Genomic DNA, 48,999 nt, shown 5'->3' with positions numbered 1-48,999 from the left:
GAATAATGTGCATTTAGCGGTTTCTTATTTTGGCCAATATTCATCTCAAGTCAAAGATAACGGTGTTGCAGCACGTCTATTATGGAGTTTTTCTTAAAAATCATCTCTAATAAGCAGAAGGATCAACTATCCTTCTGCTTATCAATACTTTAATTCTAAATATCTTACTTTCATTGATTTCCCTATCACTTGATTTTAAAATAATCTTATTGTATAAATTTTTTATAAAAAAATGGCGAATACGAGTAGTTATTATTATACTTTAATAGAGTTTTAATTTTGACGTAGTTACCTATCTAGCTGATTATAGGGTCCACTGCATTACTAAGGTAGGGGTGTGAATGGTTACCGTATCTGGGTATGCATTACAAGAAAGAATGCGAACCAAGCATAATATAGACACTTACTATGCCTTAAGATGGAAAGATAGTCGTAAGGTTCTATTAAAAACGCCTAATAATGGTGGCTCACCTTCGGAAAACTTAGCTATTTTACAGCATGAGTACGACCTACTCCAAAAGATTAAATCTTCAACTATCATAAAACCCTACGATTTTATTCCTAATCTTTCAGAGCCTATTTTAGTTTTAGAAGGCGTTGAAGGGCAGATTTTAAGTCTTTATCTTAAGAAACATCAGTTAACAATAGGCGATTTTTTAAATCTAGCATTACAGCTAGTAGATATTATTGAAGAGTTACATCAATTAAATATTATTCATAAAGAGATAAGAGCGTCAAATATAATAATAGATCCTAGTAAATTAACCTTAAAACTAATTGATCTTAGTGCTTCTACCAAACTTACTGAAACCTTTGATTATTTAAACTTGGGTAGATTTGACGAAGGTTTAGCTTATATTTCACCAGAACAAACAGGAAGAATTAATCGCCCTGTCGATTATCGGACTGACTTTTATTCTTTGGGAATTACCCTTTTTGAAATGTTAACTAATCAATTACCTTTTCCTACTAATGATCCTTTAGAATTAGTTCATTGTCATATTGCAAAAAAACCTACAGACGTCCTTGAGCTTAGACATGACGCGCCAGCAATACTAGGCTCGATTATTGCTAAATTATTAAAAAAAATGCCTGAAGAGCGCTATGCAAATATTATTGGATTAAAACATGACCTTGAAGAATGTCAAAAGCAGTGGATAGCTAAAGGAAATATTGACGAATTTACCTTAGCCTTAAAGGATAAAAAAGATCATTTAGTTATTTCACGTAATCTCTATGGCCGAAAAGAGCAAGTTTGCCAGCTATTAGAAGCATTTGACTGCATAAGTCAAGGTAAAAAAGAATTAGTATTTATTGCAGGTTACTCAGGAATAGGCAAAACATCTTTAGTTAAAGAGATCCACAAGCCTGTTATGCAGTATAGAGGTTATTATAGCCAAGGTAAATTTGACCAGCTACAACAAAGTGTGCCTTATAGTGCTATTGTTGGTGCTTTCCAGAACCTAATTAAACAAGTTTTATTAGAAAATGAAACTAGAATTCAAGAGTTAAAAGAGCATCTTATTCAAGCATTGGGAGGCGTCGGACAAGTAGTCATCGATGTTATCCCGGAAGTTGAGCTTATTATAGGCAGTCAGCCACCAGTCCCTAAACTTAGTCCAAATGATGCACAAGCTCGTTTTAACCTAGTATTTCAAAATTTTGTACGTGTGTTTGCGCAAGCCAATCATCCTTTAGTGATGTTTTTAGATGACTTACAATGGGCTGACAATTCATCACTTAATTTTATCGAAAATTTATTACAAGATCGTGAAACTAATTATTTGCTTATTATTGGCGCCTATAGAGATAATGAGGTCTATGCAAATCATCCCTTACAACTCACTATACACGATTTAAAAAAGACAAAAATCCCTTTTACAACGATTACATTACGACCTTTGAAATTACATAATATTGAACAACTGCTAATAGACACCCTTTTTGCACCCACAGAAAAAATTCGGCCACTGGCCAAATGCATCTATGATAAAACCCACGGCAATCCTTTCTTTATCAATGTATTTATTAAAATTATTTATCAAAAAAAGATACTCGCTTTTTCTTATGATAGAGGTGCTTGGGAATGGGATTTAGACAAAATACAACAGCAAAGCGCAACCGATAATGTCGTTGACCTACTCACTACAAAAATTCATTTACTTTCTGAGCCTACTCAAGAAAATTTAAAATTAGCTTCCTGTCTTGGCCATCAATTTAATTTTAAAACATTGCTTATTGTAACTGGCCAAACTATTCAAGAAACAGCAGAACGATTATGTGATGCTATTAAAGCCAATTTAATTTATCCACTTGAAGAGCCTTACAAAACAGTAGGCTTAATAGGTTTACAAGGCATTATTACTACCGATAGCAACATCCGTTCCTTACGTTATCGCTTCGCCCATGATAGGGTGCAACAGGCAAGTTACGAACTTATTGATCCCAAAGATAGGGCTACTATTCATCTTAAAATAGGGCGCTTACTGTTAAGTAAAAAAGCGCTTGATCAGAAAAGTGAAAATTTATTCGATGTTATGAACCATTTCAATCAAAGCTTAAATTTAATTACCAATCAGCAAGAGAAACTAATGTTAGCCAAATATAATCTTTGGGCTGGTCAAAAAGCTAAGCTTGCTGCAGCTTACTTTAGAGCAGATAAATATTTATCAGCCGGCATTTCATTAATAAACGAAGATAGCTGGCGAGACAATTATGATCTTACCTTTCAGCTTTATAAAGAATTTGCCGTCTGTAAATATTTAATTAGTGACTTCACCGCCGCCGATGAAAGTTTCTCTTTCATATTAGATCATATAAGTAAACCCATTAATATTATAGAAATTAATCGTTTGAAAATTGAAATGTTTTCAACATTAGGAAAGCATAATGAGTCTTTAGAGGTAGGAATTAATATTTTAAGAAAATTTGGCATAAAAATACCTATAAATCCCAATAAATTACAGGTTTTAAGCGCCATTCTTAAAATTAAAATTCAATTAAGAAGAACACGTATTGAAGACATTGAATTACAACCCATGACAGATCAAATGCAAAAAGCAATTGCTGATTTAATAACGCAATTGTTTAATAGCTCTTTTATAGTCAATCAACAGTTATTTGTCATTCTCATTTGTAAGAGTATTGGTTTAAGTTTACGCTATGGATATACTGAAAGTAGCTCTATGGCAATGCCTGTCTATGCCTTTGTTATTATGCATTCGCTTAATCTATATGATGAGGCACTCTCCTTTGTCAAACTCTATAATAATTTAAAATTAAAATATGGATCTTCAGATTTTGAAGGTAAAAACCAATTTGTACTAGGTTCTTTTATAGAGCCTTATCAAATACCTCTCAGTGTCTGTAATAACACAGTTGCTAAAGCATTTAAGCTATGTTGTGAAGTAGGCGATTTAGTTTATAGTAATTATTGTAATTTACTTCTAGTATTACATACTTTATCAGCTGGAAAAGACTTAAATGAACCTAAAAAGAACCTTCACTTTTTTTTATCTTTCATAGCTCGAGTCAATATTTCTGATTTTGTTACTTTAGGCCAATTTTTAGAATACGCCATAAAATGTTTAGAGAACCTTGAAAACATAGATCATAGACGCCTATCCCATTTTGAGGAAGTTATTATTCAGGGAAAAAATATTACGGAATTAAGCTTTTTTTATAGTCTTTTAACTCGGCTACATTTTCTATTAGGAAATTATGAGGCAGCAATTAAAGCTGGCTTAAACCATGAGCATTTTTCAGATTATGATAAAGGCTTAATAAGCAATATAGACGGTAAGTTTTTTCTAGCATTAGCTTTATTTTACCATTACCCACATGTTTCTAAACCTGAGCAAAAATCTTATTTAAAGCAATTAAAAGTGCTTGGCGCCTTTATAAAAAAATATGCACGTTGGTGCCCTAATAATTTTAAATGTTATGCTTTACTGTTTGATGCTGAAATGGCCCGCTGCTTACAAAATCAAAATGTCCTAAGATTCTATGAGCAAGCTGTTGAAATTGGCCTTGCTAAGGGAAGTATTTTAGTGGCAGCGATAGCTAGTGAAAGCGCAGGCTGTTATTGCTTAGATAGTAAAATGGATAGACTTGCAAAGTTATATTTACAAAACTCCCATAGATATTTTAAAGACTGGGGCCTGATAGCTAAGATAAAATTATTAGAGAAAACTTATGCTAGTTTGAAATTATTAGATCAAGATAGTAGTTTACAAAAATTAGCGATCCAGCAAATTAACGCACCAAATCTAGACATGCTTGCGATCTTGAAATTCACTCAACTTATCTCAAGTGAAATCCGTTTAGATAAGTTATTACAAAAATTTATGAAGATAGTTTTAGAAAATGCAGGCGCACAACGCAGTATTATTCTGACAAATATTAATAATAAATGGGTCGTTGAAGCAGAAGGTGATCTCGAGCAACAAACTATTTACTTAAATAGTTTATCGCTAGAAGAATCTAAACCTAAATATCCTGCATCTATTTTAAATTATGTGCAAAGAACTCAAAAACCCCTTATTTTACAAGATGCTACTGAATCTGAAATTAGTTTTCATGACCCTTATATACAACAAGAACGACCACGATCGCTGTTAATGATGCCTCTTTTTTACAAAGGGCAATTATGCCGTCTACTTTATTTGGAAAACAAAAGTAATACTCATACTTTTACACCTAGCCACTTAGATAGTTTACATTTACTATCCTCACAAGCAATGACATCGCTTGAAAATGCAAAGCTTTATTATCAAGCAACTCATGACCCCCTAACAGGGTTAGCTAATCGCAATATGCTTTATGAAATATTCCAACAAACGTCAAAGCAAATAACACGCTCTCAAGAAAAATTAGCCTTATTATTTTTGGATTTAGACTATTTTAAAGTTATTAATGATACCCTAGGTCACGATAATGGCGATAAATTATTGATGCACATTGCCCAAACATTCCTGGCAACATTGCGCGAAGGTGATATTGCAGCTCGCATAGGTGGTGACGAGTTTGCTATTATGCTTGCCAATATTACTTCCGAAAAGCAAATTACAACTATTGTAGACCGTATTTTTAAAGAGTTAGTTAAACCTATACAAATAGGAGAGCATTTAGTTCAAATTACTTTTAGTATGGGTATAAGTGTATTTCCTGATCATGGAAATGATATAGAAAAACTACTTAAACTAGCAGATACTGCCCTTTATCAAGCAAAAGGAAAAGGGCGGAATCAATACCATTATTATTCGACGCAATTATATGAAGAATATCAACGCAGTCATGGCCTTGATAAGGATTTACAACGTGCTTATGATAATCAAGAGTTTTTCTTAATGTATCAGCCTTTTTATGATACTAATTCCGGAGAAATTATTGGACTTGAAACCTTATTGCGTTGGAATCATCCTACAAAAGGAATTTTGGAAGCTAGTAGTTTTATTGAGACTTTAGAAAAAAGTCCCCTTATTATTCCTGTTAGTGAATGGATAATCAAAACAGCCTGTAAGCAAGCGAAAGTATGGCAAGCAGCCAATATACTCCCAGGTCCTATCGCTATTAATATTTCTACAATACAATTCTTACGTCAATCCATTAGTGAGCTTGTTAGTAAGGTCTTGATGGAAACGCAATTAGACCACGCTTATCTTGAATTAGAAATCACAGAATCAGTTTTCATTGAATATAGCGATAAATTATTTCAGGAACTTAAAGCCTTACAAGCATTAGGTATTAATCTGGTAATGGATGATTTTGGTACAGGATATTCAGGTTTATCCTATTTAAAAAATTTACCTATTCAAAAAATTAAAATAGATAAAACGTTTATAAGAAATTGTGATACTGATCAATTAGATCAAACAATAATTAGTGGCGTTACCCAGATGGCTCATAACCTTAACCTTAAAGTTATAGCAGAAGGTGTAGAAAATGAAACTCAACTTAAAGCCTTACAATTAAATGGGGTTGACGGAATTCAAGGCTACTACTATTCACGACCGCTTACTATCGAAGGTTGTGAAACATATTTAACTAAAAAAGCTGCTCAAGTTAAAAATCACAAGCGTTCAAAGAGTAAGAAAAAAAAGTAGTCCACTCTAACTACTTCCCTTTTTAAGCAATTTTTAATTTAATCTTTTAATAAATATTTTTTTATTAAAATTAAATATTGTTATTAAACTAAGCTTGTTTATAAATCAACTTAAATATCACAGAAAATGAGTAAAACATAATTAATTTACTATGATAATTTTTTTATTCAATTTTGCAATAAATACTAATGACTATTTCTGTAAAGTTATAACGTTTCCGGCTAAATTTCAGACAAAGCACAAGGTAATGAGGCGAATGACGTTATAAATTTAAACTCAGCGAGTAACCTTCCATCCGATTAAAATAGTTGCTAAGGTATTGGATGCAAAGGGGCAAATAATGATGCTGTCAAAATTGTGAGATTTCTAAATTAACCTTCCAAATAACTACAGATTCACTCCATATTTTAGGGATATTTTATAGGAGTATTTATTGATGTCTAGGACAAATTTTTTAAAAATAGCTTTTAATTGTGTGCAGACAATAGTTACGCCAAGCGCACTTAAGCTGACTACAATGTTATTTTTATTGATTATATTTACTAAGTTCAGTATTGCTTCGGAGCCTCTAATTTATATGCGGCCAAACGAAACGCCGATGTTTACCGAACTCTATCAGCGTTATGGGCTACTTAATCCGCCAGCTCTTCATGTTTTTGAGAGCGGCGTTTACATTGGGCAACCGGGGGAAAAGGGTCCGCTGGTAATCCCTTCTAGCGTCGCTTTTTTTAATGATATAGAGCAAACACTTCGAGCTTATCATACGCGCCTTGGCAACCTAGAACTATTTCTTGATCCTAATGAAAATAAATATGTCTTTTCTCCTTCTAATGGTTCATTGCAAATTATTTTCGGCCTAGTCTATGCTATTGCTACAACCGAGCCTCAAAAACATTTTTTGTTTGTTGAAAAGATCCCTTTTTATTCATTTCACGAGCATGCAATCTCATATCGGCCTTATCCCAATGTTCGATTTCAAGGTTTTAATGATCCTAGCGAAATTAAACTTAATCCGGATGAAACATTAGTAGAGTTTGTCACTTCACCTAATAATCCCGATGGCAAATTTCGTGAACCCTATACTAAAGCAAATATTATTATCGCTGATTTTGTCTTTGCTTCACCTTCGTATGGCAGTGATGGTACAGGCTATATTAAAGACAATATTGCTTGGGTCGCTCAAGCAAGGCGTGAAGGCAAACATGTATTTACGTTTAATTCGGTATCTAAAGCGCTTGGCAAACCAGGGTATCGGCTTGGATATATCTGGTTTCCTATGCATGATACGTATGCTGCCAGTATTTTTCATAATTTCTTTTCTTATCTTTGGAAATTAACCGTGGGAACTAGCTCACCGGGTACGGCTGATGCTTTAAATCTCATTTCCGCCCTTCTATCTCTCCCTGATGCAGGGCAATCACTGCGCAATGACGCCTTTAAAACGATTGTAAAACGCCATGATATCGTCAAATCTGAGCTTCTCAGGCGTTATCCTGGTACAGAAGTGACAAGTATTCCGGGTAGCCCTACGCTTTTTGCAAAGCTGCATAGTTCTGATAGCACACCAATGACAGGCGAAGACATTATATTTAAAGATCTGAATGTTGCAGTTGATAATGGCAATACTATGGGGGCTAGCAATAGTTTTATACGCATAAACTTATGTGGCTATAGTGGTGATTTAGCTGAGTTTTTGAATCGGCTTGCTAATACTAAAAAATACCAGGCAGATGATCTTTTAGTATCAGCAGTAAATCATTGTTCACATACAACCATCCACAGTAATGAAAATGTCAGTTACGTTGTCAAACCTAATGATTGCAATATTGATATTGATGCTCGAGATGGGAATGTCCAAATCATATTACCTCCATTTATTAACTATCAGCGCAGTAATTTAATCTCGATTAGAAAAATAGATCATACTGATCATTCAGTTATAGTAGAGGCAAATAAGTCTTTGATAACACTTAAGAAAAAAGACGAACAGTTAAGAATGCAATGGAATCAACCTTTTTTCTTAAATGGACAATGGCAAACTATAACACCATAAATTAATTCTATTCTCCTATTTCGTTAAGGGGCTGTTACAGCCCCTTTTAATCAGCGTTTATTAAACCATTCCTATTAAAAGAAAATTTCTTTAATCTGATTTATACTTTATTTTGAAGGATGAAATATAAAGGATTATTTATAATGAAAGGTATAATTTTCAGTAATTTTCTGGAAATGGTTGCTGAAGTATTTTCACCTGAAATGGTAGAAACTATTATTGAACAATCTAATTTATCGACCCAAGGTGCTTACACAGACATTGGTACTTATGATCATCAAGAGCTTCTTAGATTGATTAAAAATTTGAGCCTAGCTATAAAAATCCCTATTTCTCAATTACAAATTGAATATGGCAAGTATCTTTTTAATAAGTTTTTAAATCGGTATAAAGATCTCATTCAAACGGCTAATTCAACCTTCAAATTTCTCCAACAAGTTGATAATCATATCCATGTTGAGGTACGTAAACTTTATCCTGAAGCAGAACTACCTCGATTTGAATGTAACATGTTAAATGATCATGTAATGACTATGAAATATAGTTCAAATCACCCATTTGCTGACCTTGCTGAAGGTTTAATTTTAGGGTGTAGTCGTTATTTCAAGGAAAACATACAGTTAACGCGTCAGGAACTTAAACCTGAAATCGACAAAAAATATGTAATGCTTTTTACACTCGAGAAAAGGATTAACTGTGCAAAGGATTGATATTTTGCTCAAACAGCTGGATCGAGAAAAAAGAGCTCGCAAGGAAGCTGAAAATATTGGTGAAAATAAATGCCGCGTCCTTTATCAAATTAATCAGGACTTAGAAGCGCTATCTAATGATCTAGTTGATAAAGAGAAAAATACCAGAGCCATTTTAGATGCAACGCCTGATGGTATTTTAGTCATGGATGAGCAATTTCATGTCGTTCGCTGCAATAAAGCCGCATGTAGGTTATTTGATTACACATCTAAACAGTTAGAAGGAAAAAGTATACATAAATTAATTGATTTTATATCCCCTAATCAATCAAATCTTAAAATTACCTCACTACTTTTAACTATTCCTACTGACAGTTTGACTGAATTTATTGCTGTAAAAAAAGATAAAACGCGTATTCCTATTGAACTAGCTATCTCTACTGTCGATTTAACCGAAAAAATATCTATTATCTGCGTTTTACGTAACATATTTGATAGGAAGATGGCAGAGCGTCGGGTAACTATGCATCATGAATTAGTACGTCTGATGGCTGAACACACCTCTCTTGATGAAATTGCGCTCAAAATCTTAAAAACTATTTGTGAGTTTATGGGATTAGATGAAGGCGCATTATGGAAAGTAGATGAGGTAAATAAGGTATTAAGATGTGTAGATACTTGGATTAAGAGTAAAGAAATCAGTAATTTCGCTGAAGCAATCAGTAAAAGCCTGACTTTTCCCTATGGAGTCGGATTGCCTGGCACAGTTTGGCAAAATAAATCTATAAAATGGATTTCAGATATAAAAACAGAATTAAACTTCCCACGCTCTACTGCAGCTGAAAAAGTAGGCCTTCGTAGTGGATTTGCTTTGCCTATCCTTTTTGAAGGGAAAGTATTAGGAGTGCTTGAATTTTTTAAAAAAGAAACGCAGCTACCTGATAAGAAAACAATGGAACTTTTGAATGATATCAGTAATCAATTAGGTATATTTATTGAAAAAGAACAGGCACAAAATAAAGTTTCAACTTTATCAAGATTATCTGGTATGTCTGAGGTTGCATCATCAATATTGCACAATGTTGGAAATACATTAAACAGTATTAATACCTCCGTTCAAATGATCCAAGAGAATTTAAATTTATCCAAAATGCCTAAACTAGAAATGATTGCCGATTTATGCGTTGAGCATGCAAAAAATAAGGGCACATTAAACGATGCAAAAGGTCAATATATCCCTGAATTTTTAACTCTGCTGGCTCAGGAATGGAAAGATGAAAATTTACATTTAGCACAAGAAATAAATAACTTAAAAAAAAATGTACATCACATTAAACGCATCATTGAAATGCAGCAATCTTTTAATTATTTAATTAAGACAACTGAATTAATTTCACCTGCAGAATTAATCGAACACGCCTTAATTATACATGAATTAGAATCTAATCATTCAGATATTAAAATCATACGTAATTTTGAACCAGTTCCAAAGATAAAATTAGATAGGGTAAAATTACTGCAGATTATCTTAAATCTTATAAAAAATGGAATGGACGCACTGGCAGAAAGTAATAGGAAAAACAAGGTATTACAACTTAAACTTTATGATAAAGATAACTCTATTATTATTGAAGTAATTGACAATGGTATAGGCATTCCATCTGCAAATTTAACAAAAATATTTTCTAATGGCTTTACCACTAAAGAATTTGGCCATGGATTAGGTTTACATACAAGCGCTCTTTTTGCCAAAGAGCTAGGCGGCAGTTTACAGGCTAATAGCGCCGGGCTAAACAAAGGCGCCACGATAATTTTAATTTTACCCAAGTACTCCTTAGAATCCGATAGTCAATCAAACCCACTTTTCTACCCTAAAGATGTAGATGAGTGAGAAGCAAATCACTATGCAAAAAGCTAAACAATAAAACATGAAATTAAGAATGCTAAACAATAATGTTATGAAATTAACTATTAGCTCCCTATTTCCACGTATAATGGGGTTTTTGTTAATTAATTTAAGTATATTGCCTTTGCCTTATTTTCTAGGTAATTATCAAATCACCTGCAATGATATAAAGCCCAATTTAGCGAGAGAATGTCTATTAAATTTTTCATTTTTTGGAATTTCTAAAAAGCAAACTAATTTAAACACACTTATAGGTGCAGCAATCATAGGCACATCAACCTATTCTATTATGCTTAAAACAACAGATGGTTTAATCAACATGACCCAAGATTCAAGTGTAGGTTATGCTAAAAAAGAGAAAATTGTAGATACAATTAACCAATTTATTGCTACAGGTACGCACAACTCAGTTAAGCTTGCTAATCCTAATCCTTGGTGGCTTAGCTTAATCTCCCTTTTATTTACCGTAGTTGGCCTTTATATAATGCTATTTTCTAGTGGTTATGAACTTATTTTTGATAAAACAAATAATAGACTGCAATATATGACAAAAAATATTACTGGTAATAAGAATTTAAGTTTTGTGTTATCGGATGTATCTAAAATCAATGTTGAAAGTAATATTAGCAACAGACGGGACGGCAGCCGCACTTTTAGATTAGTCATTCTCATGAAAGACGGTCAAACATATCCGATTACATCCTATTTTACCTCTGGCGCATATCAAAAAAGAAAAATTGCCAAAAAAATTAATACATTTTTAAACATAGCCAGTTAATAGACTACGTTTATTGGATTAAAAATAGACTTATGTATTGACATCATAAGTAGCAAATGGAAAATATCTAACCAATATACATGATGACCAAAATGAGCCTTACAGATGTATTCAAAATATACTACTACAACTGCAAAAGTTGACACCTTCTTTCAGCTAAATAGAGTAAATCAAATCAATCAACAGGCACTGTCCAGAGATATTACAGAACTTCAGAATATGAAAGGCCTACTAAATAGCCAGCGAATTAAACTTCTATTCGGTCATTATGGAATAGACCTTGTTTTTCAAGAAGGTAATTTTCGAATATCAAATTTACATTCCGATGGCATAATGCGAACTTGTGCAATCGTTAATTTTTCGTTGCCAATTCCAGACTGGTTAAAAACCACCCACAACAAAATTTATAGTGGCAGCTCTATCGGTCAAACCATTAAAGATCAGGGATTTGAGTTAGTAAAAGAAGACGCCTATTTCGGTATTATTAATTTACCTAAGGCTGTAAAGGATAAAATGGAAACTGATGAAGATTCAGCTGCCGTTCATATTTATCAATTACTTGTTAAAAACCCTGAAATATCAGAATCTATAGTTTATTGTACTATTAGTGAAATTCAAAGCCCTTTATATTTCACCCTGGAAGATCTACGTCAGCTAAATCCCGAAAGCCGAAAATATAGTGAGTTAACAGAACTTGTACAAAAAACTTTAAAAGATATAAGTACATTAGATCAATATTTTACCCATTCAAAGGCTAATCAACCTTAATTTGAATAAGTCAAAAATTTACTTATAGATCAAATTCTAACAAGTATCCTGGGTACAATGCAGTAAAATCCGGATTCCGGCCTAAAGGCCTGCGCCAGGCTACTTATTAGTTAATAATTCCTAAAATAATAAATTCATCTGATTGCTTTTAAATCAATTTGATGTAAAATAGGATATTTATTTAGTGAGGCGGCTTAGATGAAAGAATGTGAAGAACCCAAAAAACAGGTTGATAATTTTCCTTACAAAACATCCTTATTTTTAACCACCTCTCTAGCAATCTATGGACTTATACGTAAAGGAAATTATCGAGCTGCTTTAGAGCTTTATTCTAAAGGCGGTGGCGGATTTAATGTATATCAACAATCAAAACGTGTTTTTGCTATCGACTATCATCCATTCTGGGATAAAAATGCAAAAGAGAGCGTCTATAAATTACATTATCATCGTGGCGAAAGTAAAAATCAGATGAAAAAACATCGCCCTTATGAAGGTGGTTGGTAACAAAAGTTAAGTAGCCTTAATGCAGTAACTAAGGATAAGGCTACAACCAAAATAAGAACATTCACATTTTTATTTATTACAAATTTATTCTTAAAACCTCTGTGGGGTGAGAAAATAGCTCACCTTCACAAACAATTTTTGCGCCTTGATTTTCGTAAAATCGATTTAAACTAGGTTTTAATGTATCTAGTACAATTAAATTAGCGCCTAATTGGGTCGTTACTTGCTTAGCTTGATCAATAATTTGCTTACCAAATCCAAGGCCGCGGTAATTTTTATCTACATAAACATACATTAACTCTTGCGCAAAAGAAGCACCTGTAGACTCATCAAAATTGCGATCTATTAATGCAAACATAGCGACAGGTTGGCCTGCAAATAGGCCAATATAAACCTTTGAACTTAAGTTACGCATAAGTTCTTCTCTATATTCAACGCCTTTATTACGAATATATCCCCATTCATCTTCAGCCCATTTCGCCGCAAGTGGCACATATTCCATGCAATTATTTAGGGTTTTAAAAGTAATTTTATGCTTTTTTAAAGCGGAACTAAAAAGTAACATCATAATCCTCACGCATTAAATATAAAGCGGATTGTAACTTGTTTGGACTACTGTGGCTATGTTTGGATCAGGCTCTTATTTTCTAAAAATTAATGCTTATGTTATGTTAAAGTTATAACAAATCGGTTGAATGATATGGCAAAAATATTGCAAAAGAGTACGCCTTGGAAAGCCAAGTTCAGTAGCAATGTACGGCAAGTTATTGCAAGTATGCTCCACTTCCCCCTAAAGTTTTTAATACCTAAGCTTCGCAATTATCGTGACCATTCAACATTAATTTCAAATGCAACTTATAGTCCATGGCGCACAGATGAGCAATTTCTCAAGGTCATCCAATTAGTAAAGTCCAATACCTTATTGGATAACATGCGATTATATGAAATTTGGCAACTCGCTAATCAAGTCAATCATCTTCCAGGGCATGCTATTGAAATTGGCTCTTGGCGGGGAGGATCAGGCTGTTTAATTGCTCATCGTCTGGCGCAAGAAAATAAAGAAACAAAGGTATTTTTATGTGATACCTTTCGTGGCATCGTGAAAGCTAGTAAGCATGATCTTTTTTATCAAGGAGGCGAATTAGCAAGTGATGAGCATGTCATTACTGATTTGGTAGAGCGTATACAATTACAAAATGTAACGACTCTTCCAGGCATTTTTCCCGAAGAAACAGGCAATCAAGTCAAAGATTATATGTTTAAATTCGCTCACATCGATGTTGATGTTTACCAAAGTGCACATGATGCCTTTGAATGGCTCCTCCCTAGACTAACTCATGGTGCTATTGTTGTATTTGATGATTATGGTTTTTTCTCAACCAATGGCATACGTGACTATGTTGATGAATTACAAGGCAGGCAAGATCTAAAAATTATCAGAAACCTAAATGGGCAGGCTGTTGTTATTAAATGTTAATAGAGTATAGAAGGAGCAACTGTCTTGATCTAAAAACTCATACCTTCTGGCGCTGTGGTATTCTCATTAGCGAAATCATCCTTTTCACTTCTTAAGTCCTCTATTTCTTTTTTAATTGTTTCTAGGTATTGTATTAATTCTGCCTGGTTTTTATCTCCGCTTGTACTTTGCTCCATAATTGTTAGTATCGCCCCTTCTTTTAGGACCGCAATAAAAACTTCATTCCTTATTTCATTAGCAGATAATTCTCTGTTTGGCATGAGTGCTTCATTTTTCCTTTCTAATGCATCTATTTCTTCTTCCAACTTTTTCCACTCAGCTACTATTGTGTCTAAATCTCCCTCTCCCTTACAATTAACCGCCTTTCTTAGATCCTTAATTTTTTCTTTATTCTTCTTCACTTTTTCTTCATTAGTTAATTCTTCATTATCACCATTGCTGCGACTAAAAAAAGTATGAGGATGAGCTCCATTGGAAATGGGGGAAATTTGAGGATCACCTTGTAAAGATTGGTTTTCTAATTCTTCTTTTAATTTTTCAAATCGAACTATTTGATCCACTGAAGCCAAAGCGTTGTTTATAGCTTTACGACTCTCATCCAATCGAGTTGGATTTTTTATCCATTGCAATAATCTTTCTTCAATCACTTTATATTGCTTACGAGCTTTACTATTTGGGGCGTTTTTAATCCCTTTCTGAACTGCTTCTAAATCTGTCTCAAGATTACCTGTTAGAGTCGATATTGGCAGTCTATGTTTTGTAAATATATCTAGAATATCTTGATTAGATTTCCTATAATTTTTCATCGTACTTCTTTTTTCTTTGAAAAGCTCTAAACTAACTTTCTTGTCTTTAGCTTCGACTAATTGTTCAATGTCTTTTGTTAATGCCTCCAGCCTCGACTGACTCTTCTTATATATTTGACGATTTTCATTAAAATCATCTATCTTGTTAACACATGAGTTAATAACTCTCTTTTCTTCTTCCCACGGCTCTTGAGACTCCTGTATTTTCTTAATAAGACTATTTAAAAGATTAACAGCTTTAGGATCCTTAGGATTTGCGTACCGTGGAAATTTCATTCCTATTTCAGTCAGCAAGGCCTCCTTAGATTCAATGTACATAACTCCCTTACCATCCTTACTAGTACCGAAGACCTTTAATAGTAACTGCATTTCTTCTAACGTTAGGCCGTAAGGTGCTCTTGCTACCTCTCTATCTCTTTCTTTTTCTGAATCCTGAACACGCTCTTCCTCCTTCTTTAGTTTTTTCTCTAGCTCATGATAGCCCATTAATTCTTTTAGTTTTTCTTTAATTTTAGGATTTTCTTTAGGATTATATTTTCGTTTACGCCAATTTTCGATTAATGAAATAACTTTATCTAACTTATCTAATTCTTGTGTAGCACCGCTTATATTAGTGGTTAAAGTCGCATAGCACTCTTGATCAAAATTTTTATAATCTTTTATAAAGTTTTGATATTGAATTGTTAATGCGTCGCTAATAGCGAGATTTTTCGAAACCATAATAAATCCTCATACAACTCGATTGATATAATTATAGACAATAGTTTTTTTTATTTTCCATAGAGAATAAAGATTGTTCGGATTACGGGAGTGGCTAGACGTCGCCCTAAGGAAAAGATAGCAATTTAGCCCCACGTTCATCGACTTGCTCGCAGAATCTAAGAATCTTGTTATCGCCTAGATTGGGCTAAACGAAGTGCAGCCCAACAGATTACCAATATGCTACATGCCTTCTGACTCCAACTGTTAGGCTGCACTATACTTAGCCAAACCTACCTTTACTGGCCTGCTTTTAAATTAATTACTTAAGACATAATAAATAATTCATAATTAAATTATCTCTTTTAAGCACCTAAAGTACAATTTAAGTATAAGAAGTTTTTATTAAACAGATATTACCTAGATCATAAGTCTATATTTAAGCTAATCTTAGCTTCCTTCAAAAGGAAAAAGAATATCTATTGAGATAATTGATTCACAAAAGAATTTTCTTAATATTCCGTTAATATTTCTGTTTTATATTTCCAACCTTATAAATTTATCTCGTTTATTATGTTTTATCACCAATATCTAACTTACCGCTCCCGCTGGCAAAAGAGTATTAAAGAATATGAGCAGAAGATAAGCACAGAAAATGCAACAGTCAGCATTCAAGATCTAGTTGCTTACCCCTTAAATAGAAAAGAATCCTTTGGTGAGTCAAAAAATAGTAAAAATCCATATAGAAATTTAGACTCATTGTCACGTTTAATGGATCACATAAGTACTTTCTTTCAAATGGCAAATCTCTATCATGAACATGCTTATTATGAGGTTTTACCAGAAGGGGGCTGTCAATTGAAACAAGGTTGCCTTAATAAAATTACTCGATTTTCATTGCCTGAATTTTCCTTATATAGTCAAAATCCACTAACCCTAGCTCAATTTGCCTCTGTTATAGAAGAAATTGAAGCTTTAGCCTGTAGTGTTCATGATAATGTTCATTTTTTATTAAGTTCTTTTTCTGTGGTCAATAACCAGGGAGAAAATTTAAATGTTGCTTTATATGTTCAAGGTGGACAACCTCCTAAAATAGACACGATTGTTAAAGGATTTGCATCTAAAATTGACATTACCTATCCAAATTCCACGAATTTTTCTCAACAAAAGAATAGCAATTTTAATCCGACAAAAATAAAAACGATTAGCGCTTATACAGCGGGTAAAATCGACAGTGAAGGCGTTATTTCTAATAATAGTATTCTTGAAATTGAAACTCGAGGAGGCGCTCGATTTATTCAAGCAATTGATATTTGCTTAGATCATGCCTATTCGCATTCTAAAAAGTTACTATTAGGTCAATTAAATCAAACTATAGATTATAGTCATTGCGTCCCTGAACAAGCTGATCATATTCTTACTTCAAACTCTATTGATCCAGAAAACGCTGCAAAAATTAGTCCTTCTATCCTTCATGTTGATCCAGATCCAACAACCTTTGATAAAGACAATAGAGAAAGATTGGTTAATAAAGATAAATTTTTAAATCCAGCTACTATTGAACCAATAAGCCGCTACCCTAAGATGCAAATCTTAAATGAAGATAATGGCATTCATGTTATCAACCCACCTTTTGGTTCTAATTATCGGGTAGTCGCTTATCAAGAAAGAAAATTAGGAGGATTTACCAAAGATCTAGACATTAAAATTAAAGCACTTAATAAACATATTAGGGCTAAGCAAATACATAATCTATTACCACCTTATGGTTCATTACAAGAATTTCTTTCTATCGAAAACAATATGCAAAAGGTTTCTAATGCGACATCCATGTTATTAACTACTTTAACTCAAAAATGTAAACCCAATTTTTTTGAATACTTTTTTAAGACTAAAAATCTTTATATAAAAAAAGAAGTCAAAGCTATTTTAGATGATGCGGCAATTACGTTGCGAGACTTAAAAGTACAAGACGCAGAAACCTTGGTTAATACGCATGTCTGGTCTAAAGATCTTAAATTTAAACTTAGTCAAATAAACAATGGTTTTCCTAACTCTTTTATTAAAGAGATAAAAAATGCTATTGACACTTTACAAAAAGACTTTGCCTTACCACCAGAATGGGCAAACGAATTATCCTTTAACTAATACTTTTATTAGTTAAAATGGATTAGGCTTGTATAGATATAGTTGGTAATGTAAATACACAAGCCTCATCTTTTTTCTCTTCAAGCGGATTTTTAATTAACCAGTCTTTTCTTAGTTCGTCTTCTCGTTTAGTAATGGCCTGACTAAAAAAGATAGGTTTATTTTTACTATATCGCCTTGCCATAATGGCTATACCTAAACCTGCAAACAAAATACTAACGATCATTAACGCATCAGCCAAAAGTCGTCTTGTACTATGACGTGGTTGAAATAAGCTATGTGCTTTATCGGTTATTGCTTTTACTTGTTGCGGGATAGATAGCGGGGATAAGCGAATATTTAATGCTTCTTTATAAAATTCTTTAAGTGATTGATTGTATTCTTTGCCAAAAATTTTATCATTTTCTGGTTTATATTTAGTCTGATAAAAGGTTTTAAGTACTAATAAGTCATGTACTATTTCAGCAGTAAGGGCTTCTTTTTCAGAACACCTACTAGCTTGCCAAAATATAGGGTCACTATATATAGTCTCTTGGCATGCTGGATAGTTATTAGTTTGTAAGCCCTGAAATATAGCATTTATTTTTCTAATCGATTCATTTTCTTCTATAACGCTATTTTCTAAGAGTTTTTTATAATGATCATTATTGGCTTGCAATGAATCAAATTCAGCTTGATATTCCGTTTTAATGAGCTCAGGTAATTGCTTAAAACAGTTTGTAACTGTTACAAAAGCAGAATAACTTTCAACTACTGTTGCACACCTCCTAAAATTAGCAAGGCTTTGTAAATAAGTAATTAATTTTTTCTCATCTTCAACTTGATTTTGATAGTCTTGCTGCTTAACCTGGTAAGATTCTTGTAGCCTAATAGGTAGTGCATCAAATGCACTCTTTAAATCGTTAAAAACTGTGATTTTATATTTTGCTTTAAGAAAAATTTTCTCATGAATTAAATAGAGTTCGTTACTTTTTTGCCAAGTGCTTAATAATTCTTTTCTTTGATTGAAATTTTTTGATATTTCTTCATCCTCTTGCAAAAACTCAGGTAAATCTTCATAGCCCAAATCCAAAAGGTCAAATACAACCTGTTTTTTATCAAGATTCTCTGCTTTATCAAAATTATTTTTTTGGAGCTGAAATTCTAAGAAAGCTTGGCGCCATTGCTTTAATGATTTCATTTTAGTTTGTGGGTTATCTACTCTATCACTAAAATTACCTTCTACATAAGCGCTTTCTATTTTCTGCCATAAATCATCTCTTTTAATAAGCCGCCCCACTAAACTGCTTGGTTTATTCGCATTTAATTCTTCTAAACAGATAGTGACTAGCTGATCGCCATTCATTAAGCTAAGCTCTTTATCCGACATAGGATAAAAAAATGAACTTTCAAATCTAAGGTGACTATCTGAATTGAGTTTAAACGAGCAAGTTTCCAATTGTTTATTTAAAAACATGCTAGCTTGTGCAAACTGCTCTAAAGCTTGTTTTAATGATAAAAAATGCTCTTTTATTAATTCTGGATTATTTAAATTTTGATCCTTTAAGTTTTGAATTTTTTTCAATACGTTTAGATACGTAATAACGTCATAGCCTCTATTTAAAGCCGTTTCAATAGATAACCAAAAAGAATCTGGATGTTCTTTTTTATACTCTACAGTGGGTATTTCGAAAGGTGCAAAACGACTGGTTGCTGCGCTTTCTAAATTTAAGCTAAAAAGTCTCCGTAAAATCGTACTTTCCCGATATTGGGCAACAAAAGCATGCCCTAACATTGCTTGGGCTTCACCTTTATAATAGCGAGCAAACATATTTATATTGCTATGAGGTTCGTGATCCCAAAGATTAAAAATCTCTGCTTGATGAGCTAATAATTCAATATAAAGGTTAAATTGTTTAACCACGTAGTTTAAATTAAGTTTAGTTAAATCTAGAGGATTCTCTTCATTAAGTAGACTTAACCAAGAGGTCAATTGGTCAGGAAAAGGTATATTTGCTTCGCTAGTTAATACGGTAGACTTTATTTGAGCGGAGTTAAAAATCACACTTTGATAAACTGACTGCTTACTTAAATCCTCTTGGTTTGCAGGGATTCTTTTCTTTAATCTGGCAATCATATTAAGTCGCCAGTCTAATACACCACTAAAAATCTCGGCAACATCTTTATACCCATCTGCATGGCCAAAGTTAATTTTGGCAAAATCAGGAATAGCTAGATAGTTAGCTAAATCAGCTTTAGTTTTTTGACTAAGTAAATCAACAGGTATTTTACTAAAAGCACTATTGACGATATCTTTTAATATATTATCAGATTTACTTAATCTAGATTTAAAAATACTCGCCTTATCAGCAATGGCAGAAAATAAACCAACAACATTTTTATAATTGGCAATATATCCCTTAGTAAACCACTTAAAGTTAAGTAACCCCTGATATTCATAAGGATTAAGAATCTCTTTATTGTTTTCTGGATGCGCAAAATATCTAAAGGCAGCGCCCCAATCAATGCGGCCAAATTGTTTAACAGAAGGTATATCCTTTTCTTCCTTATCTAAACTGTCGTTGATATTTTGAGGTGAAGACGGCTCTAAAATAACCACATTACCACTATGAACACTGTAATCACCTAATAAAAGTGAAAACATTAAAGAAATAGATAAACCAAAATACTGTCCTTGTTGGGTTAAAGCTGGATAATAACTAGGGCCTGCAAGCATTTCAGTGAGCGGATCCCTATCAGAACCACTACGATATCCAGTGCCAATAATTTTATATAATTCAGTAAAAGAGATTTTTGGCTGAATAAGTCCATAACTATCATCTGCAAACTTGATGAGATCCGCACAAATTAATGAAGAAAAATAAGCCTCGTCAATCAAGCTACGATTCATGAGCTCTTTTAGAAGAAGACCTGCGAATAGCTCTGTAAATAATTCTTTCTCATCTTTTGGTTTTTTTATAAAAAATTCTCGACCTTGGCTATCTTTGTAAAAGCCATCTACATCTGATTTATTTTTACCGCCTCTTTTATCAGCAATTTTTATTAATTCATTTTCTTTATAAAATACCATTGCAAGAAAGCCACAAGACAAAAAGTGGCCTATTCTAATAGCAACAAAAGATATTGTTAAGTAAATTTACTATTTGAAAAAAAATTAAAACCAATTAATTGAGGGGAAGCCATTTTTATCCCCGCCTTACCAACTTAACTTCTAGTATTGGGAATGTAATTTGAATGCTGAGTTTTTAATTCGCGAAAATCATCAGTATTTAGGAAATAATAAAAACCAACGCCAACTTCCAATAATAAGAGAATCAAAGCAAAAATAACAATAAGTGAAACCCAAAGCTGAGTTGATTTCCTATCTCTTTCAACTATTTTATCAGACACTAATTGATTATCTGAAGTAAGCCTAGCACTTAAAATTCTCGCTAGAGCTAGCGTTAATGCATTTAATAAGTGCTGAAACGGTTGCGATCTTAATACTTGAATGGATAGACGTAATAATTTAACGGGTGTATCTGCTTCTACGGTTAAAGAGCAGGGCTGATCTTTAATTAAACGCATCTCGCCTAAAGACTCTCCAGAACTTAAAGTAGTAATTAAACTCTTCTTTTTCCCTGCACTGCTCTTCTTATACAGATTAACCTGGCCTAAAATAATTATATAAATATCATCACTATATTCCCCCTCTATAAGAAGAGTTTGCCCTTTATTGAACGTAACCACATGAGATATATTAATTAATTCTTCAAAATTAGCTTCAGTCAATGTTTGAAATAAGGGGCTATTTTTTAGTAGGGAGCGCTCTTTCGAAGTTAACTCACTCATAATTATTCCCATATTTTATTATTCAGTTTAATTATAGGTGAGATTAATATTAAGAGTGGTGATATTTAGTTTCGTAGTAAATACAACTAAATTGAATTAAAGCCAGTAAATGCTAGGTCAATAAAAATTATCTTGTTTTCAAAAGTTTTTTCTTAGTCTACGTTCCGTGGAATCTATATTAGCAGCATCACTGGATCCCGCGGGCAAGCCGCGGGACGTATGTATGGAAGAAGCCTAAGCTAGGCCTATTGATTTTGGTGAACAAATATAAGCATTACCAAGGTTTGTTACGTTGGTTTGTTGTGAGCTACCGCTCATATAACCATTGCTTTGTGCGCTAAATCCACTCATTGATCCTGTAACACCGGCCCGATTAGTTATTAACTGAATATAATTTGCCCCTAGCCGAACTGCTTTATTTTTGAGGTCATTCATAGCACCTTCTTCTAAGTTACGATTGGACGTAAAACCTCCTGTAAAGAAATTACCTTGGTTTCCTACCACTTGCCCTACATACTTGCATCCTTGTGGAGCAGCTTTTGTTGAAACAATCACACCACGAACTGCCTGTGGTTCAGCTGGAATAGCTGCGCAGCCACCTGCCAATAGTGCAAAGGAAGTTATAACAAGTATTTTTCTCATGTTTATTACCTTAGTTGAAAGGAGTGTAGATGTTAATCGATCATTTTTGTGATTGCAACTTAAGCAGAATAATCAAATAGAGGGCTAATTTTAGCTAACTATTTTTTCAGTTAAAACGAAAAAATTTAAGTTTAAAGTAGTGATTTGCAATTTGGTGTATTCAAGGGAAAACTGGTTTATTTTTAAATTAATATGTTACAATTTCGCCCTTTCTTTTCAGTATAAAACCTAATATAAACTTTATAGGATCATCTTTAATTGAACTCAATTCAATGGACAGAGGCAAAATGTATTCGCTACTTATTTCCCTTAGTCATTAGTATTTCTTTTGCTATGGATGTGTTTGTTCCAGCAATTCCCGTGATGAGCTCTTTTTTTAAAACCAATGATACTGTAATGCAAGCTAGCCTTTATGTATTTATGCTAACTGTTGCTTTGGGACAATTAATTGTTGGCCCTTTAGCAGATCAATATGGCCGCCGTCGTATTGCTATTTATGCAGCATTGCTCTATTTCATCGGCTCAATACTTTCAGCTTTATCTCAATCAATCTCTCTACTTATCATGGCTCGAGTCATTCAAGCTGCTGGCTCCTGTGGCACTTACTTAATATGCTTTATAATCGTAAGAGATAATTTCCCCACCACAGTTTGTGCGCGATTATTCAGTATTTTAGGTGGAATAAATGCAATGATTGCAAGCCTTGCCCCGGTCATAGGTGGCCTTCTAATAGATACCACCCACGATTGGCACAGTAGCTTTTATTTTCTTACATTAATTGGCCTATTAATGAGTATTACCGCTTTTTATAGGATTCCAAATTATGCTTATCCTAAACAAAATACAGCGCAATTAAAAATATTTAAAACCATTTTAACTAATCATTATTTTCGTCAATATACGCTTATTGCTTCTGTAAATTTATTAGGTTTATACTTATTTTGTGCTTTATCACCGGGTATCTTAATTAGTCAGTTGCATCTTAGTGCAACTCATTACGGTTTGTGGTTTGGACTAAATGCCTTAACTGTTTTTTTCATTAATATTATTACCGCAGGCCTGACCTATTATTATTCATTAGAAAAAATAGTACGCTTTGGCCTAGCTTGTATTTTATTTGCTTGTATCTTAATGATATTTCTAAATTATTATAATACTAGTGTCTTACGCTTTATGTTGCCTATGCTTTGTTTAACCTCAGGTATTGGCTTTAGTATGGGTACAGCAACTGCGCTTGCTTTACAAGACTTAAAACAACAAGCAGGCTCTGCGACTGCCTTAATAGGTGCTTGTCAATTTAGTTTAGCTGGTTTTATAGGTATTCTAACTGCGCAATGGGAACCAAAGCCATGGGTTCTTGCCTTTCCTGTGCTTTGTATAAGCATTTTAGCGTTTATGAAAACCAGGAAAATGGGTATAAAAGTTTTACTTAACCCTTAATATCTTTCTATAAAATAAAGTTAGTAACTTAGAATATGGGTGCTTAAAGAAGTTGTTAACTAAATAATTGTTAAAAATTAGGCTTTAATCGTCGCTAGCGCTTTGTTTATGGCAACGGTAAACAATATTATGAGTGCTGATTTCTATAATTTCAGCTTCTGCTCCAGACTTTTCGGACTCACAATGAACACTTAACGATGCGATTAAATGATCAAGATCATCACCATCTGTTTTAAAAACGATTTTATCTTCTACTTTGATTATAGCCTCGTAGATGGAGGCTTTTCCGGTGATCATAAAATTACTTGATTTAAAGTTCTCATATTAATTATAGCAAATAGACAACGTTCTAGTTATTTAGATATGCTTAATAAATTTAATTAACTAACATATATTATGATTATTGATGACCACTTATTAAAAAATATTAAAATATATAAACAAATCGAGCTAAATTGTGAGCAAAATCTCCAATTTTTCCTTAATAAACATAGCACTAAAGAAGGAACTTGGGGGGTTTTCCAATTGCAAACTGGGACAATTGATTTTGTCTTTTTAGATGGGCAAGCGAATGAAATTGCACGACACGAAGTAAATAACCAAAATTCAAGCTTAATTATACCACCTGCATCATGGCATAAAATCATTTTGAAAAGTTCAGATTTTAAAGCAACCTTAAAATTTGCTTGTCAACCACATCGGTATTTTGAAAAAAAATATAGGCTTGCACCTATTCATTCCGATCTGTGGCAAATCTATCAAACGTATCTTAAACAGCAAGAAAAAATGTCAATTTTAGACATTGGCTGTGGTCTAGGTCGCAATCCATTAGTGCTTGCTTTATCGGGACATGATATTACCGCAGTTGATATTAATGCGAAATCTATTCAGAAAATCAATGAAATTGCTGCCGAAGAACAATTGACTATAAACACGCAAGTACATGACCTAAATCAGCAGCTTCCTTTTGCGGAAGAGCAGTTTGACTTTATCTACTCAACTGTGACGTTCCAATTTTTACATCCTACAAGGATTCATCACTTAATAACTGAATTACAAACACTAACCATACAAAATGGCCTGCATTGTTTAGTTTTTCCTATTAAAGCTGAGCCTTATTACTACCCAGAAAACTTTACGTATCTAGCTAATCAACAGGAGCTCTATCATTTTTATCAAGATGCAGGCTGGTCTATCATAGAATACAATGAGAAGCCGGGGCAACTACATAAATTAGACAATACGGGTAAACCTATACAAGGTTTATTTGGTCTATTACTGGCGCAAAAGAAAGTGTAAATTTAATATGTTATTTTTTTATACTTAATTTAACTCTTTTAAAAAAAAAGGGATTATAGTAATTTATCACTTAATTTTTATCAGGGTTTTATCTCATCATCACCTTTTTATCGGTAATCCTATCTTCATAGAAGTATCTATTTAAGGGTAAGTTTTTAAGGGAAAATACTGAATCTTGGTGAACAAATGGATTTGAGTACAGTTTGCGCCAAATACGACTCTTCGTCGAATAGGGCTGAATGGCTCCAATTGAGTATTTGAAGGAGTAAATACATGAAGTTAAACCACTTAAAGCATCTGGAAGCAGAAAGTATTTATATAATGCGTGAAGTGGTGGCCGAAACAGATAATCCGGTCATGCTTTATTCTATAGGGAAGGATAGTTCTGTCATGTTACATTTAGCCTTAAAAGCTTTCTATCCTGCTAAGCCCCCCTTTCCTCTTCTTCATGTGGATACCACGTGGAAATTTCGCGAAATGATAGAATTTCGTGATCAAACTATTAAGAAATATGGTCTTGAATTACTTGTTCATGTTAATCAGGAAGGACTAGAGGCAGGTATTAATCCTTTTAAACATGGTTCAACCATTCACACTGATGTCATGAAAACTGCTGCTTTAAAACAAGCGCTAGATAAATATCAATTTGATGCCGCATTTGGTGGCGCCCGTCGCGATGAAGAAAAATCGCGGGCGAAAGAACGTATTTTTTCCTTTCGTAATAAAAATCATCGTTGGGATCCTAAAAATCAAAGGCCTGAATTATGGCATCTCTATAATACCCGTAAACTCCCAGGCGAAAGCTTGCGCGTATTTCCTTTATCGAACTGGACAGAGTTGGATATTTGGCAATATATTCACCAGGAAAAAATTGATATTGTCCCTCTTTACTACAGTGGGATACGTCCTGTAGTTGAGCGGGATGGTGCTCTAATTATGATGGACGATGATCGCCTACCTCTCATACCCGGTGAGAAACCACAATTAAAACAAGTAAGATTCAGAACCCTAGGCTGTTATCCCTTAACAGGTGCTATTGAGTCAAAAGCCAAGACCTTACCCGCCATTATTGAAGAAATGCTACTTAGCAAGACTTCTGAGCGTCAAGGACGAGTTATTGACCATGATGGAGCCGCTTCTATGGAGAAAAAGAAACAAGAGGGTTATTTCTAATGTATGTACATCCACAACAAAATAATTTCACAACCTTCCTTAATGCTTATGAAAATAAAAGCTTCCTTCGTTTCATTACTTGCGGTTCAGTAGATGATGGAAAATCTACGTTAATTGGCCGTTTATTATATGAGTCGCATACTATTTATGATGATCAACTTGCTACCCTTGCTGCCGATAGCAAAAAATTTGGTACAACAGGCGAAAGTCTAGATTTTGCCCTTTTAGTTGATGGACTTGCTTCTGAGCGCGAGCAAGGCATTACTATTGATGTAGCTTATCGTTTTTTTTCCACAAGCAAACGTAAATTTATTGTGGCTGATACCCCAGGTCATGAACAGTATACGCGCAACATGGCAACCGGCGCTTCTACCGCACAGTTAGCTATTGTCATGATTGACGCCCGTAAAGGTGTATTAACTCAAACTAAGCGCCATAGCTTTATTGTTTCTATGCTTGGAGTAAAAAATATAATTCTTGCTATTAATAAAATGGATTTAGTTGGTTACGATGAGCTTATTTATGAAAGAATTGTTAGCGAGTATAATAAATTTGCGCAAAATCTAGATATTACAACTGTGCAAGCGATCCCGGTTTCTGCTTTAAAGGGCGATAATATTGTAACGCCCTCCTCTCATATTTCTTGGTATCAGGGTCCAACACTTATGCAGTACTTAGAAGAAGTAAGTATTGACGATGTGCAAGAAAATCTTCCATTTCGCATGGCGGTACAATGGGTTAATCGTCCCCATCTTGATTTTCGTGGTTTTACAGGACGTATTGCCTCTGGTTCTATTTCTCCTGGCGAACGAGTTAGGCTTTTACCTAGTGGTAAAGAAACTGAAATTGCACGCATTGTAACGTTTGACGGTGATTTAGATAAAGCAAACCAAGGTCAGTCCATCACTTTAACTTTCAAAGATGAAGTTGACGTTTCTCGAGGTGATGTCTTAGCTGCTGCTGCTTCACCCTGTGAAGTTGCTGATCAATTTGCTACAAATATATTATGGCTAGATAAGCAACCCATGATAGCCGGCCGTCAATATCTATTAAAAATTGGTGCAGTCAAAGCACTTTGTACACCGAGCAAGCCTAAGTTCCGTATTGATGTTAACACGATGAAGCACTTAGCAGCTAAGGAATTAACTTTAAATGAAATTGGTCATTGTGATATTGCCTTAGATCGGCCAATTGCTTTTGAACCTTATAAAATAAATCGTGAGTTAGGTGGCTTTATTTTAATTGATAGAATAACAAATGCTACGGTTGCAGCGGGTTTAATTCATTTTGCCTTAAGACGTTCAACTAATATTCATCCACAGCATTTACTTGTTAATAAAATCATGCGCTCAGAGATTAAGCAGCAAAAACCATTGGTACTTTGGTTTACGGGTTTATCCGGCGCTGGAAAATCAACAATAGCCAATCTTGTTGAATATCACTTAAATGCTTTGGGTAAACACACGATGTTATTAGATGGTGATAATATTCGCTTAGGCCTTAACCGTGATTTAGGATTTACGGAGACTGACCGAGCTGAAAATATTAGACGTGTTGCTGAAGTCGCTAAACTAATGACCGAAGCCGGGCTCATTACTTTAGTTTCATTTATTTCACCTTTTGCTGCTGAACGCAAAATGGCTCGGCAATTAATAGGTGAGACACAGTTTTTAGAAATTTTTGTTGATGCCCCACTTGCAGTTATTGAAGCTCGGGATGTTAAGGGCCTTTATAAGAAAGCTAAAGCTGGAAAAATTAAAAATTTTACAGGTATTGATAGTCGTTATGAAATACCCGAGAAACCAGACTTAACTATTAATACGGCAAATCAAACGCCGGCTGAAGCAGCTGAACAAGTTATACAGCTATTAAAATTATATTAAAGAATGATATGCAATTGCCTATTGAAATAAATAACACTTTACTTGATAAAATTATTAGTATCGCTTGGGAAGCTTCAGACGCTGTTTTAAGACTTTATCAAGATAAAGTTGATTTCTGTATTAAATCAGATAATAGTCCATTAACCCAAGCGGATCTTGCTTCTCATAAGATTATTGTAAAAAAACTTAGTGCCTTAACACCAAAAGTGCCTATTATTTCTGAAGAAAGTACTAATTTAGAACCTATCAATTGGCAGAATGCTCAGCAATTCTGGCTAGTAGATCCATTGGATGGCACAAAGGAATTTATTAATAATAATGGTGAATTTACCATCAATATTGCATTAATAGAAAACAATCAACCTGTGTTAGGCGTAGTCTCTGCACCCGCTTTAAATATTTTATATGCTGGCTTTAAAGAAGGCGGCGCAATTAAAATGTGTAAGAATGGCAATAGACAGGTAATCGGGGTTACCAATTTAACTGAAGATGGATTATATGTAGTAGGTAGTCGCTCCCATAATGACGTGGAAGCAATGAATAATTATTTGCTAAATAAAAAAGTAGCGAAGTTTATTGCTATCGGCTCCTCATTAAAATTTTGCAAAATTGCAGAAGGTAGTGCTCACCTCTATCCACGACTTGGATATACGATGGAATGGGATACTGCAGCAGGCCATGCTATTTTATTAGCTGCAGGAGGTAACGTTGAGCAACTTAAAGGCCAACCCCTACTTTATGGTAAAAAAGGATTTAAAAATCCTTTTTTTATTGCTAAAGCAATATAGTGATGAATAATGGTGCTAAGAATTAGCCATGATAGGCAAGATGGAATAATAAAACTGTAAAAATTTTTACAAAGCACTGTAAACTATATACGGTTAAAAACGTAAAAAATAAAATGGGCCTCTTGCAACGCTGCAATCATATAAGATAGACCTAAGGAATTGAGGTTAAAATGGACTTGATGTATCCAATAGCTGGCGCTTTTACCGGATTTATTGTTGGCTTAACGGGCGTAGGAGGCGGCGCATTAATGACGCCAATTTTGCTTCTTATTTTTGGAGTTGCGCCAACTGCTGCTGTTGCGACTGATTTATGGTTTGCCACCATTACTAAAATTGCAGCCCTACTTATTCACCATCGTGAACAACAAGTTGACTGGCCCATCGTTCGGAAACTCTGGCTTGGTAGTCTTCCTGCCGCCTTCATTATGATAATTGCTCTACTAACAGGGCATTTAACAACACTGCATTCTAAATTTCTTACCTCCATTATTGGTGGTGTAATTTTATTAACTGCTACTGGGTTATTAATAAAAAATTGGCTTAGAAATAAACTTACGCATCGTCAGACTTTGCACTTACAAATTTTCAGTCAAAAACAATACTATTTAACGGTCATATCAGGTATTACAATTGGCATACTGGTTTCCCTTACGTCAATAGGTGCTGGCGCATTAGGCAGCGTAATACTATTGTTTCTTTACCCAAAGATGACCCCCAATCGACTTGTCGGTACAGATATTGCTCATGCCATTCCTTTAGCATTAGTCGCAGGACTCGGTTATTTAATTGGAGGACATGTCGATGGCTTGCTCTTATTTACTTTATTACTTGGCTCTATTCCTGCAGCTATTTTAGGAAGTTTTGCAGCAACACAATTTAAAAATAGTAAGTTAAGGTATTGTATTGTCGCTATTTTAAGCGTTTCAGGTTTAAAATTAATCTTTTAGGATTATCTAGCTTACACTGTTATTCTTACAAAAGTTTTACTAATAATTAAAACCAGACTGCTGTTTATGAATATTAGAAAAATCCTAATAAAAAGGGCAATTAAAAAAAGCAGGCAAAATGAAGATATCAGCAGAAATACTAATATTTTAAGAACGTTGTTAAATGTTAGTCAAGACACCGCAAAACTGATGTCTCTGCAGTTACTTTTTATCAAAGCAATACTCAATCAACTTAAATTTCCTTTAAATCTTCTTAATCTGGGCTTACAAATTACCGTTGTGCTGTTTGATAAAAATTACTCAAAAAAATTAAAATTTGTAACTTTTATAGCGCTCCTCTTTGTGCTTTTATTGACATGTGCAATTTGGTCTTTAGCACCAGCTGTTACAACAATGTTAATTATACTAACTATTAGCGCTCATCTAACCATGCTTTTTTATCGCGCCAATAAATTCAATTTAAGTTTAAGCAATTATCAAAAAGGTAATCAGTTAAATCCAACTACTTCTTCTGATGCACTTTTTATCGAGCTGCTAAGCCAATATCAGCAGGTAAAAAAATTAGTAATGGGTCACGAAGATCAAGAGCTCATGATTAATTCTGAAAGAAAATTAGAAATGTCTCTTGATCAATATTGCCAGCTCACTGAAAAAAAACCTACAAAACATGCGAAACTTTTAAACCTTATTAATTCAGGTTCGGGCGTAGCTATTATTATACTGCGAGGTATTGTTGCTGTTGCTCTTTTAACTATAGCAACATCAATGCCTCCACTTGTACTACCAATTTTGTTAATCACTTTTTTTTGTAATTTAAGCGATTTTATTCGTAGTTTGCATACTAAATATGAGGCCTTTTCCACTTCTAAAAATAAGTTACACCATAAGATTAATATCATTAACCAATTGGACACCCTCTCTGAAGAATTTGAGTTTACCAATGACTATGAAACTATTATTAGCTCACTTCATCAACGCACAAGTATAACACCTAGAAATATACAAGGTGATGAAATAGAGCTATCAGATATTTTTTCCAAACAAACAAGCAAAGATTTTTTTAAACCTTTAAAACATCAGCCTAGCTATCTACCAAGCCAAGCAATTCCTCAGTTTTAACCAATTAAGCTTTGCTGTATGTAATCATTTAACACCTGTGGTTTACCAATAAAATGGTGAAGCTCATTGCTGCCATCTAAACTTAAATCTTTTAGACGTTGGTTTTGACTGACATGAATCATTTCAAAATTTAATAAAAGCTCATGATAACTTTGCAGAATCTCATTAATACTTAAATTAAAATCATAAATATTATATAAACCTTCGGACGCTTTATAATCTTCTGATAAAAAATAAGCAATACTTTTTACTGCTCTATCGATATGAATATAAGGTCTAATTTGATTGCCACAACCGTGCACTAATAGAGGCTCACGGAAAGTGATAGCTAAATTAAATTTGTTAATTAACGAACCATAATGCATGGCTGGACTATAGCCAAAAACACTTCCTAAACGCAAAATAACTACATCCATTTTTGATTTAATACGCACTAATTGTTTTTCACCATTCAATTTCGCATGGCCATAAGACGTGCTTGGATTGGGTTCCTCAGAAACAGCACATGGCGTTGATGATGAACCATAAACAGCACCGCTACTAAGATAAATTAATTTGTGCACAGGTTTTTTTTCAAGAATTGAACAAAGGACTGCTGTGCCCCAATGATTTACCTGTTCAAACAAATGAGTGAATTCTTCATTATAAGGTGCTCGTACTACAGCCGCTAAATGACAAACAACCTCAATGTCTTTTAATGCACTTGCCAGTTTATTTTCATCTAAAATATCACCACGAATAAAACGAACTTGAGGTAACTGTATAAGTTCTTTCAAACAATGGTAATTGGCTTGCAGAAAATTATCATAGATAGTGATTTGTTTAATAACTGGCTGACTTAATAAAATTTTGGTTAGTTCATAACCAATATAGCCGGCGCCTCCGGTAATTAACACATTCACTTACTTCCGACCTCCATTAATTCAGTATGCAATCCACATTCTTCTTTTTTCATTCCTGCCCATCGCCCCTTTCTTGATAAAGAAGTAGCATCAATGAGTTTCGCTGTGCAAGGAATACAACCAATACTTACATAGCCTTTAGTTTGTAGAGGATGCTCTGGAAGCTCATAGTGTTTAGAATAATAATAAATTTCTTTTGAGGTCCATCTTAATAAAGGATGGAATCTAGTAATACCATACTTTCCTTTTTCTTCTTCACTAAAACCTTCTCGTACTTTACTTTGTGCACTTCTAACACCACTTATCCAAATATCATGAGTTTGGATAATAGGCTCTAAAGGCAAGATTTTATTTATATAACAGCATTGATCAGGATCTGTCATAAATAAAAACTGATGCTGTTTATCTACTTGCCTTAATTTTGCAATAGGCGATTTTACACTAATAACATGCAATCTTAGCTGACTGACCAACTCTTCTTTAAAAAAGTAAGTTTCTGGAAATAGATAACCTGTATCAATAAAATAAATAGGAATTGTAAAATCAAGCTCCGAAAGAATATGTAGCAACGGTAAGCTTTGAGTTTGAAAGGAGGAGGTTGCAAAAATTTTCTTGCCGATATTGTGATAATAAGTAATTTTTTCTTTAATACTTAAAACCCGACTGGCTAACTCTTCAATCAACTTCTCTGTTGTACTAAATGTTTCCATAAATAATAATGCAATACGGCATATAATAACTAACAAAATAGAATACTACTATAAATAAGAAAGACTTTGGTAGTGTAAAATTTTTCTTTATTTAAGGAGAAATCATATTTTTTAAATTAGAGTTTAATATAAAATCTTTAAATAATTGATTTATATAAAGTGTACTTTTATCTTTATGATAAATTAAATAGTATTGATTATCCGTATTAAGCCATTCAGGTAATACTTTAACCAGTGTCTTATTCTTTAATGTATTGAAACAAACATAATAAGGTAAAAAGGCAATGCCTTGAGAGCGGCAGGCCATCTGATGTAAAAAAATAAGTGAATTACTTTCTACGACAAAATTTTTAACATGAAACTTAGCTATATTTTCATTTTTCTTTAATGGCCAATTAGACAGCAAACTATGTTTTAATAGCTTATGATTAATTAAATCATTCGGGGTTTTAATAGGCTCATTTTTTGCTAAATAGCTAGGTGACGCCACAAGGCAGCGAGGTACCTTACCAATATAGCGCGATACAAGTGTTGAATCTGTTAATTTTCCTGTTCTAAAAGCAAAGTCAATTCCCTCACGAGTCAAATCCATCAATTGATCAGTGATAATTAATCGGATTTTTATCTGAGGGTAATGAAAATTAAACTCACTTAAAAGGTTTGGCAGTAATTCTAAGCCACTGATTTCAGGGCAAGTGATAACTAATTCACCAGAAGGTGATTTTGCATATTCTCGTAAATGATTTTCTGCAGCACTAACTTCTTGTAGCATAACTTGACAATGTTGAAATAATATCTCCCCTCCTTTAGTAAGGCTTAAAGAGCGGGTAGTTCTTTTGAGAAGTTTGATATTCAAATCGTTTTCTAGCTGAGAAATCTTCTGGCTAACCCAAGCTTTAGAAATACCGGCTTCAATTGCTGCTTGCGTGAAGCTTCGATTTTTTACAACTAAAGCAAAAATAGCTAAATCATTTAGATTCAATTGATTGTTTATCATAGTGAACAATGAATTTATATTTTTTAGTCTAATCAAATAATTAGCTAATGTATACCATTAACTTCTGATAGACAACTACCAGGAGGCAACATGCGTATTCTATTATTCTTAATTTTTTCAGTCTTCTTTAGCCCTCTCTTTGCTAAAGTCATTAATTATCAGACTGACAGCTTCACAGAAATTGCTGCTTTGTATAATAAAGCTAATATTGACCCTAAAACAACGTTGCTAGTCTTTGATCTAGATGATACCTTGCTAACTATGACACAGCCCTTAGGTAGTGTTGGCTGGTGGGACTGGCAATATAAATTACAAAAAATGAAAGAGACTTCAGATAAATTATTTACTGCGGACTACCAGCAACTAGTAAGAATTCAGAACATTTTATTTCAATTAATTAAAATGCGTGTTACCGATGATGCGGTATTACATTTTCTCAAAAGCGCTACTAGTCAGGGATCAATTGTTATGGGCTTAACAGCACGCGGCAAAGAGCACTTAAGTGCCACCATGCTACAACTTAAAGATAATGATTTTACAATTGGCAATAAACCATTGTTTCAAGAAAAAGGGTTAAAATTTAAAAATAATAAAACTTCTGTAGCTGGAAATGTCCATTGTCCACAATTCACCCATGAGGTTATTTACCAGCAAGGAATTATGTTCCTAGATGGAGAAGACAAAGGACAAGCTCTACTTTGTGTATTAACCAAAACAAAAAAAGAAATTAAAACAATTTTGTTTGTTGATGATGCAATTAAGAACACCGTTTCTGTGAACAAAGCTTTTTCCGATTCTAAAGGCTTACGCGTTTTAAATATTCATTTTACTAAAGAGAATGCTAAGCAGTTAGAAATTCAACAAAACCCAAACTTACAGAGCCAAATATTTGATCAATGGAATCAGATTAAAAAGAATTTAGATGATGTAATTATTAATTCAAATTTTTAAAAATTTTAGTAGTTTAAATTTTTATCTAAATTAAATCAGGATTTAATTACTCATCAAGAGCTAGCTCTGGAATTAGTTCCAGAGCACTCTATAGAAAAAACTATTTTATGACTTTAATTTAGTAGCCATTCCTAATTTCCTTTCATTGCAAGATGAATAAAAGTGGAATTTACTGTCAGGTCCTGCCAAACTATCACAACGCGATCTTACTGAGCCTATATCGTTGTCCCGCACTGAACGACTTTTAGAACTTATCCAATTATTACGCCAACATCACTATCCAGTTAGCGGGAAATGTCTGGCTGAAAAATTAGATATTAGCTTGCGTACACTATATCGAGACATTGCTACACTCCAATCTCAAGGCGCGAACATAGAAGGTGAGCCGGGCCTTGGTTATGTGTTACGCCCTGGTTTTATATTACCACCGCTTATGTTTTCTGAAGAAGAGATTGAAGCGCTGGTTCTAGGCTCACGCTGGGTAGCACGCAGAGCTGATGATAAACTGAAACTTGCTGCTACTAAAGCACTTACTAAAATTCAAGCGGTCCTTCCAGAGACACTACGCCATCAGCTAGAATCCTCTGGATTATTTATAGGGCCTGCAAAAATTATTCAAACCAATGATGACTATGAAGCGACTATTCGCCAAGCTATACGCAAAGCGCATAAAATTGAAATAATATATCTTGATTTAAAAGACGAAAAGTCTCAACGGATTATCTGGCCTTTAGCACTTGGTTTTTTTGAAGATACACGCATTATTATTGCTTGGTGTGAGCTAAGAAAAGATTTTCGCCATTTTCGCACGGATAGAATTCAGCAATTAACTTCTTTAGAATCTCGTTTTACTCAAAGGCAAGCACTTGTAAAACAGTGGCGCAAATTACACAATATTCCTGAACAATAGACCGCTTAAAAAACTACTGACAGAAACTGACACTGGCTAGTCTTAAAATAAGTCTTGATACTAACTATCAAGGAGAATTAAATGCTAGAACCAAATGCACTTGTTATGTATGTTAAAAACCTTCATGAGAGTAACTCTTTTTATCAAGGCTTATTAGGTATACAAGCAGAAGAATCGTCACCTACTTTCAAAATGTTTAAGCTACCCAATGGACTCATGCTAGGTTTGAAAGACAGTAATGCGCTACAAACAATGGGTATTGACAGCTCAGGCAATGAATTAGTCTTTACTGTAACAGATAATGCAGAGGTAGACGCATTGTTTCTCAAATGGCAACAAAAAGAGATGGCGATTATCCAAGCACCTACAAATTTATCTTTTGGTTATACGTTTTTAGCTCAAGATCCCGATGGTAATCGCCTTCGTGTAGTCTCTTTGGGAAAATAACAATGACTATAGTAAAGCCTAATATTCAATTTGTTGATTCTTTTAAAGTTGTAGGTTTTAGTACAAGGACTAAAAACAGTGATGAATTCATACCAAAAACCGCTAAAATACCTAATCTTTGGCAGCAACTTAATGCAAGTCAGTTAAAAGATATAACGCCTGCTTTTGGTGTTTACTCTGATTATGAGTCAGATGCAGATGGTTCTTATAATATCACTGTGGGCGTTACTAAGGATAATAAGCTCAAATTAAACTATGTGACTATTAAAGCTGGTAACTATTTAGTCTTTAGAAAAATAGGACTTATGCCAAATACTGTTATCTGTACGTGGAAACTAATTTGGGATTATTTTGCGAATGAAACTAGACACCAACGCAATTATATCACTGACTTTGAACGGTATAATGGCTCGGAGGTGACCATTTATATAGGTATCAAAGAATAAAGCATTTCAGTTTTGTTGTAATTATTTTTTAAATGTTAATCAGCCAAGTTAGTTGATTAACATTTAAAAGCCAAGTTAAACATCTAGGTAAAGCTATTTTTCATATAGCTCGATAGGTAAATTATCTGGATCAAAGATAAAGGTAAATTGTTTATTTGTAATTTCATCTATTCTTATAGGTTCAGCCAAAATCCCTCGCTGCTCTAGTTCTTTCACTACACTTAGTAGATTATTTACCTCAAACGCTAAATGTCTAAGCCCTGTTGCCTCAGGCCGTGATAATCGTTTTGGGGGCGTAGGAAATGAAAAAAGCTCAATCACATATTGACCATTTAAAGCTAAATCTAATTTATAAGACTGCCGCTCTTTTCTAAATGTTTCCTTTATTACTGTTAATCCTAGGATATTTGTATAAAAAGATTTGGATTGCAGATAATCAGAACAAATGATAGCAATATGATGAATTCCTTTTAACATGAAGCCTTCTTCTTAAAGCTAGATAAGCAGCTATATTACAATATATTTAAGGAATAATTAAAATAAAAAGGCTATTAACAATGTTAATAGCCTTTTTTCAGAAATTGACGGTTTAAAAGCGTCTCAATCAAGCATTTCTAAAAGGCTGGTGCATTTTCGCTTACACGTGCGATCTTAATTTCTCTGCGGCTAATGTATTTTGCTCATAGACTGTTTCAACAGCACGTTTAAAACCTTGTAAATAGGACTGCAGTGTTTGCCCATAACCAGATCTACCTTCCTGAACTCTTGGCTTAAATTGCTTTAATCCATCGTCTATAAGCTTGATTAGGCTATCATATTTGGTTATATCAGCTTTATAGTCTTGATATGCTGATTTTAAATCTTGTATATATTCTTTACGCTTATCCTGCTCGCTTTGAAAACCAAAAACGCCTAAGAAACAAGCAGACATTGAACCTATAAAATCCTTAAACCAAAAGGCTTGATGTCGTCTTTCTAAATAAATATCGAAAATTCCTGCTTCATTATCGTCTCCAAAGTAGCTATTTCCTAATTCCGCTTTCACCTCCCGGATAAACTTAGGCACATCCTTTTTCTCTGGTGCTACAAAGGCATTTAACTGCATTTCATATTGATTAAAACGTTCGATAGAAACGGAAGAGACATCCGTTAAGGCTTGATAAGCCTTAAACAAAGGACTTTTCTTAAAGAGGCGAATTTCCTCAGCTATTTTTGTTTTATCCTTAGTATAAAATTTAAATGAAGGCAGAGAATATGTGCGACACTTAGCGGATAGTGCTTTATACCCTGCTTCCATATCAGCTAATAAAAGGCCTTGAAGCTCTGCTTTACAGTGATTAATTCTTAAATATGCGTCTTTAATTTTATTTGTAGACTCATTTTCTTCATTAGAGGACTGAGGAATTTTGTCCTGACAAGCTTTTAATTTCTCAAGCAAAATACTTTGCTCAAATGATACAACACTTTTATAAAAGTCTGTTCTCTCTACATTTTCATTAAAGCGCTTAGAGGGATTAAATGATGGCAGTGCCTTATAACTATCAATTAACTGCTTATAACCCTCTTCTACTTCTTTAGTTAGTCTATTAAAAAAACCTATCCTGTCTTTATTTACCTCTGCTGCCCATGCTTGTTTGATTTTAGCAAGCTGGCTTTGGGCAGAATCTATCTGAGTTAATCTATCATAAAGTGGCTGTGCATAGGCCATATCTTTAGATAGAGACTTAGCTTTCTCTATAATAGATTTCGTGTCACTATTTAAGTGTGAAATATCGCGACCAAGCCTAAGACGTGGCGTAAGTTGAGTGTCCTTTTCGAGAATATTAGCTCGCTCTATTAAATGATTATAATCCCTAAAAATTAATTCAACATCATTAAGCAGCGGAATAACAGTTTCTGCTAGCTGTTCGAAATCTTTAATTTTTTGTTCTACTAAAACCTTTTTATTTTGAACCTCAGGTTCATCATGAAGGGTGAAAGTAGTCTGCAGCATTTCTTTTATCTTATTCAACTTTCCTTTATAGAGTGCATTAAAATAATACCTTTCTTCAGGAATTGTTACTGACATCACTCTTGAGTATTTTACTAATTCAAGGATGGTGGTCTCAGCATTCTCTAACAACCGAAGCTGATAAGCTGATTTCTTTTGTTGAATTAAATTAGCTAACGTTTTAACTTCAGCTAATTTTAATTGACTTATTGGATGCTTAAGGCCGTCTACTTCTTTTACTTCCAAGGCTTGTAATTGAGATTGAACCTCAACAATTTGCGTAAATAATTTATATCTACCCTCGCTATCTTCAATATTTAAAGCATCTAATTGTTGCTGCAGAGAAACTAATTCTAATTGAACTGAAGTAAGGCACTGCAACGTTGCGATAACTCTCTTCAACTGCTCCTTCGTTTCCTGTAATTTTAGTTTTTGATTATTTAAAGTATTCAAATTTTCCTGAGTTACTTGTTTAAATTGCGCTAATTCATCGGGCAAGTTAATAATTTTTGTTGTTAACTCTGCGATTTCTTTAGTCCAGATACGCTCAAATGTAGAAAGTTGACTATCAATTTCCTGTGCTAACATGTTACAGCTGGGATTACGATAATGATTACTGCTAGCAAGTAAGGAATCAACATCAATTGTTTCTATCGCTTCTTGTGCTTGATCTATATTTACGGAGGTTTGAGCATTATCGGTTAACACTGAGTTAACTATTGTCTGTAATTGTTTACTTACTTTGTCTATAATTTCCGCATATTTATTATCAACAAGATAAATTTTATTTTCGCAAACCGCCTGCTGATTTCTAAGATTGGCCAATTGTGTAAAAAGCCTAGCTTGCGTTGCTTTTTGGATAACAGGAATATTTTCTTTACTCCATTGAGCAAGTTGGGCAACTTCCTGCTTTTCCAATTGTTTAATAGTTTGATACTTGCGTTGGATAGTATATAAGTTATTTTCGGCTAGGTTTTCCGGTACTGGACTTACAGCTTCGCTATTTATTTGAACGTTTAATTCTTCTCTGATTTGACTTAATTTTTCGTCAATTAACTGAGCTAAGTAATACCAATCTTCGTCTGCTTCCGCAGTTGAAAAAATAGTTGTACGATATTTAGCTTGCTCTGTTAACCAGCCCCATATACTTCCTTCTGTAGATTTTGCTCGACTATAGTAATCATCAAGCCACTTGTTCAATGACTCAGAGCGCTTATCACTTTCTAAGTACTGTTTTAATTGTTCTTTAGGAATTTGGCTGGTAGAAACATATAATCCCTTGTTTTCTTTGAACACCTGTTGATATTTAACTAACTCTTCTTGTGCCTTAAGAAGAAATTCTCTTCGCTGAGTTGCTTTTAAATTTAGAATATTAAATGCACTAGAATATTTGTTCCCTTTTTCGTCTATAATGACGCTAGGATCACCGATAACCTCTTCAAGGCGTTGAACTCCCTGCCTATTAAGCCTTTGTACATTAATATTATCCTGTTCAAGGCAGCGAGTTTCATCTATCGTTGCTAGCAGTTCAAGGCGTCTAGCCTTTTGTAGCTGTTGAAATGATGCATGAATTTGGCCTTGTTTTTCTTCCGTTGATAATTTTCTTTTTTCTTGTTGCAAGATGACAATTGTTTTATTTATTTCAGTTAACGTTTCAGTTATTAACTGATCTAATTGCGCTTCAGTACCTCCTATCTTCTCTTGTATTTCTTCATGTAAAGGCTCTACATGAGTATGCAAAGAATTAGGATTTTTTAAGGGAACTTGTAATTGCTTAAGTTCAGTATAATAGTGCTGTAATAGCTCAATTTGTTCTTCGTATTCAGCAACATGCGTTGGTTTAAATTGGGAATCTACTGCTGCAAAACTTTTCCCTTCCGTGTTTTTATCTAAATTAAAATTAGGCTCTTTACTCTCACTATATTCTGCAAATACTTCTTTAATCTTTGCTATTTTATTAAGTAATTCATGAATATTCATTTGCTTTACCCTAATTGACTTTCTTAGTAATTTAGAAAAGTTTGCGAGTATAAAGGGTAATTATTAAGGGAATATTAAGTTTTATTCATAATGGCACCTATTTAGCCTTTATGAAAAATATTTGATTTTCATAAAGCCACTTGTATTAAAAAGGATTGAATATGCAAAAAAATGACAAAAAAGTTGAAGATAAAGCAGCAAATACTTCAAAATTGCTTGGTTTGATAAATCTAATAATTATGCCACTTTATGCCCTTGATACTAAAGTTGGCCTAACCGTTACCCTTACAGCAAATGCATTTTTATTATCCTACCTTCATGAATTAGGTAAACGTAGAAGGCCAGGTTCTAATACTATTAATAAAATTAATACTTTTTCTCATCGCAAGCTAAAGCCGAGAGTCTTGAGTTAGATAATGCTTTAAGAAATATCGTTAATGGCGGTGATGCTGTTTACAATGAGGTCTTAACCAAATTCACTACATAAATATATTGGAACACTTGTTCCAATATCAATTACCATCACAAATAACTATTGCTTTTAAAACTTTCATTAGACCTCTTTCCAAACTCGCTGCAGAGAGTCAAGTGTCGAGTTGCGCCAGCGCGCAGAACCGCAGTGTACCCAGAGTACTTGAGGATTCGAGCACTGCCGAAGACCGGCAATTGGCCTTTGCAGTAGAGTTGGGAAAGAGGTCTATTATCATTTATACTCTTAAGTTCACCCTGGCCAACTTAATTTAACCAATGGCTAACTTAACAAATTAACTATTTAGCTTAGTAAACTACGATATTTACTTATAAACTAATATTAAAGTATTAAGCTCATATAAGCGGGTAGCTAAAAAAACAAGGAGGTTGTGATGGGAATGAAAGCACTGGTATTTCGTGACATTGGTGATATTCGGCTAGAGGAAATCAGAAAACCGAGGATAGAAGATCAGTATGATGCTTTAGTTAAAATCACGACTTCTGCTATTTGCGGTACCGACCTACACTTTATTCGTGGCACAATGGGACCTATGAAGTCTGGTACAGTATTAGGCCATGAAGCCGTTGGGATTGTTGAAGCCATAGGCAGTGAGGTAAGAAATTTACAGGAAGGGGATCGAGTGGTTATACCTTCTACTATTTCGTGTGGCTACTGTGTTATGTGTCGGAAAGGCTGTTACTCACAGTGCGATACTGCTAACCCAAATGGGCCTGCTGCTGGTACTGCCTTTTACGGTGGGCCTAAAACAACTGGGCCATTTCATGGCTGTCAAGCCGAGTATGTCCGGGTTCCTTTTGCCAATAATAATTTAATTAAATTATCAGATACTATTTCAGATGATCAGGCAATTTTAGTGTCAGATATTTTTCCAACTGCTTATTTTGCTGTGGATAATGCTAGAGCTAAACAAGGTGATGTCGTTGTTGTGTTAGGATGCGGACCCGTTGGCCAATTTGCTATTGCCAGCAGTAAATTACGTGGCGTATCACGTATTTTTGCTATTGACTCTATTCCCTCGCGCTTAGAGATGGCACGGCTACAAGGTGCTGAATGTATCAATTTTAATAAAGAAGACCCGGTCGAAGTGATTGAGGATTTAACGAATGGGACCTTAGCTGATGTCGTTATTGACGCAGTAGGAATTGATGCTTTTGCGCCAAAACATGGTCCTGCTGCTAAAAAGGCCAGGCAACAGCAAGCCGAGTTTGAAAGTGAGCTTATGCAAATAGCGCCTAATGCTTTAAATCAAACTAAACAATGGGTACCAGGCAATGCGCCAAGTTATGCTTTAAGAGAAGGGGTACAGCTAGCAGCCAAATGTGGAACTATTTCTATAGTAGGTGTCTACCCGCCCTCTTTTAAAGTTTATCCCATTGGGGAGGCTATGAATAAAAATTTAAAAATAGTGATGGGTAATTGTCCCCACCGTGCTTATATACCGCAATTACTTGCCCTCATCGAGGATAAAAGAATTGATCCTTTGGCAATTCTGACCCAAAAAGTCGCCATTTCTGATGTATTAGAAGCTTATGAGCATTTTGATAAACGCGAGGAAGGCTGGATTAAAGTTGCACTTCATATGCATGATTAACTTGTTGTTTAGCCTTTGTAAGGACTGAAAAGATAAGGCGCCTTAAATAGGGCGCCTTAATTGCTTATCTATAATAGTTATCAATAGTATTGCCCCAACGACTCATATCAGGCCAATGATCTTTATCGAAACCATAGTCTCTATTTAACTTATCTTTATCAACATTTAAAATAAAGCATTCTTCTTCTTTATTGTAACTAATGCTTTTCCAAGGGAATGCAAAATACTTATCACCAAAACCCATGAAACCACCAAATGAAAGAACAATATAACGAGCTTGGCCGTTATACTTATCAAGTACGATTTCTTCAATAGTACCTAAATCTTCTAAGTTAGGTGATTTAACTTCTTTACCAATCACATCTTCTGTTCTTACGATATCTTCTGAATGATATTGCATGCTGCTCATGTTACTCTCCTTGTAATTGACATATCATTAATTAATGTAGCTTCAACTTTAAACTATTTCAAATGGCTTCAATAATGTCTAAACTTTAATTATTATTTATACATTTATCTAATTTTAGTATGCTTTTTAACAAAAAGTGGAAATAAACGATTTATATTTACTTAATTCTTCTTTAAAACAGTTGAAACCAAACTCAAATTATGGTCATAATTTGATACATATGTTTTTATTTAAGTCACTTATATGTTTTTCAAAATAGAAAAGCCGTCACATAAAAATACAGACCCTATGGAAGAGGAAGCATTAACAGCAGATTTATCTTATGAATCTATGGAAGCAGTTGATGCAGAAGGAGATATAAAAGAAGATGAAGTAGTGGCTTGGAATTCGTCTCATGGACCTATAAGAACCATAAATTTTGATGGCAGTTTGCAGTCGAAACTAGAAGATAAATTCACAGCTTATGGTTGTATAACTGTTATTACAAATAATAGAGTATTGGGTACATTGACTCACCTAGATACTGAGACAAACATTAAACAATTTATCAAATGTTTAGATAAAGTTCTTGATGAACATAAAGAAAGCATCGAAACCTTCTTGATTGGCGGCAATAATAAAGCAGAAAGTAAAAAATTTTTGCAAAACCTACGATCCGCATTAAAGGCTAATAACTACCAGATAACCCAGGAACACACAGGTGGTTCTGTGCTAATTAGACGTTATTCCGTATTATATCAAGATCGAGTTATAGTTAAGATCCAGCAGTCTGGCGCAGAAAAAGCTACCCTAATAGAATTATTTTTTAAGCAGCTAAATAATGACGTTAGTAGTGCTAAAGAGCATGCTCTGTCTTCCACTAAACCTTTTTGATGTTAACGCCTACTATCAATAAGAGCCTTGTCTCATTATTGTATAGATTTTATTATTTGGAGGCTTCGTTCTTATTTTTAATTACTCTATTAATCACAATCACTTGCTGCCTAATTGGTAATAACCCATCGACTACTAAATCAGCATTCGCTTTAAGCTCCCTATCATCAAATAACGGCCTTGATTTATCTAAATAAAATGTAAGCTCATTTAATAGGTCCTGTTTTGTTTTAGTTGGATTAGTATAATCCCTCAATAGCCAACGACATAAAGAAATATCAAGTGGGGTATTAATATGTATCCAAGTATCAATAAAAATACCAGTTTGCTGATGAAACCGACCTAAAGGTGCATCAAAAATAATAAAGGACGTTGGCTTGATTAAAATATTTAAAGCAGGATGTAGAGTTAATTTACCGCATTTAAGACAGTTAAGCGTTTGGGCTAACTTTTGATAATTCCATTCACTATAATCTTGCCCTCGCTTATACCAATCAATATAGTCGTTTGGACTTATAGAAATCTCATCAAAGTCATCCCATAAAAGATAAGAAGCGTCTAGACTTTCAGCCAAGGCTAGCGTTAAAGTAGTCTTCCCAGCTCCCATATTACCACTTATACCAATCACATGTGCCATTAAAGTCTCTCTTAAGTTAACTGTATTAGACCTCTTTCCAAACTACTATTAATGGTCAATCTCGGCTGCAAAAAGGACTTCAAAATGAGCATGTACTTCGTGTACACTGCGCTTTTTCAGCTTAAATTGCTAAACTTCTAAAACATTCAGAAGCGGGATATTGCTTTGGCATGAAAACTTTAAAAAAAAATATATTAGGCGCTTTTGGTATGCAAGGAAAGCAGTGGTTAGACGCCCTTCCTCCGACCATAGAACTGTTATCAACCCAATGGTCACTTTCAAACCTTAAACCCGTTGAAAACATGACTTGGCATTATGTGGCTAAAGGAATTTTTCAGCAAAAAAAGGCTATTGTGTTAAAAATAGGTTGTGAAAAAAATACCTTTAGTGATGAATATCAGGCATTAATTCACTTTAACGGTCAAGGCTGCATTAAAGTGCTAGCACGTGATTTAAATCATAATGCCTTACTACTTGAGCAGGCTATTCCTGGGTATTCTTTAAAACATAGTAACGAATTAGCACTACATGAGAAAATAACTTGCTATGCAAAGGTCGTTAAGCAACTCGCGGCTAAACCACTTCCTAAAAATCATCAATTTTATCCGGTTAATCATTGGTTAAGAACAATAGACAACCTAACGTCTAATCAATTTGAAAAATCCTTAATTGATAAAGCACAGCAGTTAAAGTCTAAGCTTCTTAATATAGGAGCGCCTATTTATCTTTGTCATGGTGATTTACATTTAGACAATATTCTTAATCACCAAGAAAGTTGGTTAGCGATTGATCCTAAAGGTATTATTGGTGATCTAGGATTTGAGGCGGCAGCCTATGATTTACTCAGCAAAGAGGAATTAAATCAAGAGACACAAATCTGTAAAACACTCATTCTAAAACGATTGAATAAATTAGCAGTAGCTTTAGATATTGACTTAACTTATTTAATATCCTGGGTATTTTTACGGGTGATATTATCAGCTCAATGGTTTATTGAAGATAAGGGTGATCCGACTTTCATGTTATCCCTCGCCCAACTTATTTACCCCTTAATCTAATAACAATAGACTTCTTTGGAAACTCGCTATAGAGAGTGCAGTGCGAGAAGACACGAAGCACAGAACCGGAGTGTACATGAGTACATGAGGATTCGAGCACCGTATCGACGAAACAATGTGCCTTTATAGTAGAGTTTCCATAGAAGTCTAGTCATGTTCAGAGTAGCTAAGCTACTCCGAATAATAATATTTTAATCAAGTTCGATGGTATATGAATAAGAACCCACGCCATCGTATTTTGTACCTTTGTATTTAATACCGCTGCAAGTTGCCTTTACGACAGGATGGTTCATATAAGGGCCATCTTTGATATCTAAGATACACCAATTATAATTATCATAAGCTACCGTAATATGCGCATAACCACTACGACAAGCAGGCGTATCACGTAATTCAAAACTACGAGGACTAATAACTTGCATATAAATTTCAGGGGATGTATTAGCCTCTACGATATAAATGCCAGGATGGGTGGCATCACTTAAACGAAAATAATCTTTATAACCACATAAGAGAGTTGCATCTGACTGTTTTGCATAGGCAACAGCCGACAAACTACATGCTAAAACGATCGCTATCTTTTTCATAAATTCCTTACTCCTTTCACTTAAAATCTAAGCATGCCTATAATACTTCTCATGAGAGGAATAAACAAACCATCTTTGTGTTTTTATTTAACACTTAAACAAAATATATTATGAATAAAACTATTATCTTAATTATTGTTGCTTTTGTAATGTTTATGGAAGCTGTGGATACCACGATTATTAATACTGCTATTCCAGTGATGGCACACAGTTTAAAAGCAGATCCTGTTTCATTAAAGCTGGCTCTTATCAGCTATCTTCTTAGTTTGGCAATTTTTATTCCTATTAGTGGCTGGTTAGCTGATAAATTCGGTGCTAAAAAAATATTTATGACTGCCATTACGATTTTTACTTTAAGTTCAATTTGGTGTGGATTTACTACGAATCTTTTAGAATTAATTGTCGCTCGCTTTATTCAAGGTTTAGGTGGCTCCATAGCAATGCCCGTCGGTAGATTAATTATTATTAGAACTTGTGAACGGCATGAATTAGTCAGCAAATTAAGTATTGTTGTAATGATAGGCGCAATAGGCCTAATGTTAGGGCCAGTATTGGGCGGTTTAATTACAAATTATTTCTCGTGGCGTTGGATTTTTTGGGTTAATGCACCTATCGGTTTAATCGCTTTTTTATTAGCTTATTATTTATTACCATATATGCCACCTCGTCAAGTTCACCGCTTAGATAAACTAGGTTTTATTTTATTTGGTAGTAGCCTTGCGCTTTTAACTTATAGTTTTGCTAGTTTTAGTGAAACTCTGTTGTCCGATGCACGCTCGCTAATAACTATAAGTGCTGCCATCTTATTATTGTTAAGTTATGCGTGGCATTCGCAAAATAAAAGTCATCCCATTGTTAAAATTAACCTTCTATCAATCAGAACATTCCGGGTCGCAATTATTGGCAATTTAATCTGTCGAATAGGTTTTGGTGGTATTCCTTTTCTGCTGCCGCTACTCTTACAAATTAGCCTAAGTTACTCGCCACAAACTTCAGGTCTGTTATTAGCACCAACTGCATTAGGTGTTCTAATTACTAAACCTTTAGCTGTTTATATTCTACGCTTTTTAGGCTATAAAAAATTACTTATTCTAAATACTCTCTTAGTCGGTTTTTCTTTAATTTCTTTCTCTTTTATTAATGAATATTCAACTCTTCTAAAAATTGGTATCTTAACATTTATCTATGGTTTGCTTATCTCATTACAATACACCGGCATGAATTCACTTGCGTATGCCAACGTTGAACCAGAAGATTTAAGTGCCGCAACAAGTATTATGAGTACAGTCCAGCAAATATCACAAAGTTTTGGTGTGGCCATTGCTGCTATTCTACTTCATGTATTTACGCCAGCTAAAACATCTTTGCTAAGTATAGATACACTCCATCATACTTTTATTGCAATGGGATTAGTTACTTGTTTATCCCTGCTAATTTTTAGTCAACTTAAACAGCAAGATGGACAGGAATTAATACATGTTCCTACTTAAGAAATGTGGGCCTGCTTAGATATTACTTATTACTTTAATCTGGTATAAAGATTGCTAAAATTAAATTATGTAAAATTAGATCCCTTATTTTTCCAAATGTTTTCAGCTGCTTATAAGCTTGTTCATAATTATTGTTATCAGCCAATGTAATTATCTTCTTGGCTAAAAGATGTTGCTTCTTATGATAAGTAGTTAGTTTTTTAAATACATCAGAATCAAAATTTGATTTATATTTATTTAGCCATTTTTCTACAGAACAATTTTTTAAAGTTAAATCAGGTAAAGAAACTTGATTATTTTTTAAATACTGCTCAATCTTTTGAAATTGCATATAATGTTTAATAGCAATAGCCATAAATTTAATAATCAACTCACTGGGAATTTTATTTTTATTCCATTTAGGACTAAGTTTCCAACTTTTTAACCAAGGAATCAGCGCCTCAGAAGACATGGCTTTAGAAATAGCAAACCCCTGTACTTGCGAACATCCTAAATGCATTAATAATTTACCGTGCAAAATTGTTTCTACGCCCTCGGCTACTAATTCATGACCCATAACTCGACATAAATCAATTGTAGGCTTTAAAATAGCTAAGTCTTGTGCGTTAGTTAAAATATTGCGAATAAAGCCTCGATCCAATTTTACTTCGGCAATATCTAAATCCTTAAGATAAGTTAAAGATGAATAACCCGTGCCAAAGTCATCTAAAGAAAAATGGATACCTCTTTTCTTACAATCCTTGATAATTTGAGAAACAAGTTGTAAATCAGCTAAAGCTTCTGTCTCTAAAATTTCTAGCATTAATAGTTTGCTAGGCACTGTTGGATATCTTGTTAAAGCCTCATCTATCTTTTTAACAAAATCTTTATCCTGAAGTTGATAAGAGCTAATATTTATAGAGATAGGAATTTCTAAATGCTGAGCTACTAGAGCCTCAGCTTGTTGTAACGCCTGATGAAGCACCCAATGACCAAGCTCCAATGAAATAGGATGATAATCTATTTGAAACAAAAATTCAGAAGCAGCTAATAAGCCCCGCTTAGGGTGCTGCCATCGCAGTAACGCTTCAATCCCAATTACTTTACCGGTTTTTAAATTAACTTTGGGTTGGTAATAAAGCTTAAGTTCGTTGGATTGAATCGCATGCTGAATTGATTTTATATATTTGTTAAATTCAATGGTTTCAATTTCAACTTGTGGGTCAAAGAAATCAAAAGTATTAACACCTGAGAGACGCGCTTTATGACGCGCAATTTCAGCTTGATGCAATAATTCCTCTGCACTAAACGCGCTGTATTTTTTATAAGCAGCCAAGCCAATGACACAGTAAATTTTATAACTTTTTTCATTAACTTTATAAGGCTTAGAAAGAACCTTAATAATTTCCTTAGCAACCAATGAAAAACTGGTAAGATTTTGATGAGTAAAATAGACAATAACAAACTCATTATAACCAATCCGCGCTAAAAACTG

Annotated in this window: 40 protein-coding genes (1 of these 40 cut by a window edge); 25 read left to right on the top strand and 15 right to left on the bottom strand. The window is 33.9% G+C overall.

Annotation, left to right across the window (positions count from 1 at the left end; all coding sequences use genetic code 11):
- Positions 1-341: 341 nt before the first annotated feature.
- From E1P04_RS13965 to E1P04_RS13935, 7 genes are all read left to right on the top strand, one after another.
- The gene (locus E1P04_RS13965; RefSeq protein WP_131783519.1) at positions 342-6,104 is read left to right on the top strand and encodes an EAL domain-containing protein; all 5,763 of its coding nucleotides are present in this window, start codon (positions 342-344) and stop codon (positions 6,102-6,104) included.
- Positions 6,105-6,540: 436 nt separating this feature from the next.
- Complete coding sequence (locus E1P04_RS13960) at positions 6,541-8,157, top strand: aminotransferase class I/II-fold pyridoxal phosphate-dependent enzyme (protein WP_131783518.1); 1,617 nt, start codon at positions 6,541-6,543, stop codon at positions 8,155-8,157.
- A 143-nt stretch (positions 8,158-8,300) separates the two neighbouring features.
- The gene (locus tag E1P04_RS13955) at positions 8,301-8,867 is read left to right on the top strand and encodes a heme NO-binding domain-containing protein (protein WP_165482793.1); all 567 of its coding nucleotides are present in this window, start codon (positions 8,301-8,303) and stop codon (positions 8,865-8,867) included.
- Entirely contained in the window at positions 8,854-10,737 is a 1,884-nt protein-coding gene (locus tag E1P04_RS13950) for a PAS domain-containing sensor histidine kinase (RefSeq protein ID WP_131783516.1), read from the top strand. The genes E1P04_RS13955 and E1P04_RS13950 overlap by 14 nt, the downstream gene beginning before the upstream one ends.
- Before the next feature lie 49 nt (positions 10,738-10,786).
- Positions 10,787-11,530, top strand: a complete 744-nt coding sequence (locus E1P04_RS13945) for a hypothetical protein (protein ID WP_131783515.1) — start codon at positions 10,787-10,789, stop codon at positions 11,528-11,530.
- A 105-nt stretch (positions 11,531-11,635) separates the two neighbouring features.
- Positions 11,636-12,298 carry a hypothetical protein gene (locus E1P04_RS13940; protein WP_131783514.1) on the top strand — a complete coding sequence of 221 codons (663 nt, stop codon included), beginning with the start codon at positions 11,636-11,638 and terminating at the stop codon, positions 12,296-12,298.
- Between the two features lie 198 nt (positions 12,299-12,496).
- The gene (locus tag E1P04_RS13935; protein WP_131783513.1) at positions 12,497-12,802 is read left to right on the top strand and encodes a hypothetical protein; all 306 of its coding nucleotides are present in this window, start codon (positions 12,497-12,499) and stop codon (positions 12,800-12,802) included.
- Positions 12,803-12,878: 76 nt separating this feature from the next.
- On the opposite strand, the gene E1P04_RS13930 is transcribed toward E1P04_RS13935, so the two are convergent.
- The gene (locus E1P04_RS13930; RefSeq protein WP_131783526.1) at positions 12,879-13,367 is read right to left on the bottom strand and encodes a GNAT family N-acetyltransferase; all 489 of its coding nucleotides are present in this window, start codon (positions 13,365-13,367) and stop codon (positions 12,879-12,881) included.
- A gap of 135 nt (positions 13,368-13,502) precedes the next feature.
- Between E1P04_RS13930 and E1P04_RS13925 the strand changes: the two genes are divergently transcribed.
- Positions 13,503-14,279, top strand: a complete 777-nt coding sequence (locus E1P04_RS13925) for a TylF/MycF/NovP-related O-methyltransferase (RefSeq protein ID WP_131783512.1) — start codon at positions 13,503-13,505, stop codon at positions 14,277-14,279.
- A 29-nt stretch (positions 14,280-14,308) separates the two neighbouring features.
- On the opposite strand, the gene E1P04_RS13920 is transcribed toward E1P04_RS13925, so the two are convergent.
- A complete protein-coding gene (locus E1P04_RS13920; protein ID WP_131783511.1) occupies positions 14,309-15,805 on the bottom strand; it encodes a hypothetical protein in 1,497 nt (498 codons plus the stop codon).
- A 552-nt stretch (positions 15,806-16,357) separates the two neighbouring features.
- On the opposite strand from E1P04_RS13920, the gene E1P04_RS13915 reads away from it, so the two are divergent.
- On the top strand, positions 16,358-17,932 hold the full coding sequence (locus E1P04_RS13915; RefSeq protein ID WP_131783510.1) for a hypothetical protein: 1,575 nt from the start codon (positions 16,358-16,360) through the stop codon (positions 17,930-17,932).
- 22 nt (positions 17,933-17,954) lie between these two features.
- Here E1P04_RS13915 and E1P04_RS13910 read toward each other — a convergent pair whose 3' ends face one another.
- The 3 genes from E1P04_RS13910 to E1P04_RS13900 form a co-directional block, all read right to left on the bottom strand.
- Positions 17,955-21,002, bottom strand: a complete 3,048-nt coding sequence (locus E1P04_RS13910; protein ID WP_131783509.1) for a LepB GTPase-activating domain-containing protein — start codon at positions 21,000-21,002, stop codon at positions 17,955-17,957.
- Between the two features lie 134 nt (positions 21,003-21,136).
- Positions 21,137-21,763 carry a cyclic nucleotide-binding domain-containing protein gene (locus E1P04_RS13905; RefSeq protein WP_165482792.1) on the bottom strand — a complete coding sequence of 209 codons (627 nt, stop codon included), beginning with the start codon at positions 21,761-21,763 and terminating at the stop codon, positions 21,137-21,139.
- A 234-nt stretch (positions 21,764-21,997) separates the two neighbouring features.
- The gene (locus E1P04_RS13900; RefSeq protein WP_131783507.1) at positions 21,998-22,405 is read right to left on the bottom strand and encodes a DUF4156 domain-containing protein; all 408 of its coding nucleotides are present in this window, start codon (positions 22,403-22,405) and stop codon (positions 21,998-22,000) included.
- Between the two features lie 258 nt (positions 22,406-22,663).
- Here E1P04_RS13900 and E1P04_RS13895 point away from each other — a divergent pair, with 258 nt between their 5' ends.
- Positions 22,664-23,845: a multidrug effflux MFS transporter gene (locus E1P04_RS13895; RefSeq protein ID WP_131783506.1), complete on the top strand. Its 1,182-nt coding sequence runs from the start codon at positions 22,664-22,666 to the stop codon at positions 23,843-23,845.
- An 84-nt stretch (positions 23,846-23,929) separates the two neighbouring features.
- Here the strand turns inward: E1P04_RS13895 and E1P04_RS13890 are convergent, their stop codons facing one another.
- Entirely contained in the window at positions 23,930-24,142 is a 213-nt protein-coding gene (locus E1P04_RS13890; RefSeq protein WP_131783505.1) for a hypothetical protein, read from the bottom strand.
- Positions 24,143-24,241: 99 nt separating this feature from the next.
- Between E1P04_RS13890 and tehB the strand changes: the two genes are divergently transcribed.
- From tehB to E1P04_RS13860, 6 genes are all read left to right on the top strand, one after another.
- Positions 24,242-25,144, top strand: a complete 903-nt coding sequence (gene tehB, locus E1P04_RS13885; protein WP_131783504.1) for an SAM-dependent methyltransferase TehB — start codon at positions 24,242-24,244, stop codon at positions 25,142-25,144.
- Positions 25,145-25,417: 273 nt separating this feature from the next.
- On the top strand, positions 25,418-26,317 hold the full coding sequence (gene cysD / locus E1P04_RS13880; protein ID WP_131783503.1) for a sulfate adenylyltransferase subunit CysD: 900 nt from the start codon (positions 25,418-25,420) through the stop codon (positions 26,315-26,317).
- Entirely contained in the window at positions 26,317-28,200 is a 1,884-nt protein-coding gene (gene cysN, locus E1P04_RS13875) for a sulfate adenylyltransferase subunit CysN (protein ID WP_131783502.1), read from the top strand. The genes cysD and cysN overlap by 1 nt, the downstream gene beginning before the upstream one ends.
- An 8-nt stretch (positions 28,201-28,208) precedes the next feature.
- Positions 28,209-28,988, top strand: coding sequence for a 3'(2'),5'-bisphosphate nucleotidase CysQ (gene cysQ, locus E1P04_RS13870; RefSeq protein ID WP_131783501.1), 780 nt, complete (start codon positions 28,209-28,211; stop codon positions 28,986-28,988).
- Positions 28,989-29,158: 170 nt separating this feature from the next.
- Positions 29,159-29,935, top strand: a complete 777-nt coding sequence (locus E1P04_RS13865; RefSeq protein ID WP_207386032.1) for a sulfite exporter TauE/SafE family protein — start codon at positions 29,159-29,161, stop codon at positions 29,933-29,935.
- A gap of 66 nt (positions 29,936-30,001) precedes the next feature.
- Positions 30,002-31,054, top strand: coding sequence for a hypothetical protein (locus tag E1P04_RS13860; RefSeq protein ID WP_131783500.1), 1,053 nt, complete (start codon positions 30,002-30,004; stop codon positions 31,052-31,054).
- Here the strand turns inward: E1P04_RS13860 and E1P04_RS13855 are convergent.
- The 3 genes from E1P04_RS13855 to E1P04_RS13845 all read right to left on the bottom strand — a co-directional run bounded on the left by E1P04_RS13855 (position 31,051) and on the right by E1P04_RS13845 (position 33,663).
- Positions 31,051-31,956: an NAD-dependent epimerase/dehydratase family protein gene (locus E1P04_RS13855; RefSeq protein ID WP_131783499.1), complete on the bottom strand. Its 906-nt coding sequence runs from the start codon at positions 31,954-31,956 to the stop codon at positions 31,051-31,053. The genes E1P04_RS13860 and E1P04_RS13855 overlap by 4 nt on opposite strands.
- A complete protein-coding gene (locus tag E1P04_RS13850; RefSeq protein WP_131783498.1) occupies positions 31,953-32,666 on the bottom strand; it encodes a phosphoadenylyl-sulfate reductase in 714 nt (237 codons plus the stop codon). The genes E1P04_RS13855 and E1P04_RS13850 overlap by 4 nt, the downstream gene beginning before the upstream one ends.
- 91 nt (positions 32,667-32,757) lie before the next feature.
- A complete protein-coding gene (locus E1P04_RS13845; protein ID WP_131783497.1) occupies positions 32,758-33,663 on the bottom strand; it encodes a LysR family transcriptional regulator in 906 nt (301 codons plus the stop codon).
- Positions 33,664-33,753: 90 nt separating this feature from the next.
- On the opposite strand from E1P04_RS13845, the gene E1P04_RS13840 reads away from it, so the two are divergent.
- The 4 genes from E1P04_RS13840 to E1P04_RS13825 all read left to right on the top strand — a co-directional run bounded on the left by E1P04_RS13840 (position 33,754) and on the right by E1P04_RS13825 (position 36,417).
- Positions 33,754-34,614: a DUF2608 domain-containing protein gene (locus tag E1P04_RS13840; RefSeq protein ID WP_131783496.1), complete on the top strand. Its 861-nt coding sequence runs from the start codon at positions 33,754-33,756 to the stop codon at positions 34,612-34,614.
- Positions 34,615-34,837: 223 nt separating this feature from the next.
- On the top strand, positions 34,838-35,524 hold the full coding sequence (locus E1P04_RS13835) for a helix-turn-helix transcriptional regulator (protein WP_131783495.1): 687 nt from the start codon (positions 34,838-34,840) through the stop codon (positions 35,522-35,524).
- 81 nt (positions 35,525-35,605) lie between these two features.
- Positions 35,606-35,971: a VOC family protein gene (locus E1P04_RS13830; RefSeq protein ID WP_131783494.1), complete on the top strand. Its 366-nt coding sequence runs from the start codon at positions 35,606-35,608 to the stop codon at positions 35,969-35,971.
- Between the two features lie 2 nt (positions 35,972-35,973).
- On the top strand, positions 35,974-36,417 hold the full coding sequence (locus E1P04_RS13825) for a GyrI-like domain-containing protein (RefSeq protein WP_131783493.1): 444 nt from the start codon (positions 35,974-35,976) through the stop codon (positions 36,415-36,417).
- A gap of 93 nt (positions 36,418-36,510) precedes the next feature.
- Here the strand turns inward: E1P04_RS13825 and gloA2 are convergent, their stop codons facing one another.
- Positions 36,511-36,894 carry an SMU1112c/YaeR family gloxylase I-like metalloprotein gene (gloA2, locus tag E1P04_RS13820; protein WP_131783492.1) on the bottom strand — a complete coding sequence of 128 codons (384 nt, stop codon included), beginning with the start codon at positions 36,892-36,894 and terminating at the stop codon, positions 36,511-36,513.
- 160 nt (positions 36,895-37,054) lie between these two features.
- Positions 37,055-40,387, bottom strand: a complete 3,333-nt coding sequence (locus E1P04_RS13815; RefSeq protein WP_131783491.1) for a hypothetical protein — start codon at positions 40,385-40,387, stop codon at positions 37,055-37,057.
- Positions 40,388-40,548: 161 nt separating this feature from the next.
- Between E1P04_RS13815 and E1P04_RS13810 the strand changes: the two genes are divergently transcribed.
- Both E1P04_RS13810 and E1P04_RS13805 read left to right on the top strand, forming a co-directional pair.
- Positions 40,549-40,800 (top strand): hypothetical protein, encoded by a 252-nt coding sequence (locus E1P04_RS13810; RefSeq protein ID WP_131783490.1) that lies wholly within the window; start codon positions 40,549-40,551, stop codon positions 40,798-40,800.
- Between the two features lie 450 nt (positions 40,801-41,250).
- Complete coding sequence (locus tag E1P04_RS13805) at positions 41,251-42,471, top strand: zinc-dependent alcohol dehydrogenase (protein WP_207386031.1); 1,221 nt, start codon at positions 41,251-41,253, stop codon at positions 42,469-42,471.
- 64 nt (positions 42,472-42,535) lie between these two features.
- Here the strand turns inward: E1P04_RS13805 and E1P04_RS13800 are convergent, their stop codons facing one another.
- Positions 42,536-42,880, bottom strand: a complete 345-nt coding sequence (locus E1P04_RS13800; protein ID WP_242604472.1) for a PRC-barrel domain-containing protein — start codon at positions 42,878-42,880, stop codon at positions 42,536-42,538.
- A gap of 243 nt (positions 42,881-43,123) precedes the next feature.
- On the opposite strand from E1P04_RS13800, the gene E1P04_RS13795 reads away from it, so the two are divergent.
- Positions 43,124-43,753: a hypothetical protein gene (locus E1P04_RS13795; RefSeq protein WP_131783489.1), complete on the top strand. Its 630-nt coding sequence runs from the start codon at positions 43,124-43,126 to the stop codon at positions 43,751-43,753.
- 52 nt (positions 43,754-43,805) lie between these two features.
- Here the strand turns inward: E1P04_RS13795 and E1P04_RS13790 are convergent, their stop codons facing one another.
- Positions 43,806-44,390, bottom strand: a complete 585-nt coding sequence (locus E1P04_RS13790; protein WP_131783488.1) for a nucleoside/nucleotide kinase family protein — start codon at positions 44,388-44,390, stop codon at positions 43,806-43,808.
- 170 nt (positions 44,391-44,560) lie between these two features.
- Between E1P04_RS13790 and E1P04_RS13785 the strand changes: the two genes are divergently transcribed.
- The gene (locus tag E1P04_RS13785) at positions 44,561-45,448 is read left to right on the top strand and encodes an aminoglycoside phosphotransferase family protein (protein ID WP_131783487.1); all 888 of its coding nucleotides are present in this window, start codon (positions 44,561-44,563) and stop codon (positions 45,446-45,448) included.
- 191 nt (positions 45,449-45,639) lie between these two features.
- On the opposite strand, the gene E1P04_RS13780 is transcribed toward E1P04_RS13785, so the two are convergent.
- Positions 45,640-46,035: a hypothetical protein gene (locus E1P04_RS13780; RefSeq protein WP_131783486.1), complete on the bottom strand. Its 396-nt coding sequence runs from the start codon at positions 46,033-46,035 to the stop codon at positions 45,640-45,642.
- Between the two features lie 110 nt (positions 46,036-46,145).
- Between E1P04_RS13780 and E1P04_RS13775 the strand changes: the two genes are divergently transcribed.
- Positions 46,146-47,525 carry an MFS transporter gene (locus E1P04_RS13775; RefSeq protein WP_131783485.1) on the top strand — a complete coding sequence of 460 codons (1,380 nt, stop codon included), beginning with the start codon at positions 46,146-46,148 and terminating at the stop codon, positions 47,523-47,525.
- A gap of 34 nt (positions 47,526-47,559) precedes the next feature.
- Here the strand turns inward: E1P04_RS13775 and E1P04_RS13770 are convergent, their stop codons facing one another.
- On the bottom strand, positions 47,560-48,999 hold the 3' portion of the coding sequence (locus E1P04_RS13770) for an EAL domain-containing protein (RefSeq protein WP_131783484.1). 921 nt of this gene lie beyond the right edge of the window; only the last 1,440 of its 2,361 coding nucleotides appear in the window; the start codon falls outside the window, past its right edge; it ends in the stop codon at positions 47,560-47,562.

It is taken from the genome of Legionella gresilensis (genome assembly GCF_900639865.1).
GTDB classification, from domain to species: Bacteria; Pseudomonadota; Gammaproteobacteria; order Legionellales; family Legionellaceae; genus Legionella_C; species Legionella_C gresilensis.
This window is presented reverse-complemented; position numbering and strand designations above follow the sequence as displayed.

Excerpts from the sequence above, each read along its gene's own strand:
- E1P04_RS13965 (WP_131783519.1), top strand. The coding sequence starts at position 342 with ATGGTTACCGTATCTGGGTATGCATTACAAGAAAGAATGCGAACCAAG.
- E1P04_RS13960 (WP_131783518.1), top strand. The coding sequence starts at position 6,541 with ATGTCTAGGACAAATTTTTTAAAAATAGCTTTTAATTGTGTGCAGACA.
- E1P04_RS13955 (WP_165482793.1), top strand. The coding sequence starts at position 8,301 with ATGAAAGGTATAATTTTCAGTAATTTTCTGGAAATGGTTGCTGAAGTA.
- E1P04_RS13945 (WP_131783515.1), top strand. The coding sequence starts at position 10,787 with ATGCTAAACAATAATGTTATGAAATTAACTATTAGCTCCCTATTTCCA.
- E1P04_RS13940 (WP_131783514.1), top strand. The coding sequence starts at position 11,636 with ATGTATTCAAAATATACTACTACAACTGCAAAAGTTGACACCTTCTTT.
- E1P04_RS13935 (WP_131783513.1), top strand. The coding sequence starts at position 12,497 with ATGAAAGAATGTGAAGAACCCAAAAAACAGGTTGATAATTTTCCTTAC.
- E1P04_RS13930 (WP_131783526.1), bottom strand. The coding sequence starts at position 13,367 with ATGTTACTTTTTAGTTCCGCTTTAAAAAAGCATAAAATTACTTTTAAA.
- E1P04_RS13925 (WP_131783512.1), top strand. The coding sequence starts at position 13,503 with ATGGCAAAAATATTGCAAAAGAGTACGCCTTGGAAAGCCAAGTTCAGT.
- E1P04_RS13920 (WP_131783511.1), bottom strand. The coding sequence starts at position 15,805 with ATGGTTTCGAAAAATCTCGCTATTAGCGACGCATTAACAATTCAATAT.
- E1P04_RS13915 (WP_131783510.1), top strand. The coding sequence starts at position 16,358 with ATGTTTTATCACCAATATCTAACTTACCGCTCCCGCTGGCAAAAGAGT.
- E1P04_RS13910 (WP_131783509.1), bottom strand. The coding sequence starts at position 21,002 with ATGGTATTTTATAAAGAAAATGAATTAATAAAAATTGCTGATAAAAGA.
- E1P04_RS13905 (WP_165482792.1), bottom strand. The coding sequence starts at position 21,763 with ATGAGTGAGTTAACTTCGAAAGAGCGCTCCCTACTAAAAAATAGCCCC.
- E1P04_RS13900 (WP_131783507.1), bottom strand. The coding sequence starts at position 22,405 with ATGAGAAAAATACTTGTTATAACTTCCTTTGCACTATTGGCAGGTGGC.
- E1P04_RS13890 (WP_131783505.1), bottom strand. The coding sequence starts at position 24,142 with ATGATCACCGGAAAAGCCTCCATCTACGAGGCTATAATCAAAGTAGAA.
- tehB (WP_131783504.1), top strand. The coding sequence starts at position 24,242 with ATGATTATTGATGACCACTTATTAAAAAATATTAAAATATATAAACAA.
- cysD (WP_131783503.1), top strand. The coding sequence starts at position 25,418 with ATGAAGTTAAACCACTTAAAGCATCTGGAAGCAGAAAGTATTTATATA.
- cysN (WP_131783502.1), top strand. The coding sequence starts at position 26,317 with ATGTATGTACATCCACAACAAAATAATTTCACAACCTTCCTTAATGCT.
- cysQ (WP_131783501.1), top strand. The coding sequence starts at position 28,209 with ATGCAATTGCCTATTGAAATAAATAACACTTTACTTGATAAAATTATT.
- E1P04_RS13865 (WP_207386032.1), top strand. The coding sequence starts at position 29,159 with ATGGACTTGATGTATCCAATAGCTGGCGCTTTTACCGGATTTATTGTT.
- E1P04_RS13860 (WP_131783500.1), top strand. The coding sequence starts at position 30,002 with ATGAATATTAGAAAAATCCTAATAAAAAGGGCAATTAAAAAAAGCAGG.
- E1P04_RS13850 (WP_131783498.1), bottom strand. The coding sequence starts at position 32,666 with ATGGAAACATTTAGTACAACAGAGAAGTTGATTGAAGAGTTAGCCAGT.
- E1P04_RS13845 (WP_131783497.1), bottom strand. The coding sequence starts at position 33,663 with ATGATAAACAATCAATTGAATCTAAATGATTTAGCTATTTTTGCTTTA.
- E1P04_RS13840 (WP_131783496.1), top strand. The coding sequence starts at position 33,754 with ATGCGTATTCTATTATTCTTAATTTTTTCAGTCTTCTTTAGCCCTCTC.
- E1P04_RS13830 (WP_131783494.1), top strand. The coding sequence starts at position 35,606 with ATGCTAGAACCAAATGCACTTGTTATGTATGTTAAAAACCTTCATGAG.
- E1P04_RS13825 (WP_131783493.1), top strand. The coding sequence starts at position 35,974 with ATGACTATAGTAAAGCCTAATATTCAATTTGTTGATTCTTTTAAAGTT.
- gloA2 (WP_131783492.1), bottom strand. The coding sequence starts at position 36,894 with ATGTTAAAAGGAATTCATCATATTGCTATCATTTGTTCTGATTATCTG.
- E1P04_RS13815 (WP_131783491.1), bottom strand. The coding sequence starts at position 40,387 with ATGAATATTCATGAATTACTTAATAAAATAGCAAAGATTAAAGAAGTA.
- E1P04_RS13810 (WP_131783490.1), top strand. The coding sequence starts at position 40,549 with ATGCAAAAAAATGACAAAAAAGTTGAAGATAAAGCAGCAAATACTTCA.
- E1P04_RS13805 (WP_207386031.1), top strand. The coding sequence starts at position 41,251 with ATGGGAATGAAAGCACTGGTATTTCGTGACATTGGTGATATTCGGCTA.
- E1P04_RS13800 (WP_242604472.1), bottom strand. The coding sequence starts at position 42,880 with ATGAGCAGCATGCAATATCATTCAGAAGATATCGTAAGAACAGAAGAT.
- E1P04_RS13795 (WP_131783489.1), top strand. The coding sequence starts at position 43,124 with ATGTTTTTCAAAATAGAAAAGCCGTCACATAAAAATACAGACCCTATG.
- E1P04_RS13790 (WP_131783488.1), bottom strand. The coding sequence starts at position 44,390 with ATGGCACATGTGATTGGTATAAGTGGTAATATGGGAGCTGGGAAGACT.
- E1P04_RS13785 (WP_131783487.1), top strand. The coding sequence starts at position 44,561 with ATGAAAACTTTAAAAAAAAATATATTAGGCGCTTTTGGTATGCAAGGA.
- E1P04_RS13780 (WP_131783486.1), bottom strand. The coding sequence starts at position 46,035 with ATGAAAAAGATAGCGATCGTTTTAGCATGTAGTTTGTCGGCTGTTGCC.
- E1P04_RS13775 (WP_131783485.1), top strand. The coding sequence starts at position 46,146 with ATGAATAAAACTATTATCTTAATTATTGTTGCTTTTGTAATGTTTATG.